Origin of the sequence: Amycolatopsis roodepoortensis (assembly GCF_024628825.1) — a bacterium.
GTDB lineage: Bacteria > Actinomycetota > Actinomycetes > Mycobacteriales > Pseudonocardiaceae > Amycolatopsis > Amycolatopsis roodepoortensis.
In genome coordinates this window covers 3,346,089-3,402,168 of the sequence record NZ_CP102415.1, presented here as the reverse complement: position 1 = coordinate 3,402,168, position 56,080 = coordinate 3,346,089, and the positions used below count along the sequence as shown (strand labels likewise).

At 69.0% G+C, this 56,080-nt stretch carries 51 protein-coding genes (1 of these 51 running past the window's edge); 30 read left to right on the top strand and 21 right to left on the bottom strand.

All coding sequences use genetic code 11. The annotated features are described in order from the left end of the window. A protein-coding gene (locus NQK81_RS15785; protein WP_257488812.1) for a glycosyltransferase 87 family protein crosses the window boundary here: on the bottom strand, positions 1–587 show its 5' portion. It extends 592 nt beyond the left edge of the window; 587 of the gene's 1,179 nt are visible here — the first part of the coding sequence; the start codon lies at positions 585–587; its stop codon lies beyond the left edge, outside the window. Between the two features lie 135 nt (positions 588–722). On the opposite strand from NQK81_RS15785, the gene NQK81_RS15780 reads away from it, so the two are divergent. From NQK81_RS15780 to NQK81_RS15765, 4 genes are all read left to right on the top strand, one after another. Then, positions 723–1,628: a helix-turn-helix transcriptional regulator gene (locus tag NQK81_RS15780; protein WP_126733924.1), complete on the top strand. Its 906-nt coding sequence runs from the start codon at positions 723–725 to the stop codon at positions 1,626–1,628. 78 nt (positions 1,629–1,706) lie between these two features. Beyond that, the gene (locus NQK81_RS15775) at positions 1,707–2,549 is read left to right on the top strand and encodes a dioxygenase family protein (protein ID WP_126733923.1); all 843 of its coding nucleotides are present in this window, start codon (positions 1,707–1,709) and stop codon (positions 2,547–2,549) included. Positions 2,550–2,778: 229 nt separating this feature from the next. Continuing rightward, positions 2,779–4,068 (top strand): erythromycin esterase family protein, encoded by a 1,290-nt coding sequence (locus tag NQK81_RS15770; RefSeq protein WP_257488811.1) that lies wholly within the window; start codon positions 2,779–2,781, stop codon positions 4,066–4,068. 121 nt (positions 4,069–4,189) lie between these two features. Further along, positions 4,190–5,164 (top strand): sporulation protein, encoded by a 975-nt coding sequence (locus NQK81_RS15765; protein WP_257488810.1) that lies wholly within the window; start codon positions 4,190–4,192, stop codon positions 5,162–5,164. A gap of 39 nt (positions 5,165–5,203) precedes the next feature. Here the strand turns inward: NQK81_RS15765 and NQK81_RS15760 are convergent, their stop codons facing one another. Beyond that, positions 5,204–5,791 (bottom strand): TetR/AcrR family transcriptional regulator, encoded by a 588-nt coding sequence (locus tag NQK81_RS15760; RefSeq protein WP_257488809.1) that lies wholly within the window; start codon positions 5,789–5,791, stop codon positions 5,204–5,206. A 56-nt stretch (positions 5,792–5,847) separates the two neighbouring features. Here NQK81_RS15760 and NQK81_RS15755 point away from each other — a divergent pair, with 56 nt between their 5' ends. The 3 genes from NQK81_RS15755 (at position 5,848) to NQK81_RS15745 (ending at position 8,236) form a co-directional block, all read left to right on the top strand. Further along, entirely contained in the window at positions 5,848–6,393 is a 546-nt protein-coding gene (locus NQK81_RS15755; RefSeq protein ID WP_257488808.1) for a dihydrofolate reductase family protein, read from the top strand. 9 nt (positions 6,394–6,402) lie between these two features. Further along, positions 6,403–6,897: a MarR family winged helix-turn-helix transcriptional regulator gene (locus NQK81_RS15750; RefSeq protein ID WP_257488807.1), complete on the top strand. Its 495-nt coding sequence runs from the start codon at positions 6,403–6,405 to the stop codon at positions 6,895–6,897. A 166-nt stretch (positions 6,898–7,063) separates the two neighbouring features. Next, on the top strand, positions 7,064–8,236 hold the full coding sequence (locus tag NQK81_RS15745; protein ID WP_257488806.1) for an MFS transporter: 1,173 nt from the start codon (positions 7,064–7,066) through the stop codon (positions 8,234–8,236). Here the strand turns inward: NQK81_RS15745 and NQK81_RS15740 are convergent, their stop codons facing one another. Genes NQK81_RS15740 through NQK81_RS15725 form a run of 4 tightly spaced genes read right to left on the bottom strand, consistent with a single transcriptional unit; the run spans position 8,237 to position 13,791 of the window. Next, positions 8,237–9,421: a GNAT family N-acetyltransferase gene (locus NQK81_RS15740; protein ID WP_257488805.1), complete on the bottom strand. Its 1,185-nt coding sequence runs from the start codon at positions 9,419–9,421 to the stop codon at positions 8,237–8,239. Positions 9,422–9,452: 31 nt separating this feature from the next. After that, a complete protein-coding gene (locus NQK81_RS15735; protein WP_257488804.1) occupies positions 9,453–11,153 on the bottom strand; it encodes an ABC transporter ATP-binding protein in 1,701 nt (566 codons plus the stop codon). Next, positions 11,150–12,892 carry an ABC transporter ATP-binding protein gene (locus tag NQK81_RS15730; protein WP_257488803.1) on the bottom strand — a complete coding sequence of 581 codons (1,743 nt, stop codon included), beginning with the start codon at positions 12,890–12,892 and terminating at the stop codon, positions 11,150–11,152. The genes NQK81_RS15735 and NQK81_RS15730 overlap by 4 nt, the downstream gene beginning before the upstream one ends. Beyond that, positions 12,889–13,791, bottom strand: a complete 903-nt coding sequence (locus NQK81_RS15725; protein WP_257488802.1) for an alpha/beta hydrolase — start codon at positions 13,789–13,791, stop codon at positions 12,889–12,891. Before NQK81_RS15725 ends, NQK81_RS15730 begins: the two co-directional genes overlap by 4 nt. Positions 13,792–13,887: 96 nt before the next feature. On the opposite strand from NQK81_RS15725, the gene NQK81_RS15720 reads away from it, so the two are divergent. From NQK81_RS15720 to fxsT, 5 genes are all read left to right on the top strand, one after another. Further along, positions 13,888–14,922, top strand: coding sequence for a PucR family transcriptional regulator (locus NQK81_RS15720; protein WP_257488801.1), 1,035 nt, complete (start codon positions 13,888–13,890; stop codon positions 14,920–14,922). 173 nt (positions 14,923–15,095) lie between these two features. Then, on the top strand, positions 15,096–15,812 hold the full coding sequence (locus NQK81_RS15715; RefSeq protein ID WP_126733912.1) for a S1 family peptidase: 717 nt from the start codon (positions 15,096–15,098) through the stop codon (positions 15,810–15,812). A 469-nt stretch (positions 15,813–16,281) separates the two neighbouring features. Next, a complete protein-coding gene (locus NQK81_RS15710; protein ID WP_257488800.1) occupies positions 16,282–18,093 on the top strand; it encodes a VMAP-C domain-containing protein in 1,812 nt (603 codons plus the stop codon). 13 nt (positions 18,094–18,106) lie between these two features. Then, positions 18,107–19,189 (top strand): AAA family ATPase, encoded by a 1,083-nt coding sequence (locus tag NQK81_RS15705; RefSeq protein WP_257488799.1) that lies wholly within the window; start codon positions 18,107–18,109, stop codon positions 19,187–19,189. 1 nt (position 19,190) lies between these two features. Continuing rightward, positions 19,191–23,579: an FxSxx-COOH system tetratricopeptide repeat protein gene (gene fxsT, locus NQK81_RS15700; protein ID WP_257488798.1), complete on the top strand. Its 4,389-nt coding sequence runs from the start codon at positions 19,191–19,193 to the stop codon at positions 23,577–23,579. Between the two features lies 1 nt (position 23,580). On the opposite strand, the gene NQK81_RS15695 is transcribed toward fxsT, so the two are convergent. The 3 genes from NQK81_RS15695 to NQK81_RS15685 all read right to left on the bottom strand — a co-directional run bounded on the left by NQK81_RS15695 (position 23,581) and on the right by NQK81_RS15685 (position 26,387). Then, positions 23,581–25,398 (bottom strand): aKG-HExxH-type peptide beta-hydroxylase, encoded by a 1,818-nt coding sequence (locus tag NQK81_RS15695; protein WP_257488797.1) that lies wholly within the window; start codon positions 25,396–25,398, stop codon positions 23,581–23,583. After that, the gene (locus NQK81_RS15690) at positions 25,398–25,595 is read right to left on the bottom strand and encodes a hypothetical protein (RefSeq protein ID WP_257488796.1); all 198 of its coding nucleotides are present in this window, start codon (positions 25,593–25,595) and stop codon (positions 25,398–25,400) included. The genes NQK81_RS15695 and NQK81_RS15690 overlap by 1 nt, the downstream gene beginning before the upstream one ends. A gap of 78 nt (positions 25,596–25,673) precedes the next feature. Further along, positions 25,674–26,387 (bottom strand): Crp/Fnr family transcriptional regulator, encoded by a 714-nt coding sequence (locus NQK81_RS15685; RefSeq protein WP_192746286.1) that lies wholly within the window; start codon positions 26,385–26,387, stop codon positions 25,674–25,676. 203 nt (positions 26,388–26,590) lie between these two features. On the opposite strand from NQK81_RS15685, the gene NQK81_RS15680 reads away from it, so the two are divergent. The 4 genes from NQK81_RS15680 (at position 26,591) to NQK81_RS15665 (ending at position 31,406) form a co-directional block, all read left to right on the top strand. Continuing rightward, complete coding sequence (locus NQK81_RS15680) at positions 26,591–27,004, top strand: Bax inhibitor-1 family protein (protein ID WP_257488795.1); 414 nt, start codon at positions 26,591–26,593, stop codon at positions 27,002–27,004. A gap of 499 nt (positions 27,005–27,503) precedes the next feature. Next, on the top strand, positions 27,504–30,035 hold the full coding sequence (locus tag NQK81_RS15675) for a phosphocholine-specific phospholipase C (protein WP_257488794.1): 2,532 nt from the start codon (positions 27,504–27,506) through the stop codon (positions 30,033–30,035). Between the two features lie 289 nt (positions 30,036–30,324). Continuing rightward, positions 30,325–31,032 (top strand): hypothetical protein, encoded by a 708-nt coding sequence (locus tag NQK81_RS15670; RefSeq protein WP_257488793.1) that lies wholly within the window; start codon positions 30,325–30,327, stop codon positions 31,030–31,032. Further along, a complete protein-coding gene (locus tag NQK81_RS15665; protein ID WP_257488792.1) occupies positions 31,032–31,406 on the top strand; it encodes a GntR family transcriptional regulator in 375 nt (124 codons plus the stop codon). Before NQK81_RS15670 ends, NQK81_RS15665 begins: the two co-directional genes overlap by 1 nt. Here NQK81_RS15665 and NQK81_RS15660 read toward each other — a convergent pair. Further along, the gene (locus NQK81_RS15660) at positions 31,395–31,901 is read right to left on the bottom strand and encodes a MarR family winged helix-turn-helix transcriptional regulator (RefSeq protein ID WP_257488791.1); all 507 of its coding nucleotides are present in this window, start codon (positions 31,899–31,901) and stop codon (positions 31,395–31,397) included. The two genes, NQK81_RS15665 and NQK81_RS15660, sit on opposite strands and share 12 nt — an antisense overlap. 93 nt (positions 31,902–31,994) lie before the next feature. On the opposite strand from NQK81_RS15660, the gene NQK81_RS15655 reads away from it, so the two are divergent. After that, positions 31,995–32,900, top strand: coding sequence for an EamA family transporter (locus tag NQK81_RS15655; protein ID WP_257488790.1), 906 nt, complete (start codon positions 31,995–31,997; stop codon positions 32,898–32,900). Between the two features lie 15 nt (positions 32,901–32,915). Continuing rightward, positions 32,916–33,476: an NADPH-dependent FMN reductase gene (locus NQK81_RS15650; protein ID WP_257488789.1), complete on the top strand. Its 561-nt coding sequence runs from the start codon at positions 32,916–32,918 to the stop codon at positions 33,474–33,476. Here NQK81_RS15650 and NQK81_RS15645 read toward each other — a convergent pair. Then, positions 33,466–34,677 (bottom strand): cytochrome P450, encoded by a 1,212-nt coding sequence (locus tag NQK81_RS15645; RefSeq protein ID WP_257488788.1) that lies wholly within the window; start codon positions 34,675–34,677, stop codon positions 33,466–33,468. The two genes, NQK81_RS15650 and NQK81_RS15645, sit on opposite strands and share 11 nt — an antisense overlap. A 132-nt stretch (positions 34,678–34,809) precedes the next feature. Here NQK81_RS15645 and NQK81_RS15640 point away from each other — a divergent pair, with 132 nt between their 5' ends. Both NQK81_RS15640 and NQK81_RS15635 read left to right on the top strand, forming a co-directional pair. After that, the gene (locus NQK81_RS15640; protein ID WP_126733901.1) at positions 34,810–35,742 is read left to right on the top strand and encodes an ATP-binding cassette domain-containing protein; all 933 of its coding nucleotides are present in this window, start codon (positions 34,810–34,812) and stop codon (positions 35,740–35,742) included. Beyond that, complete coding sequence (locus tag NQK81_RS15635) at positions 35,739–36,482, top strand: ABC transporter permease (RefSeq protein WP_126733900.1); 744 nt, start codon at positions 35,739–35,741, stop codon at positions 36,480–36,482. The genes NQK81_RS15640 and NQK81_RS15635 overlap by 4 nt, the downstream gene beginning before the upstream one ends. On the opposite strand, the gene NQK81_RS15630 is transcribed toward NQK81_RS15635, so the two are convergent. The 3 genes from NQK81_RS15630 to NQK81_RS15620 all read right to left on the bottom strand — a co-directional run bounded on the left by NQK81_RS15630 (position 36,466) and on the right by NQK81_RS15620 (position 41,178). Beyond that, a complete protein-coding gene (locus tag NQK81_RS15630; RefSeq protein ID WP_257488787.1) occupies positions 36,466–39,591 on the bottom strand; it encodes an AfsR/SARP family transcriptional regulator in 3,126 nt (1,041 codons plus the stop codon). The two genes, NQK81_RS15635 and NQK81_RS15630, sit on opposite strands and share 17 nt — an antisense overlap. Before the next feature lie 32 nt (positions 39,592–39,623). Next, entirely contained in the window at positions 39,624–40,193 is a 570-nt protein-coding gene (locus tag NQK81_RS15625; RefSeq protein ID WP_257488786.1) for a YbhB/YbcL family Raf kinase inhibitor-like protein, read from the bottom strand. Positions 40,194–40,416: 223 nt separating this feature from the next. Beyond that, on the bottom strand, positions 40,417–41,178 hold the full coding sequence (locus tag NQK81_RS15620) for an NBR1-Ig-like domain-containing protein (protein ID WP_257488785.1): 762 nt from the start codon (positions 41,176–41,178) through the stop codon (positions 40,417–40,419). A gap of 255 nt (positions 41,179–41,433) precedes the next feature. On the opposite strand from NQK81_RS15620, the gene NQK81_RS15615 reads away from it, so the two are divergent. Further along, complete coding sequence (locus NQK81_RS15615; protein WP_192746277.1) at positions 41,434–42,252, top strand: peptidoglycan-binding domain-containing protein; 819 nt, start codon at positions 41,434–41,436, stop codon at positions 42,250–42,252. A gap of 65 nt (positions 42,253–42,317) precedes the next feature. Here NQK81_RS15615 and NQK81_RS15610 read toward each other — a convergent pair whose 3' ends face one another. Then, positions 42,318–42,989 carry a GbsR/MarR family transcriptional regulator gene (locus tag NQK81_RS15610; protein ID WP_257488784.1) on the bottom strand — a complete coding sequence of 224 codons (672 nt, stop codon included), beginning with the start codon at positions 42,987–42,989 and terminating at the stop codon, positions 42,318–42,320. A gap of 148 nt (positions 42,990–43,137) precedes the next feature. Between NQK81_RS15610 and NQK81_RS15605 the strand changes: the two genes are divergently transcribed. Then, complete coding sequence (locus tag NQK81_RS15605; RefSeq protein ID WP_257488783.1) at positions 43,138–43,953, top strand: oxidoreductase; 816 nt, start codon at positions 43,138–43,140, stop codon at positions 43,951–43,953. A 1-nt stretch (position 43,954) separates the two neighbouring features. Here NQK81_RS15605 and NQK81_RS15600 read toward each other — a convergent pair whose 3' ends face one another. Then, positions 43,955–44,173, bottom strand: coding sequence for a hypothetical protein (locus NQK81_RS15600; protein ID WP_126733895.1), 219 nt, complete (start codon positions 44,171–44,173; stop codon positions 43,955–43,957). A gap of 62 nt (positions 44,174–44,235) precedes the next feature. Continuing rightward, the gene (locus tag NQK81_RS15595; RefSeq protein ID WP_192746273.1) at positions 44,236–44,853 is read right to left on the bottom strand and encodes a TetR/AcrR family transcriptional regulator; all 618 of its coding nucleotides are present in this window, start codon (positions 44,851–44,853) and stop codon (positions 44,236–44,238) included. A gap of 67 nt (positions 44,854–44,920) precedes the next feature. On the opposite strand from NQK81_RS15595, the gene NQK81_RS15590 reads away from it, so the two are divergent. The 3 genes from NQK81_RS15590 to NQK81_RS15580 all read left to right on the top strand — a co-directional run bounded on the left by NQK81_RS15590 (position 44,921) and on the right by NQK81_RS15580 (position 46,856). After that, positions 44,921–45,550 carry an MSMEG_1061 family FMN-dependent PPOX-type flavoprotein gene (locus tag NQK81_RS15590; protein ID WP_257488782.1) on the top strand — a complete coding sequence of 210 codons (630 nt, stop codon included), beginning with the start codon at positions 44,921–44,923 and terminating at the stop codon, positions 45,548–45,550. After that, positions 45,550–46,446, top strand: coding sequence for a PDR/VanB family oxidoreductase (locus tag NQK81_RS15585; protein ID WP_257488781.1), 897 nt, complete (start codon positions 45,550–45,552; stop codon positions 46,444–46,446). The genes NQK81_RS15590 and NQK81_RS15585 overlap by 1 nt, the downstream gene beginning before the upstream one ends. A 110-nt stretch (positions 46,447–46,556) precedes the next feature. Then, positions 46,557–46,856 carry a DUF1540 domain-containing protein gene (locus NQK81_RS15580; RefSeq protein WP_257488780.1) on the top strand — a complete coding sequence of 100 codons (300 nt, stop codon included), beginning with the start codon at positions 46,557–46,559 and terminating at the stop codon, positions 46,854–46,856. Between the two features lie 70 nt (positions 46,857–46,926). Here NQK81_RS15580 and NQK81_RS15575 read toward each other — a convergent pair whose 3' ends face one another. The 3 genes from NQK81_RS15575 to NQK81_RS15565 form a co-directional block, all read right to left on the bottom strand. Continuing rightward, the gene (locus tag NQK81_RS15575) at positions 46,927–47,616 is read right to left on the bottom strand and encodes a VCBS repeat-containing protein (protein ID WP_257488779.1); all 690 of its coding nucleotides are present in this window, start codon (positions 47,614–47,616) and stop codon (positions 46,927–46,929) included. A 152-nt stretch (positions 47,617–47,768) separates the two neighbouring features. Next, a complete protein-coding gene (locus NQK81_RS15570) occupies positions 47,769–49,949 on the bottom strand; it encodes an RICIN domain-containing protein (protein ID WP_257488778.1) in 2,181 nt (726 codons plus the stop codon). Positions 49,950–50,106: 157 nt separating this feature from the next. After that, positions 50,107–50,988: a helix-turn-helix domain-containing protein gene (locus NQK81_RS15565; RefSeq protein ID WP_257488777.1), complete on the bottom strand. Its 882-nt coding sequence runs from the start codon at positions 50,986–50,988 to the stop codon at positions 50,107–50,109. Between the two features lie 237 nt (positions 50,989–51,225). Between NQK81_RS15565 and NQK81_RS15560 the strand changes: the two genes are divergently transcribed. Then, complete coding sequence (locus tag NQK81_RS15560; RefSeq protein ID WP_257488776.1) at positions 51,226–51,687, top strand: hypothetical protein; 462 nt, start codon at positions 51,226–51,228, stop codon at positions 51,685–51,687. Here the strand turns inward: NQK81_RS15560 and NQK81_RS15555 are convergent. Next, a complete protein-coding gene (locus tag NQK81_RS15555; RefSeq protein WP_257488775.1) occupies positions 51,608–52,273 on the bottom strand; it encodes a TetR/AcrR family transcriptional regulator in 666 nt (221 codons plus the stop codon). The two genes, NQK81_RS15560 and NQK81_RS15555, sit on opposite strands and share 80 nt — an antisense overlap. Before the next feature lie 69 nt (positions 52,274–52,342). Here NQK81_RS15555 and NQK81_RS15550 point away from each other — a divergent pair, with 69 nt between their 5' ends. The 4 genes from NQK81_RS15550 to vanX all read left to right on the top strand — a co-directional run bounded on the left by NQK81_RS15550 (position 52,343) and on the right by vanX (position 55,868). Beyond that, the gene (locus NQK81_RS15550) at positions 52,343–53,068 is read left to right on the top strand and encodes an alpha/beta fold hydrolase (protein WP_257488774.1); all 726 of its coding nucleotides are present in this window, start codon (positions 52,343–52,345) and stop codon (positions 53,066–53,068) included. 121 nt (positions 53,069–53,189) lie between these two features. After that, complete coding sequence (gene vanH, locus NQK81_RS15545; RefSeq protein WP_306856041.1) at positions 53,190–54,221, top strand: VanH-AOV family D-lactate dehydrogenase; 1,032 nt, start codon at positions 53,190–53,192, stop codon at positions 54,219–54,221. Position 54,222: 1 nt separating this feature from the next. Further along, complete coding sequence (gene vanA-Ao2 / locus NQK81_RS15540) at positions 54,223–55,263, top strand: D-alanine--(R)-lactate ligase VanA-Ao2 (RefSeq protein ID WP_371878874.1); 1,041 nt, start codon at positions 54,223–54,225, stop codon at positions 55,261–55,263. Beyond that, positions 55,260–55,868 (top strand): D-Ala-D-Ala dipeptidase VanX, encoded by a 609-nt coding sequence (gene vanX / locus NQK81_RS15535; protein WP_257488772.1) that lies wholly within the window; start codon positions 55,260–55,262, stop codon positions 55,866–55,868. Before vanA-Ao2 ends, vanX begins: the two co-directional genes overlap by 4 nt. The last annotated feature ends 212 nt before the right edge of the window (positions 55,869–56,080 follow it).

Below are 56,080 nucleotides of genomic sequence, written 5' to 3'. Positions count from 1 at the left end.
CGGAAATCCTTGCGTACCAGGAAGAACAGCACGAACGCCATGGGTGTCAGCTTGATCGCGGCCGCGAGACCGACGCCGATGCCCCGGTAGCGGCCCCTGGCCAGCAGGCAGTCCGCCGCGACGAGACCCATCAGCACCAGATTGATCTGACCGAAGCCGAGCGTCTGGCGGACCGGTTCGAGGAAGAGCGCCGGCGTGATCGCCAGCGATGCGACGAGCAGCGCCTTCCGCCGGTCCCCGGACGGCCACAGTGTGCGGGCGATGCCGTAGAAGGTGATCCCCAGCGCGGCCAGGCTGAGTGCGAACAACAACAGCACCGCGCCGTTCCACGGCACCAGCGCCAGCGGGGTGAGCACCAGCGCGGCGAACGGTGGATAGATGAACAGCAGGGGGATTCCCGCGTCGGAAAGCGGCAACGCGCCATACAGGTCGCCGCCGTTCCACAGGGTGTCGACGCCGAAGCGGTAGATCTCGAGGTCGCTGTGGGAAGCGCCCGTCGTCGCCCAGGCCACGGCGCACGCCAGCACCAGTGCGGCGAACGCGCCGACCGGCCACCAGGTCCGACCGCGCGACTTGGTGGGGAGCATCGCGTGGTGACCCTTCGGACGTGCGTCGATGATCCCGACTGTACCCCGATGGCGACAAGCGACTTCCGTCGGCAGTCAGTGCGCCCGGTATTGGTCTAGACTTTTTATTCCCAGTGTGGTGAAAGGGACCGGTCCATGCGCGGAACGACGGTGTTGCCGAGGACGCCTTGCCTCGAACCGAAGGCGGGGGAATTGCCACTGCATCGGCTGGAGGTCCGCGCGCCGGACGCCCTGCCGTTCACGGTCGGCACATTCGACACGATCGGGCCGATGTCGCGGGCGGCGTTCCCGCATCGGCACACGTTCTACGAAATCGTCCACGTCACCGGCGGTACCGGCGACCACGTCATCGATTTCACCCGCTGGGAATTGGCGCCGCCGCAACTCGCGGTCATAACGCCGGGGCAGGTGCATCATTGGGATGCCCGCGAGCTCAGCGGATTCGTCGTGTTGTTCACTGACGATTTCCTGCTCGAACATCCGTCGGATCGCGAAACCCTGCGAAGGCTCAGCCAGCAGCCGTGGCGGCTCGACGAGCGCGCGGCCGAGGAAACGGCCCGGATGGTCGCCGAACTGGACGAGGAATTCCGGTGTGGCGGCCAGGGCACCGATTCGGTGCTGCGGGCGCTGATGCACGTGCTGATCGTGCGGGCGGGACGCCTTCCGGGATTGGCGGATCCGCGCCCGCCTGCCAGGGCACAGGCGGTGGGCACGGAATTCGCCCGGCTGCTCGGCAGGCCCGATCTGGGGCTCTGGTCGGTCGGCGCGCTCGCGGAACGGATCGGGGTCACGCCGGGATATCTCACCGACGCGGTGAAAACGGCGACCGGCCGGACGGCGGCACAACTGATGCGTGAGGCGAGGACGAGAGAGGCGAAACGATTCCTGCGCGGCACGGATCTGACCGTGCGTCAGGTCGCCAGCCGGGTCGGATTCGCGGATCCCGCCTATTTCTGCCGCTTCTTCCGGCGGGAAACGGGGTTGAGCCCCGGCGATTACCGCCGGACCGGTGACGCGCCCCCGGAGATTCACCACGACTGACCACCCCAGTCCATCGTCCGTGGCTGATCTTCTCCATACCGTCGAGGGGGATTCCCGAAGCCCCCACGAGGAGCAGGTATGGACGAAGAAAGCAAACTCAGCCGGAAGACCGTGCTGAAGGCCGCGATCGCCGCGGGTGTGGCGGCTCCGGTCGCGTTGATCGGCGGCCCCGCCCTCGCGCGCACCACCGTCGCGAACGGCCAGGCCCCCGAGCTGACCCCCGCCTGTGACGACGGTGACGACCCGACCCCGCCGCAGACCGAAGGCCCTTACTTCAAGCCGAATTCGCCGCAGCGGACGTCGCTCGTCACGCCGAACACGCAGGGCACCAGGCTCACCGTGTCCGGCTACGTCTTCGGTCTCGGGTGTCTTCCGATCGCGCGGGCGCTGCTGGACTTCTGGCAGGCGGACGTCAACGGCGCCTACGACAACGTGGGGTACACCTTCCGCGGTCACCAGTTCACCAACGACCAGGGCGCGTTCTCGCTGAGCACGATCGTGCCGGGCCTGTACCCCGGCCGTACGCGGCACATCCACGTCAAGGTCCAGGCGCCCGGCAGGCCGGTGCTGACCACGCAGCTCTACTTCCCCAACGAGCCGCGCAACAACACCGACTCGATCTTCGACCCACGGCTGCTGATGACCGTCCGCGACCAGCCTCCCGGCAAGCAGGCCGCGTTCGACTTCGTGCTGAACGTGCCGCAGACGCCGACGTCGACCTCGCGGCCGACCAGTACGACGCCGACGACGTCGACTTCGACCTCCAACCCGCCCGGCGGGACGACCTGGGCGGCGGGAACCGGCTATTCCGCGGGCGCCCGGGTCACCTACAGCGGTCGCGGTTACGTGTGCTTGCAGGCGCACACGGCCCAGCCCGGCTGGGAGCCGCCGTCCACACCCGCGTTGTGGCGCGCGGAGTGACGGACAGCCGCTGCGGAGGGAGATAAACGCGGGTGGACTCCCGCCGCCGGGTCCCACACCCCGGCGGCGGGGTCCATCCGCTTCCTCGAAGGGTGGGGTTTTCCTCACCCCAAGTAGGAGCTTTGCTTCAATGCGCCGCCCCCGGCCCCCGGACGATGATCGTCTTCGACATCGGAGCGAAGGGGTGGAAGTCATGACACAGCGCCGGAAACGGTGGGGGAGACGGGGAGTGGCCGCCGTGGTGGTGGCAGGAGCGCTGCTCGCTCCTATGGCGGGCCCGGCTTTCGCGGACGAAGGCCCGGCCCCGGTGCGTTCGCTGGACCGCGCGGCGCATCCACTGCGCTCGACCGAACCAGGCCGGAACACCGCCGACCTGCGGGCGCTGGGCGGGATGATCGGCGGCACGAAGGTGGTCGGCCTCGGCGAGGCGACCCACGGTTCGCACGAGTTCTTCACCATGAAGGAGCGGGTGTTCCGCTATCTCGTCGAGGAAAGGGGCTTCCGGGCCTTCGCGCTGGAGCTGAGCTGGTCCGCGGGCCTGGAGATCGACGAGTACGTCCAGAGCGGCGAGGGTGACGTCCGGGAGCTCGCGAAGCGGACGCTGGCCGGTTCCCCGTGGGACCGTGAGGAGTTCGTGAGCCTCATCCGGTGGATGCGCGAGTACAACCGCGCGCACCCCGGCCGCACCGTGCACTTCGTCGGTGACGATCTCGGCGCGCCATCGGTGAACGACGCGTTCTTCGCCAGGATCACCGACTACGTGCGGCAGCATCATCCGGCGGACCTCCCCCGGCTGAACCGGCTCTACACCGGTCTGCGCCCGATCGACGACGCGTTCGCCTACCTGCGCAAGCCGCTCGACGAGCGACTGCGGCTCGCCACGCAGGCGGAGCAGGCTTACGAGCTGATCAAGGGCTTGCCCGGTGCGGGCGCCCGGGAGTGGGCCGAGCAGCACGCCAGGTTCGTCGCGCAGACGGTCCGGTTCCTCGCCGTCGACCTCTCGGATCCGAAGGGCCTGCCCGCCGCGCAGATCCTGCGCGACCGGGCGATGGCGGAGAACGTCGTCTGGTGGCAGCGGCGGACCGGGCACAGGATCCTGCTCTCCGCGCACAACGGCCACGTCTCCTACGAGAGCGACAGCCCCGCGATGTACCCGAAGACCCAGGGCGCCTTCCTGCGCGAAACGCTGGGCCGGGACTACCTGCCGATCGGGTTCACCTTCGACCGGGGTTCCTTCCTGTCCAAGGACAAGGCCCTGGAGGGCGACTGGAAGCGCTTCTCCGTTCCCGCCGCGCCGTCCGGCTCGAACGAACACACCCTCGATCGGGTCCGGTTCGAGGACTTCTACCTGGACGTGCGCACCGCGCCGCCGTCCGCGCGCGCCTGGCTGGACACCGCCCGGCCCACCCGCACCATCGGCACGCAGTTCCCCGTCGATCTCGCGGCCGTCTCGCTCCGGCGGTCCTACGACGTCGTCATCCACCTGCACGACGTCCGCCAGGCCGATCTGAGAAGGTAGTGACGTCGAGCCCGTTTAGGGGGTTTTAACCCGGTTTACCTGGCGTGCCGCGACGGATCTCGGTAGTAGTCGAAGTGTTCCGGTACCCCCTTGTTCCAGTACCCAGCGGAGGAAATCCCTGATGTTCAAACGGATGCTCAGCGCCTTCGGGGTCGGCGGTCCGTCCGTCGACACCGTGCTCGACTCACCGCACGCCGTTCCCGGCGAGGTGATCACCGGCCAGGTCCGCATCCAGGGCGGTTCGAGCGACGCCCAGATCGAGGAGATCCTGCTTTCGCTGGTCACCCGGGTCGAGGTCGAACACGGCGATCACGAGCGCGCCGGAACCGCGGAGTTCCTGCGGGTCAGCGCGGGCAGCAAGGTGAAGGTGGCGGCGGGGCAGCTGACCACGGTGCCGTTCCGGATCGCCTTGCCGTGGGAGACGCCGATCAGCGCGGTCGGCGGGCGTGAACTGCCGGGCATGGTCGTCGGCGTGCGGACCGAACTCGTCATCGCCGGCGCGCCGGACAAGGGAGACCTCGACCCGGTGCTGGTGGGGCCGCTGGAATCGCAGGACCGGGTGCTGGAGGCGTTCGGCGAGCTGGGCTTCTCGTTCCGCAGCGCCGACGTCGAAGCCGGGCGGCTGCACGGCGTCCGGCAGGAGCTCGGGTTCTTCCAGGAGATCGAGTTCTTCCCGCCGTCGCGTTACGCGGGCCGCGTCAGCCAGGTGGAGCTGACCTTCGTCGCGAGCCCGGACGACCTCGTGGTGGTACTGGAGGCCGATCGGCGCGGTGGCATGTTCCGCTCCGGCGGCGATTCCTTCGGCCGTTTCCACGTTTCCCACGAGGAGGCCCTGCGCACCGACTGGGCGGCGGCCATCGACGGCTGGCTGGCCAAGGTCGCCGAGTCCGGTGGCGGGCACGCCATGTTCGGCGGGCACCAGGAGCACTACGGCCATGAATACGACCACCACGGGCATCACGGGCACCACGGCAGGCGTGGGCCGGGGATGGGCGGCGTGGTCGCCGGTGCCGCGGCGGGCGTGGTCGGCGGCATGATCCTCGGCGAGGTCATGGAGGACGCCTTCGACGGTGGCGACGAAGGCTTCGAGGAGTGATCCGGCTCCTGGGCACACCGGCGCCGGTGTGCCCAGGGGTCACTTCGCGGTCAAGGGCGCCAAGGCGGCGTCGACCGCGTCGGTGAGCCGGCGCGGATCCGTCTCCGCCCTGGCCACCACGTGCAGGCCCTGCATGACGACGAGCAGCAGCCGTGCCTGTGCCGCGCAGTCGAGGTCCGCGCGGACCTCTCCGGAACGTTGTGCGGCTTCGAGTCCCTGCGCGATACCGGTTTCCAGCGCTTCGAATCCACTGTGGACGATCTTGCCGGCGGCTTCGTCGGCAGGAAGCAGTTCGGCGGCGGTGTTGCCCAGCAGGCATCCGCGTCCCGGGGTTTCCCGTGCCGCCTCCAGGACGCTGAGCAGAAGCTCGCGCAGATGCGTGAGAACCGGTCCTTCGGCGAGCACGTCCGCCTGGTTCGCGGCGCCGCCCGCGTAGCGTTCCAGCGCGCGCAGGAAGAGTGCGTGCTTGTCGCCGTACGCGGCGTACAGACTTCCCGGCAGAATGCCGAGCTCCTCCTTCAGGTCGCGCATCGACGTGGCCGCGTAGCCCCGCCGCCAGAAGACGTCGAGCGCGCCCCCGATCACCTGGTCCTCGTCGAAGGATCGCGGCCTTCCCGTGCGTGGCATGGGCGCCATCGTACGACTTCTTGACAGTGCGTTCAAGAAGTGTAGCTTGGCTTCGCATGGGACGTCTCTTCCTGCACATCAACGTTTCGCTCGACGGCTACATCGCCGACGCCGCGGGAGACATCGACTGGCGGTTCGCCGACGACGAGTTCCAGGGGTATATCGACGAACTGCTGGAATCGATCGACGGCATGGTCTTCGGCCGCAAGGCCTACGAAGAACTCGCCGGCTATTGGCCGACCGCCGGGGACGAAGTCTCGGCCACGCAGCGGCGCCGGATGCACGAGCTGCCGAAGTACGTCCTTTCGCGCACCCTCCGTGACACGAACTGGCACAACTCTCACGTGATCGAGGACGCCTCGGCACTCTCCGGTATCGAAGGCGACATCGCGCTCTTCGCCGGGGGCGGGGCCGCGACGTCCGCTGCCAGGCTCGGACTGCTCGACGAAGTGCGGCTCGTGGTGAACCCGGCGCTCCTCGGGGGCGGGACGCGGCTTTTCGACGGTGAGTACGCGAAGACGGCGCTCACGCTCGTCGATGATCGAAGGTTCGCTTCGGGCGCGCTTTTGCTCACCTACGCCGTTGATCGTGTGGCGGGGTAACCTCCCGTCGTGCCGGATCACGTCGATCACATTCTGCGCCAGTGGGCCGAAGCCCGTCCCGACCTGGACGTCTCCCCGATGGGGGTCATCGGGCGGCTGACCAGGCTGACCCGGGTCATGGAGGGCGAGCTGCGCAAGACGTTCGCCCGCCACGACCTCGACCGGTCGTCGTTCGACGTCCTGGCGACCCTGCGCCGGTCCGGCACGCTGACCCCCGCCGACCTGATGCGCTCGGCGATGGTCACCTCCGGTGCGATCACCCAGCGGCTCGACCGGCTCGAAGAGCGCGGTCTGGTGGTCCGCGCACCCGACGAGACGAACGGCCGCCGGGTGCTGGTCGACCTCACGGAGCAAGGGCGCGAACTCATCGACCGTGCCCTGCCCGATCACGTCGACACCGAGCATCGGCTCCTGAGCGCGGTCAGCCCCGAGGAGCGGGACGAACTGGCCGTTTTGCTGCGAAACCTGTTGCGGTCACTGGGGGATGTCGCTCTCGACGACTGAGGTGCCAACTCGTTTGACTTAGCGCTAAGCATCGAATAGCTTAGCGCTAAGAGGTTCGCGGGGTCGTCCCGCGTGCCGTCGATCCTTCTGGTGCGAAGCACCCCAGGGGCGGAATCGCCGTGCCCGCAGGGGTTTCTTTGTCATGCTCGTCATCGAGAGAGAAGAAATGGCCACCCGAACCGAAAACGCGCATTCGACCCTGAAGGGCTGGGCAGGGGTCGCCGCCATCACCGCCAGCCTGTTCGTCTTCCTCACCACCGAACTGATGCCCGTCGGCCTGCTCACCCCGGTGAGTTCCAGCCTGGACATCTCGGTGGGCGCCGCCGGCCTGATGGTCACGCTGTACGGCGTCTCGGCAGGCCTCGGCGTGCCGTTCGTGGTCGCGTGGACGCGACGGATCAACCGGCGCGTCCTGCTTTCCACGTTGCTCGCGATCCTGACCGCCGGCAACCTGATCACCGCCCTCGCGCCGGGTTATCCCCTGGTACTGGCGACCCGGCTCGTCATGGGCTTCGCCAACGGCGCGTTCTGGGCCATCGGCGTGGGGATGGCGATGCGGATCGTCCCCGAGCGCCACGCGAACCGGGCGGCGGCCGTCGTGATGTCCGGTATCTCCATCGCCACCGTGCTGGGGATGCCGCTGGGTACCGTCCTGGAACGCCTCGTCGGCTGGCAGTCCACGTTCCTGATCTGGAGCGGGCTCAGCGTCCTGGTCTTCCTCGCCGTACTCGTCCTGGTGCCGTCCCTGCCGTCGGCGAACGCGGTCCCCGTCCGTGAGGTCTTCGGCCTGCCGCGGGTGAACGCGCGCCTGCGGTCGGTCCTGATCACCGTCGTCCTGTTCGTGCTCGGGCACTTCGGCGTCTACACCTTCATCCGTCCCTTCCTGGAAGGCACTTCGTCGGCGTCGCCCGCGTTCGTCACGGTGTGCCTGATCGTCTTCGGTGCCGGGGGAGCGGTGGGGAACTTCGTCGCGGGCCATTTCGTGGCGAAGAACGTGCTCGTCAGTTTCGCGGTCGGAGCGGCAGGACTCGTGACGTCGCTGTTGCTGCTGCTCGCGGTCGGCCACGGCCAGGTGGGTGCGCTGGCCGCGCTCGTGCTCTGGGGACTGTCCTACGGCGTGGTGCAGCTGAGCCAGCTCACCATGACGCAGCGGTCCGCGCCGGACACGTTCGAGGCCGCCATGTCGCTCAACACCTTGGCGTACAACACTTCCATCGCTCTGGGCGCGTTGTTCGCGGGGCTGCTCGCCGACCACGCCGGGATCACCAGCGTGGTGTGGTTCGGCGTGGTGCTGACCGCGGCGTCGCTGCTGTTCACGGTCGGCACCCGCCGGACCTGATCAGAACCAGTGCAGGCAGTGCGGCGCACGTTCGGTACGGAACAGCGCGTCGGCGAGCGCGGCCGCGTCCGGGCGATGGGCCCGGACGCGGCCCGCCCGCACGAGCAGGCTCGGGGCGGTGCCGCCGAGATAGATCGAGCCAAGGTCGCTCACGTCCAGGGACAGGTCGGGGTCGGCGCCGGTCGGGACGCAGTCCGCCTCACCATCCCGGACGGTGAGCAGGTACCGGCCGCGTTCGCCGAGTGCCGGGTCGTCGACGTCGAGGACGAGCTCGCCGTCGGTGGGCCAGCCGCGTGCGGTGAGCGCGCGGGGTACGTCCAGCAGCCGCACCCAGAGCCAGTCCGTGTCGCCGCCGACTTCGCCGGCGCGGAAGTCTTCGAGCTGCCACCGCAGCGGATGGTCTGGCGGGCAGTGCTTGAACACGACCTCGGTGACCAGGTCGTGTCCGAGCGCGAACCGGGCGAGCGCCGTGGACACCGCGTCGTCGACGGCGATGGTCTCGTCGACCGTCAGCGTGCTGGGCTCGGTGAGCGAGTACGAGGCGTACCCGTCCGGCACGCCGTCGGCGTCGCGGTGCAAAGCGATGTAGCGCGATGCCCGGGAGATCGGCGGCTGCCCGGCGCCCAAGGACCACCAGCGGTGCGGCCGCGACAGCGCGCCGGGCCGGGCGCGGCGATACCGGTCGTAGATCTCCTCCAGGAGTTCGCCGCACTCGGCCCGGCGCAGCACCTCGATCGAGCCACCGGCCGTCCCGACGGCGAGGGCGGCCCGATGGCGCGGCACCGTCAGACGCCGGGTGTAGGTCGCCGGGCCGTAGCCGAACCGCCGGTAGATCAGCGCTTCCGATGCCAGCAGGACCGAAAGGAACTCGCCCCGTTCCCGGAATTCGGCGAGCTGATGCCGCATCATCGCGCTGAGCACCCCGCGCCGCCGATGCGAGGGCAGGACGCCGACGGCGGTCACCCCGGCGGCCGGGACGACGACGTCACCCGGCAGCGTGAGCTCGAAGGTGTACGCGGCGGCCGTGCCGACGGGCCGCCCGTCGTCGGTCACCGCGAGCAGGCCACGGTCCAGTTCGAGCGCGGACCAGGTCTCGCCCGCGGTGTCCGGGAACCGGGCGAACGCTGCGAACATGGTGTCGACGAAGACGTCGCGGTCCTCGGCGGTCGTGGAACGGATCTTCATCGCCCCAGTGCATTGCCGTTCCCCCGTGGCGTCAAGCGATTTGCAGGTCGAGGAACCCGGCGTACCGGCCACCGAGCCGGACCAGCGCGTCGTGATCCCCTTCCTCCACGATCCGGCCACCGTCCAGGAACACCACGTGGTCGGCCCGTTCGACGGTCCGCAGCCGATGCGCCACCATCACCACGGTCCGGCCCGCCATGAGCCGCTCGATGCCTTCGTGGACGGCCGTCTCGTTGACCGGATCCAGCGCCGACGTCACCTCGTCGAGCACCACGATCGGCGCGTTCTTCAGCAGCGCACGCGCGATCGAGACCCGCTGGCGTTCACCGCCGGACAGCAGCGCCCCGCCCTCGCCGACGTTCGCGGACCAGCCGCCGGGCAGCCGTTCGATCACCTCGTCCAGCCGGGCCGCCGTCGCGGCGGCGCGCACCTCGGCGTCGTCGGCGTCCGGACGGCCGAGCCGGATGTTCTCCTCGATGGTGCCGTCGAAGAGGTGGACGTCCTGGAAGACGATCGCGATCCGCGACATCAGGTCCTCGGTGCCCATCGCGCGGACGTCGACGCCGCCGACGCGGATCGCTCCCGAATCCACGTCGTGGAACCGCGCGAGCAGTTGCAGCACCGTGCTCTTCCCGGCACCCGAAGGGCCGACGACGGCGAGCTTCTGTCCTTCGTGGACGGTCAGCGAGAGCCCGTCGAGCACCGTCCGGCCGCCGCGCGTGAAGACGACGGACTCGAACTCGAGATCGTGCCGCTCCGGCCGGACGGGGTCGGGCGGTTCGGGCAACGGTTCGGTCCGCAGCAACGCGTCGAGCCTCGTCAGCACCGAACGCGCGCCGCGGAGCTTGCCGCCGATGTCGGTCAGCGAGAGCAACGGATCCGCGCAGCGGGCGGCCAGCACGAGGATCGTCAGCACCTCGGGCGCGCCGATAGCGCCGCCGAGCGCGAGGAACGCGCCCAGCACCAGCAGGCCGGTGAACATCGCCTGCACCGTGAACGTCAGCCCCACGACACCGGGCAGCGCCGAAAGCGTGGACCGGCGGTTCGCCCGCTGAAGATCCCGCAGCGAGTCGTCGAGCAGCCGGAATCGTTCCGCGGCCCGTCCGCCCGCGCGCAGCACCGGCTGCGCCTGCAGATATTCGATGACCCGCCCGGTGGCTTCGGTCCCGCGTTCCGCGGCCTCTTCGTCGGCGGCGGCCATCGAACGGCCGGTCCAGACCTGGATGGCCGCCACGACCGGGGCCGCGATCAGCGCGGCCAGCCCCAGCCGCCAGTCGAAGACGAGGATCACGAACACGATCGTCAGCGGGGTGACGCACGCGGCGATGAACGGCGCCAGCAGATGCGCGATCACGCCCATCGCCTGCAGCACCCCGGGTCCGGCCAGCGACGACACCTCACCGACCCGTTTCCCGCCGTACCAGCCCATCGGCAGCCGGGAGAGATGGTCGCCGAGCCGGTGGTACATCCCGCGCAGCAACGTCGTCCCGGCGCGGAAGCCGGAGAGATCGGCGCGGTACCGCAGGATCGCGAACACCGAGAAGGCCGCGCCGAACGCGATCAGCCACGGGACGGCGTCGCCCGGAGTGCTTCCGAGCAGCGCCCGCAGCAACGGGACCAGGAAGGCGTAGGACAGGCCTTCGACGATCGCGGTCGCCGTCATCAGTGCCACCGTGCGCCGTACCGGCGGGGCGTGGTCGGGTCCGAGGACGCTCAGCAACATCCGGATCATCGAGGTTCCCCCAGTGGTTCGGCGGAGCGGTGGGAACGCCAGAAGGCGCCGAACTTCCCGTTCCGTGCCAGTAGATCCGCGGGTTTCCCGCGTTCGGTGATGGTGCCGTTCTCCAGCAGGACGACGGTGTCGGCGTCGACGACCGTCTCCAGCCGGTGCGCGATGACCAGGACCGTCCGGTCGGCCCGTGACGTCGCCAGCGCCCGGCGCACGGCCAGTTCGGTCTGCGGGTCGGCGAACGAGGTCGCCTCGTCGAGCACCAGGACGGGTGTGTCGGCGAGCAGCGCACGGGCGAGTGAGATCCGTTGCGCTTCGCCACCCGACAGTCCGGTTTCCTCGTGCAGCACCGTTTCGTAGCCGTGTGGCAGTTCGAGGATCCGGTCGTGGATATGTGCGAGCCGGGCGGCGCGCACGACGTCTTCGCGATCGGCGTGCGGCACGGCGAGCGCGATGTTGTCCGCGACCGAGGCGCGCAGCAGGCGGACGTCTTGGAACACGAAGGAGACGTTGCGGTACAGCTCCCGGCTGCCGATCTCACGCAGATCGGCGCCGCCCAGCAGCACGGAACCCTCTGTCGGGTCGAAGAACCGCGGCAACAGAGTGACCAAAGTGGACTTTCCACCGCCGGACGGCCCGACGAGCGCGGTGACCGTGCCGGGTTCGAGCACCAGATCGATCCCGCGCAGGACTTCGCGATCGGCCTCGTAACCGAACCGGACGCCGCGCAGCTCCACCCGGTGGCCTCGCGGCGAAACGGGATCAGACGGCTCCGGCAGTGACGGCACTCCGAGCACCTCACGGATCCGGCCGGTCGCGCGGCGGGCGGCCTGGAGTTCGTCGAAGCCATGGCCGAGCGCGGCGACGGGTGCGGTCAAACCCAGGCCGAGCACCAGGAACGGCAGGAGATCGACCGGGGCGAGCCCGCCGCCGGTGATCAGGAGCGTGCCGCCGATCAGGACCACCAGCAGGACGAACGGCGGCGACAGCGCCAGCTGCATCCCCGCCGCCGGCCCGGCCATACCGTGCACCCACCGGGTGAAGGTGGCGACGAAGGCGTCCGCCGCGGTGCGGAACCTGCGATGGGCGCGGCCGGTGCCGCCGAACGCCTTGACCACGGCGATGCCCTGGACGAATTCGACCACCGAGTCCGAGATCCCCGCCATTCCCCGGTCGAACTCCTCCTGCTCGCGCAGCCGGGAAGGCGTCATCATCAGCGGGACCATGGCCACCGCCAGCACCACCGGGATCAGCGTGATCAGGGTGAGCCGCCAGTCGACGGTGAGCAGGTAGACCAGCGACACCAGCGGGACGACGAAGGCCGACACGAGCTCGCCGGGGGTGTGTGCGATGAACGGGTGCACGGCCCCGACGTCCTCGCCGACGACCTTGGCCAGTTCACCGGTGCGGCGGCTGGAGAACCAGCCGATCGGCACCCGCCCGAGTCGTTCGGCGAGCAGACGGCGGAACGTGAGCTGGACCCGGCCGTCGAGCAGATGCCCGATCCCCGACGACGCGGCCGTGAGCACCAGCCGGACGAACATCCCGGCCGCGCCCAGGATCACCGCGGTCCAGACCCGGCTTTCGTCGACGGGGCCGGACGTCAGCAGCGCCCTGCCGAGCTCGACGACCGCGAGCAGCGGCGCCAACCCCGAGATGGCGCCGATGACCTGAAGGACGACCACCGCGGCGAAACTCCCAGTGAACGGGCGCAGCAACCGGGTCGCCGTGGGTGCCGTCATGATCCGGCCAGGGCGCGGCGCAGGACGCCGCCGAGTTCGTCGATCTGACGGCGGGACACCTCGGCGGAGAGGATGGCCTGCGACCCGTGGAAGGTGCCCGCCCACTGGTGCAGCTCGACCGAGACCCCCGCCTGCAGCAGACGGAGCGCGTACTCGATGTTCTCGTCGCGATTGGGGCAGAACTCGGCGGAGGCCACGTACGCGGGCGGCAGCCCGGAGAGATCCGTGGCCCGTGAAGGGGCGGCATACGGCGAAGGGGCGGGCTTTCCGGCCAGGTAGTGCCCCCACGCGGCGGTGATCTTGGCGCGGTTCATCCACGGCGTGTCGGTGAAGTTCCGCGCGGACCACGACTCCTGCCGGTCGTCGAGCCCCGGCTGGTTGAGCAGCTGGAAGCAGATCCGCGGGCCGCCTTCGTCGCGGGCGCGCAGTGCCGTCGCCGCCGCGAGCCCGCCGCCCGCGCTGTGCCCGCCGATCGCGATCCGGCCGGGGTCGACGCCGAGTTCGGCCGCGTGGTCCGCCGTCCAGTTCAGCACGGCGTAGACGTCGTCGAACGCGGCCGGGAACGGGTTTTCCGGTGCCAGCCGGTACTCGACCGAGATCACCGTCGCGCCCGAGGCTTCGGCGAGCCGCGCCGCCCAAGGATGTTCGGTCTCCAGGTCGCCCATCACCCAGCCGCCGCCGTGCAGCCAGATGACGGCGCCCTCCGCCGCACGCGGCCGGTAGATCCGGATCGGGACGCCGGGGTCACCGGGCACCGTCCGGTCTTCGACGTCCATGTCCGAGGTGTCGGGCTGCGGCACGGACGTGGCCAGCTTCGCGAAGCTCACGCGGTCCGCGACCGGGTCGTCGAGTTTCGCCTTCGGGAACAGGGCGATGAAGGCTTCGAGTTCGGGATCCATGACCACGATCCTTCCGTCTGGAGGGCCGGAAGGCGGCCGCCATCCGTCGCGTGTGATCGCCCCTTCGCGCGACGATCGCCGCGTACGCTCGCGGGCATGGAGGCACTGGCCGCGCGGTTGTCGCATCTGGATCCCGACGTCGAGGGCGCGATCAGGGTCGTGATGTTCTACGACACCCTGATGCGGCGGCGGGTCGACCTGCCCGCGCTCGCCCGCGCCACCGCGGGGCTGGCGGAATGCGTGGCGGGTATCCGGCTGCACAGCACGGGACGCACCCTCCGCATGGCGCCCGACGGCCGCGAAGCCGCTCCGGCTTCCACACCGCCGTCCATCTCGTTGGCGATCACCCTCGACGACGAGGAGATCGGCACGGTGTGGCTCGAACGTGAGGGAGCACCCGTCGCCCTCGACGAAGCGGTGCTGGACCGGCTCGCGATCGCCGTGGCGACGGTCGTCGAACGGTACGGGCCCGCCCGCACCACCATGGCCGATCCGGCGCTGGTGGAGCTCGTGATCAGCTCCGCGAGTGACGACGCCGCCAGGAACCGGGCGTTGCGGCTGCTGGGTTTCCCCGCCGACGCGCCGATCCGGGTGGTCGCCGTCCGGTCGGGGCTCCCGCTCGAGAAGGTCGGGAGCCTGATCTGCCCCGGCCGCCCGGTCAAGGCCGCGTCCCTCTCCGACGTCGGCATCATCCTCGCCACCGCGGTGGACGCGGAGCGCTTCCCGGAGGACGTACGGGCGGGGATCGGGGAGGCCGAGTGCCCGCATCGGTCCTGGCAGGACGCCAGGACGGCGTTGCGGTTCACGACCGCGCGCCGTCCGGTGATCCACCACGGCGAACTCGGAGCGCTGGCGCTGCTCGCGCGGATCCCGGAGGAGGACTCGCGGGCCAACGTCGACGTCGTCGCGATCTCGGAGCTGGCGGCGGATCCCGAGGACCTGCGGACACTGGACGCCTACTGCGCCACGGGTTCGGTGCGCCAGGCCGCGGATTCCCTTCACCTGCACCACAGCAGCGTCGCGCGCAGGCTGACCCAGATCGGCAGGTGCCTGGGCATCGACCTCACCGATCCGCTCGGGCTGACCCGCGCGAGGCTCGCCCTCACCGCGTGGCGGCTGCTCGGCGACTGACTACCTAATGATCTTCGCCGGGTACTCAAAGATCACCGCCGCCCGTCATGGAAATAAATAGGTAGCCGGCGCGAACTTTCGTCGGTTTCCGGGTTCCCTTGGCACGACACAGAATCAGCGCGTTCGTCCCCACTGAAGCGGCCGGGAACCCCGCCGCAGAAATGAGTCGGAACATGCGACTGCGCTCTCTCGTCCTGCTCGCCGGCACCGCCTTCATGGCGTTGCTCGGCTCGACCGCCCCCGCCGCGACCGCCGCCGAGCCCTCGGGCGTCCAGCCGATGATCATCGGCGGTCAGTACGCGCAGAACGCTCCCTGGGCGGCCCGGCTGTTCGTGAACGGCCAGCAGAACTGCAGCGCGACGATCATCGCGCCGCAGTACATCCTCACCGCGAAGCACTGTGTCGCCAGCAGCGGCAGCTACACGTTCCGGATCGGCAGCCTCGACCAGCAGAGCGGCGGCACCATGGCCACCGCGGCGAGCATCACCCGCCACTCGGGTGCGGACCTCGCCGTCGTCCGGCTGACCAGCTCGGTCAACGCCACCTACGCGCCGCTCGGCACCACGAGCAACGTCGCGGTCGGCCAGAACGTCCAGGTCTACGGCTGGGGCGCGACCAGCCAGTGCGGCTCGGAGATCAACTGCCAGTCCCGGTACCTGAAGGTCGCGACCGTCCGGGTCAACTCGGTCAACTGCAGCGACTACAACGGCGGCGTCGCGGTGTGCGCGAACCGCGTCGACGGCATCACCGCGGGCGGTGACTCGGGCGGCCCGATGTTCTCCGGCGGCCGCCAGGTCGGCGTCGCCTCGACCAGCGACCGGTCGAACAACACGGCCTACACCAACATCACCCGGTACCGCAGCTGGATCCAGCAGATCGCCGGCGTCTGACCCGCTCGTCAGTGGTAAGGACGGTTAGAACCCGTCCTCACCACTCGCGAGACCCAGGGCGCTCGGTACCGCCGGGTGCTGGGGCTTGGCAGGGGGTTGCGAAAGCCACTTTCGCAACCTTCAACGTTGCGAAAGTGGTTTTCGCAACGTTGGTCCTGGCCAGGCCTGGTGATCATGTCGCGAAAGCCACTTTCGAGACGTCTGACGTCCCGAAAGTGGCTTTCGCGACACCGGCTCCAGCCCCCAGTCTCCCGCAGACCCCACAGACCGGGCCCGGGGGTCAACGGCGGCCGGAAGCCAGTAGGTGCCTAAGACACCCTCGGCTAGAACCGTCCTCACCACTCGCGAGACCTAGCACCTTCCGCCACCCTCCTATTTGTCAAGTGACACTCACCCTCTAGGCCGATCGACGCGATAATGTGGCGGTCGGCGCCGGTGGGTCGGCGCCACGGACCTTGGGAGGGGGCCAGTGGCGCGACCGACGCGGGCTCTCGACCGCACGATCGTCGTAGTGGACGTCGTGGGGTTCACCGCGCCGGACCGCAACCGGCTCGACAGGCTCGCCGTGCACCAAGGCATGTACGAAGTGCTGAAGACGGCTTTCGCCGAAAGCGGTATCGATTTCGATTCCTGCGCGCACGAAGACCGCGGAGACGGCGTACTGGTCCTTCTTCCGCCCGGAACGACGAAAAGCCTGGTCGCCGATCTGCTGCCGGATCGCATCGCGGTCGCCCTCCGCCGGTACAACCACACGCGGACGCCGCAGGCGCAGATGCGGCTGCGGGTGAGTCTCAACTCCGGCGAGGTGATCGACGACGGCAACGGGTGGGTCGGTGAAGCGGTCGACATCGCCTTCCGCATTCTGGACGCGCAACAGGCGAAGGACGCGTTCGCGGAATCCGGACGGATGATCGCGTTCATCTGTTCGCAGCGTTTTTTCGCCGACGTCATCGAAAACGACCCGGGCCTGTTGCCCGAGTCGTACAATCCGATACCCGTTTCGGTGAAGACCTTCACCGGAACGGCTTATCTGCGGCTGCACGGAGAAATCACCGTACCGGTCGCCAAATCGCCCGATCCGGCGGTAGTGGCCGCCGAAGACCTGTTTCTGGCCGACCTGGACAGCGCCGTTCTCGATCTGATCCCCCGTAAGGATCTCGCCGGCCTGCACCGGCGGCTGACCGGGCTGGAAGTCCCCCATCTGGCGGTCATGGTGAGCCGCGCGCTCGGTCCCGCGGTTCCGTTGCCCCGGCTGGACGGCATCACCGACGCGTGGGGCGCTTTCCAGCTGCTCGCCGACTTCAACGCGGGGCCGGACGGTGTGCCGCCCGCCATCACTTTCCTCGGCCTGCTCGCGGAAAACGTGGTCGGCGAGCCCGCGGCCATGATCGCGAACTGGATCGGCGACCAGGCCCGGACACTGCGGCTCGGCCCCGCCCTCGTGCACCAGCGGCAGAGCAGGCCGCCGATTCCGGAGCGGCCGCATCTGCATCTGATGATCATGCTCGAACCGGTTTCCGGTGATCCGACGCGGTGCACGCTCGCGTTCTGGCGGCAGGACGATCCGGAGGTCTGGCCGCCGTCGCTCGGCGGAGTACGCGAAATCGGGATGGACGAGGTCGAGTTCCGGGTCGACGACGTCATCTTGGAGACTGAAGGCGTCTGGTCCGGCCAGAGCATGTCGGCGTCGGTGGAATTCCTGCTGCCGAGGACGTTGATCAATTTGCCCGTGCAGCGCTGGGCGAAGGAACATGAGACCGGCCATCCCCAGCCGTTGCGCTACGGGTACCGGCTCGGAATACGGTCGTTGGAGAGGATGCGGGCGAGGCATTGGCATCGCGCATGGCATGTTCGCTGGGATTCGATGGTGAAGGACCCCGCCGCCGACCGGCTGCACTATTCCGGGTGCGCGGAGTTCGAGGATCACCCGATCGACGCCATCCTCAGCGACGAGCACTGGGTGGGCCTGGTTTTGGCGAAACCCCCGTCGCCCCAAGCGGAACCGGGCGGCGCGCCGGACGAACTGACGAGCGCGCTCCGCAGCGGGCTTCCGGTGGTGCTCTGGCATCCGGACGCCGAGCCGGAGAACCTGCGCGAGTTGCTCGACTGGGTATTGGCCGCGGACAGCGGTTTTATCGAACTCCCGGATCGCCGCAAACTGGCGAATTCGGGTGCGGCGGTACCGTTCAAGAATTCTCTGGCTCACGATCTGGTGGTAATGTGGGACGACCCGAAACGTGTGATCGTTCTGGACCAGCCGTTGATCCCGACTCGACTGTAAGGGGACGCCGCGGATGAGCGGGAACGATCAGGACGCGGCCGTGAACGGCCGGACGCCGCAGATCGATGCACCCGATTGGTGGATCTACCGGGGCACCGGCAGGCCCATTCACGACATCGATCTCGCGCAGCTGCTGCCCGCGCCGCCGCCGTGGCGTTCCTACCGCGGTGATCCGCCACCGGAGAACGACGTGCCACCGCCGGACGATGGCGAGGCGGAGCGCCGTCTCGGCACCGCGTTCACACTTTCGGAGCTGACCGTCGACGCCGGCCAGCTGAACATGGTCAACGCCGCCTTGTATCTGCGTCGCCCGTTGCTGGTCACCGGAAACCCCGGAACCGGGAAGTCCAGTCTCGCGTACCGGATCGCCAGGGAACTCGGCCTCGGCAGGGTGCTCCGCTGGGCGATCACCAGCAACACCGCGCTGAGTTCCGGGCTGTACGGCTACGACGCGATCGGCCGCGTCCAGGCCGCGGCGACCAGTCAGGCGCAGCGCGGCGGCGAGACGGAAGAGCCACCGATCGGCGACTTCGTCCGCCTCGGTCCGCTGGGCACCGCTTTTCTCCCGAGCAGGCTGCCGCGGGTACTGCTGATCGACGAGCTGGACAAATCCGAAGCGGATCTGCCCAACGATCTGCTGTCGGTCTTCGAAGACGGCGAATTCTCCATCGACGAATTGGCGCGCGTGCGCAATCGGCACCCCGAAGTCACCGTGCACACCGCGGACCCGCAGCGCACCGCCGTGGTCCGGGACGGCCGGATCGCCTGCCACGCCTTCCCGATCGTCATCATGACCAGCAACGGGGAACGCGAGTTCCCGCCCGCGTTTCTGCGCCGCTGCCTGCAATTGCGGATCGAGAACCCGGACGAGGAACAGCTCGCGGCGATCGTGGCGGGTCATCTCGTCGGCGAGAACGGCGAACACCGGGACAGGCTCATCCGGGAATTCGCCGAACGGAGCAAGGCGGAAGGCGGCCTCCCCACCGACAGGCTGCTCGACGCCGTCTATCTGGCGACGTCCGGCGCGTACCAGCCCGATCAGGAGGCATGGCCGCGGCTGGTGGACGCCCTCTGGCAACGACTGACGGTGCGGTGACATGGACGGGCCGGGCGGTGTGTCCGACTCGCGTTCCGCCCCGGTGGCGGAACGGCGGAAGACCGGTTCCCCCCAAGGGGTCAAGCCGTTCGGGTTCGAGGACCTGAGCTGGACGGACGTGGCCGACATCGTGTGGCTGGCAGCGGCCATCTCGCCGCGGCGGGCCGCCGAGGGAGCCGATCCGGCCGAGGAACCGGAGGAGCCTCCTGAGAAACGGCGGATCCGCAACGCGCCCGCCGAGCGCGGGGAAAGCCCGGAACCCCCGGAGCCGCGGCCGTCCCGTGGCGCCGGCGCCGGAACGCCCGCCGAGGACGAAGGCCAGGTCGTCACGATCGAGGCCGTACCCGGTGAGCTGCCCGAACCCGCGGTGGACGGCGCCGGGCCGGGGGGAGTGGTACTCCTCGAATCGCTGGAGTACTTCCGCGCGTTGAGATCGCTGAAACGGGAGACGGTGTCGCGGCGACACAACAACGTGGTCCTGGACGAAGTGGCGACCGCCGTCCGGGTCGCGGAGACCGGCCGGTGGTGGCCGGTCACCCGATCGAGAAAAGAGCGCTGGCTCGACCTGACGCTCGTCCTCGACAACGGTCCCTCGATGGCGTTGTGGCGGCCGAGGGTGACGGCGTTCGTCGAATTGCTCCGGCAGGCCGGCGCTTTCCGCACCGTTCAGGTCCGGCTGCTGGAAACCGCGAAGGACAACGAGGACGGCCTCGTTCTCCGTGGTGGCACACCCGGCGCGCCCGCCCGCGACCCGGACGAGATCCTGGATTCCTCGGGGCGGCGTGCCGTCCTGCTGCTGACCGACGGTGTCGGCGATGCCTGGCAGCACAAGGACGCGCTGTACCCGATGCTGGCGCGGTGGGGCAGGAGGATGCCGGTGAGCATCGTCCACCTGCTCCCGCCGTGGCTGTGGGGCCGGTGCGGGATGGACCCGCACAAGGCGCGGTTACGCGTCCCGAACGCGTTGGCCCCCAACAGCCGTTGGGATTACGACCTCGCGGACGCCTGGCTCGAACCCGGCTCGAAGGTACCCGGCCATCTCGTCCCGGTGCCGGTGCTCGAATTGCGGCCGCGGTCGCTGGGCTGGTGGGCCGGGCTGATGACGGGTGAAAACACCAGCGCCGAAGGAACGGTCGTCCTCGCCACGGAACGGGTTTCCCGGCCCGCGATCCCCGCCTCGCCGGTGACTTTGTCACCCGCCGAAAGAGTGCACAGATTCCGCAGTGTTGCGTCGCCGCCGGCGCTACGCTTGGCGCAGTTGCTCGCGGCGGTACCGGTCCGTCTCGACGTGGCGAAGCTGGTGGGACAACGGTTCGTACCGGAAGCGGGAGTGGAGCACCTCCTCGAACTTTTACTGTCGGGGATGATGTACGCTCCCGCACTCAGGGAGGGCGAGTCCACTTGGGACACCGACGGGGTCTTCGCTTTTCCCGAGGCGGTCCGGGAATTGCTGCTCAGTGGCGCACGACGGTCGGAAACGGCCAGTGTCGTCCGAGTGGCCGCCACCCATTTCGGTGACCGGATCAGGTTGCTCGGTCACCTCCGGGACGCCATCGCCGACCCGAACAACACACCGGATCCAGACCTCGACCGCGAGCCACCGGCCGATGTGGAACTGGAAAGCGTGGTCATGCGCGCGCTTTCCGGGCCGTACCTGTCGCGGGCCGACCGGCTACGGAACGCGGTACGAGGCCGGGGTCTCGCCGCATTCGAATCTGAATCACTAAAGAAGGCTGTGAGCACACAAATGCCCGAGACGGTCGAACGTCAACCTGCTTCGACACCTGTGCCACAGGGACGCTCGACTCATCTCGGCGAGCCCGACGCGAACGAACCGACGACCAGGATCGTCCATCCCTCGGTGGCGGGCAGTTCCCGGGCCTTCCCCGACCGCCAGCCCGAAGACCCGCCGCTGGTCTTCGGGAACGTTCCCCCGCGCAATCCCAACTTCACCGGTCGCGACGAACTGCTCGACCAGCTCACCAAGCGATTGAGCAGCGGTACCACCGCCGTGCTCCCTTCGGCGCTGCACGGTCTCGGCGGTATCGGCAAGACCCAGATGGCCACCGAGTACATCTACCGGCACCTCCATGACTACGACCTCGTCTGGTGGATCGACGCCGCGCACACGACCCAGATCCGCGCCGGCCTCACCGAACTCGCCACGATGCTCGGCCTGCAGGGCGCGGCCGAGGCCAGCGTCGCGGTCCCGGCGGTCATCGAGGCGCTCCGGACCGGACGGCCGTTCCGCCGCTGGCTCCTGGTCTTCGACGCCGCGGAGAGCCCGGACACCGTGCTGCCGTTCTTCCCGCGCAACGGTCCGGGCGAAATCCTGATCACCTCGCGGAATTCCGACTGGGCGGGCATCGCGCGCCCGCTGGAACTGGCGGTGTTCAAACGCGAGGAAAGCGTCGAGCTGCTCGGCCGCCGGGGTCCGGAGATCGACCCGGACGACGCCGACGAACTCGCCGAGAAGCTCGGCGATCTGCCGTTGGCCGTGGAACAGGCGGCGGCCTGGCGCGCGGTGACCGGGATGCCGGTGCAGGAGTATCTGCGCCTGTTCGACGAGTCGGTCGAGGAAATCCTCGACACCGCCTCGGCCCCCGACAACGAGGTGTCCGTCGCCGCGGCCTGGAACGTTTCGTTCGAGGAATTGAAGACCCGCAACCCGGCGGCCCACCAGATCCTGCACATCTGCGCTTTCTTCTCGCCGGAGCCGATTTCGCGTGATCTGCTCACCGGGGTCAACCGGGTGTCGATCTCCCCTGAGCTCGACGCGGCCCTGCGCGATCCGATCAAGCTCGCGCGGGCCATCCGGGACATCAACCGGTACGGCCTCGCGAAGATCGACCACGGCAACAACACCCTCCAGCTGCACCGGCTCGTCCAGCTGGTCCTGCGCAACCGGGTCATGGCCCGGCAGGTGCACGCGCGGATGCAGCACGGTGCCCATCAGCTGCTGGCCGCGCTGGATCCGAACGACCCCGAGTCGAGCAGGCACTGGGCGCGCTACCGCGAACTGCTGCCGCACGCCTACGCGGCGAACGTGCTGGACTGCGACGACGACTGGCCGCGTCAGCTCTACATCAACCTGATGCGCTACCTGTTCGAGTACGGCGACCACGAGGAGGCCGCCCGGCTCGGTCTCGAAGCGCGGAAGCGGTTCACCGAAGCCCTCGGCCCCACCCATCCGCAGACTCTCGAAGTCTCGTCGAGGCTGGGGCTCTATCTGTGGGCGATCGGCCGGTACTCCGAAGCCGCGGAACTCAATCAGCGCACTCTCGCGCTGCGCCTTCAGGTGTCCGGTGAGGAGAACGAAGAGACGTTCGCACTCCAGCGGAACATCACGATCGACCTGCGGGCGCAGGGCGACTTCGCGGCGGCGACCGAACTGAGCGAAGAGGTCTACCAGAAGTCCAAGCGCATGTTCGGTGAGGACGACCCGGAGACGCTCAACGCCGCGTACCAGCATGCCATCAGCCTCCGGTTGTCCGGCGCCTACCGCGCCGCCGCGGAACTGGACCAGGACACCCTCCGGCGCCGGATCGAGGTCCTCGGCCGTGATCACGTCCGCACCTTCAGCGTCAACGCTTCCTTGATCGTGGACCTGCGCGAGGCGGGAGACTACGGCCAGGCCCGGGTGCAGCAGGAAAGGCTCACGGAGAACTTCCACGCGCGCTTCGGCCTGGACCAGCTGGACAGCTCGACCCATTCGTTCCTGCTCGCCGTGACCCGGCGCAAGGACGGCGACCATGCGGGCGCGCTCAGCTTGTCCACGGAAGCCCTCAAGAGATTCCGGCTCGCCTACGGTGACGACCACTCCGTCACGATGGGCTGTGCACTCGCCCATTCGCTCGATCTTCGTCACTCGGGTGACTTGGCCGCGGCCAAGCGGCTCGGCGAGGAGACCTTCGAGCGATACCGGAGCGGGCTCGGCGAGCATCACCCGCACACCCTCGTCGCCAATGTCGACCTGGCGGTCACCTTGCGGCTCATGGGCGACGTCGAGGGCGCCCGCATCCTCGACGAGCGCGCCCTCGAGCAGTTCCGGGCCGGCATCGGCCCGGACCACCCGTACGCCGTCGCCGCCACGATCAACCTGGCGAGTGATCTGGCGGCGCTGGGTGAGTTCGACCGAGCGGTCGAACTGGGACGGGACGCGGTCGAGCGCGGTAAGCAGGTACTGGGCGAAGATCATCCGACGGTACTGGCGGCGTCCTTCAACCTCGGACTGGACCTGGCCGCGCTCGGCCGGACGGACGAGGCGGCACCGTTCCGTGACCCGATCCTGGTGCGGTACCGGCGGGTCCTCGGCGAGGCCCACCCCGGCACGCAGGCGGCGGGCCGAGGTGCCCGCGCCAACTGCGACATCGACCCGATCCTGATGTGAGTCAGCCCGGTACGAGTTGCCCGATCCAGGCGGCGAGCTGTTCCACGGTCGGTGGCCGTGGAACGGCTCGCAAGGGCCGATGCACGGCCCGGACGAGTTCGGGGCAGTGCAGCAGGGCCCGTGCGGCGGGATGCGGGCCTCGGGCGGCGAGCGCGAGGCCCAAGCCGACCAGGGAGTTCGGCCGGTCGGGATCCGTGGCGAGTTCCCGCCGGTAGGCCTGGATCGCTTCGAGGAAGTCGCCCGCGGTGTAGGCGAAATCGGCGGCGGTGGCGCCGGGTACCGCTGGCGGTCGTCCGTTCGGCGACGGCGATGTGCCGCCGACGGCGAGCCGGATCAGATCCGTTCTGGCGTGGGACCAGGCTCCGTCCGGTACCGGCGTCGGGGGAAGATCCGGTGCGTCGAGGGTGATCGGCGGCCTCGGTCTTCCGGCGAGCCAAGCCGCCGCCAGCTCGGTGACCACGGACGGGTCCGGTCGCAGGTGGCGGACCCGCCAGCCGGCGAGGTGATCCCGGCCGGCGGCCGCGGCCAGTTCGCCGGCCTCCGCCGGTACGGGTTCGGCCTGCCAGGGGCCGAGGCGTTCGGCGATGTCGTCGAGGAACCGGCGTCCGGCGCCGGTCAAGGTCGAGTCCGCGCGCAGGACCCGCAGGGTGCGCCACGTCTGATCACGCCAGAACGCGAACTCGAAGCCGGAGCGCCGAGGGCATTCACCGGCTTGTGCCAGTGCACGCCAGAACGCGGTGACCCCGAAGAACGCGTAGACCCCTTGCAGGGCACCGCTCACGGGCCGCGGATCATCCCGCCAGGTCACGTAGATCCGTTCACCGGGATCCGGCTCGTACAACTCGACCAGGTGCAGCAGCCCGCCGAGCACGATGTGCTGGAATTCGTGGATCAAGGTCTCCGCGAGGGACGCGCCGTCGGCGGGCAGGCCGACCACCGCGCTGCCGAACGCCTCCCCGGTCGACGCGCTCGGATTCCGGAAGAGCACCTGGGGTTTCGGCACCAAGGAGGCGAGCCCCACGGGCATGATGCGGGCCAGACCGGGGAGATGGGCGGCGATCAGGCGGCACGCTTCGTCGATCAGCCGCTGCCAATCCGCCAATTCCTTGTCCGGCAGCCTTTCCGGTGGGATCGGTTCGTAAAGCCCGCGGTAGGGATCAAGGTCGTCCAGCCAAAGCGTGAACCGGTGCGCGCCGACCTGGCTCCGGACTCGCCGGATTCCCCACCAGCCCGGGGCGTCGGCGTCGGGTGAGCCGGGCAGGCGGACCGTCGTTTCGGCGTTCGAGACGAGGTAGCGGCCTTTCTCGCCTCGCACGACGGCTGAGGAAAACGCCGCGGTACCGGGAAATCTCGCCATGCCGAGGGAAGGGAGCATCGCGTTGCCGTGCCAGGCAGGGATGGCCGTCTCGAAGTCGAGCTCCGCCCGGATCGCCGCGGCCGCCGCGATCGCGTGCGCGTGGCCCAGATGCATCCACAAAGGACCGACACCGTCGATTCCGTTGCGCAGCAGGCGAGTCGTGTAACCGGCCCAGCTTCCGGTGTACGGGTTGGTGAGCATCCGGTTCACCGCGCGAGGTGCTCGTGCTTCGGCACGTGCGAGGAGTTCCCAGGCGGAATCCAGCGGGGGCAGGGGACCCGAATGGCCCGGTGTCTTCGTGGCCTCGGTCAGCAACGCGTGGATCAGCAGTTTGCGACGGCTTCGCTCGGCCCGCCGCAACCGCCGGGCCATGTCCTCGTCGCCGTCGAGGCGCGCCAGCGCGTCGAAGTCCCGCCATGACAACCGGTGGAACGCGGGGCGAGCCTCGGCGGGCGGCGGCATCAGTCGATGCGCTCGCCACCGGTCTGGCCCCCGCTTCTGTAGCGCGCGTGGACGCGTCGGGTGCGTTCGACGACGTGGAGCGCGGACTGGCGGAAGGCTTCGTCGTCCAGCTCCCGTAGCGCGGTGAAGGAGACCGCGTCGAGATCGATCAACGCCGATTCGATGTCCGGTTCGGTGCTTGCCGAGAAAGAACTCATCGTGCCGATTCCCTCCACCCCGTGAAACGGTTGCGAGAGTTGAACCTCGACAAGGATAGCCGAGATTTCCGTGCCTGATCAGGCCTCGGCGGGCGGTGGTGGCCGTCCGGCCGCCAATTCCCGTAATGCGCGAGGACGGGTGATCGTGACGCGCTGGCGCGCGGTGCGCACGACACCCAGCCGCCGGAGTTCTTCGAGGCCCCGGATCAGGGTGCTGCGCGAAACGCGTGCGAAGCCCGCCAGTTCCCCTTGGTTGAACCGGAGATCGACCTGCTGCCCGTCCGTCCAGTCGACGGCATGCTGCAGCGCCAGCTCCAGGAGGACCGCGGCGAGGCGTTGCGGGAAGTCCGGCCCGCCCGCTTCGAGCCGCAGCCGGTCGGACTGCTGCAGCCGGATCGCCGCGGTACGGAAGATCTCTTCGGCGATCCGCGGCCGGTCCCGCAGGACCGCGAGGAATTTCTCCCTCGGCACGACGAGGGTGCGCACCTCGTCGATCGCCGACATGGTGGCGGACCGGGGGAGCCCGCTGATCGGGGCCAGCTCGCCCACGATCTCCGCGGGGCCGCGAGCCGCGAGCGGCGCGTCCTCACCGCGGTAATTGGTGGCGCTGATCTTCACCCAGCCGTGGAGGACGACGAACATACTGGTGGGCGGACTGCCCTGGAGGGCGAGGATCTGGCCGGGCCGCCACACCTTCAGGTGGCCCGCGCGCCGGAGCGCGGACTGCTCCGCGGGCGTCAACCGGCCCCAGGTTCCGAAGCCCGCATGGTCACCCGTTGCGGAACCGGTCATCCTGGCCCTCCGGATCGCGGGGGGCCGGATTCGCGCTGTGGTCCATATTCGCGCTGTGTTCCATTTGACGCATCAGCCACTCCCCCGACTCGTCAGCATGGTCAGTGGGCAGAACGACCCGGAAGTTTCGCACCGCAACCGGTAATTGTGCCAGGCACGGGGTGACTTCACCAGGCCTCGGGCAGGCGACGGGGGAGGACGTCATGCGCAGCGCCGAAAGTGTCATGAAACGGCCGAAGGATCACCGGCGTGAGCCGGCCGTACCGAATCCGCGGACGCCCAAGGCGTTCGGCCGGAGACCGGCCTTCTTCGCGCCGCATCCGCCGCTGATGTCCGGCGGGTGGTATCAGGGCGACGACCACGAGGTCGTCGGTCCGGGGCGGTATCCGGTTCCGCGTCCGCCCGCCAAATCGGTGAAGGTGGCGTTGTCGTGGGTGCTCTTTCTCGGCCCTTTGGGATTTTGTTATGTGTCACCCGTCGGTGGGCTGATCGCGACGGCGGCTTCGATCACGGCGATCACCTTCGGCGGGTTCTCGCTGATGGCCGTGATCTGGCCGGTCGTCATGGTGCTCGCGGTGGCGGCGCTGGCCGGCCGTCCGGACGGCGACACGAAATGACGTCCGCCCCGTCGCGGGCCGGATGAAACCGGGTGGGGGACGCTCAAGGGGGGCGGCCCCCACCACGGTTTTCGTCCAGTCACGCGTGATCGACGGGACGACACACGTGTCTGGACGGACGACACGAGCCTCGGCCCGTTCCATCGCGTGTCGTCCACCCAATCACGAGTGTCGTCCGTCGGATCACGCGTGTCGTCCACCCAATCACGCGTGTCGTCCCGTCGATCACGCGAACTGGCGTTGCTGTACCGGCCTTCCTCGCCCGGCTGAGTACATGAAGGCCCCCTTCCTGTACCTAGGCGCAAGGAAGGGGGCCTTCATGTACTTGGAGGTTGCGGGACCGGCTACGAAAGTAGTGTCTCGCTGCTCCGATCATGCAGCCTGCGGGCCGAACCCTTGAACCGGTCAGGCACCTATGCTTCTATCTGCTCGATAGTCGCCGAAAAGGTGCAGTTTCGAACACTGTGGACCGGGTTGAACGCCATTCCGGGAGGGCTCCGTGCGTCGTCGTACCCTGCTGAAGGCCGCTGGCGCGGCTTCCGCCTTCACGTTGCTGCCGGCCAGCGTCCGGCAGGCGCTCGCCGCCGAAGCGCCGACGGGCGGGCTCGACGTCATCGAGCATGTCGTGGTGTTCATGCAGGAGAACCGGTCGTTCGACCACTATCTGGGGACGCTGCGCGGCGTACGGGGTTTCGCTGATCCGGCCGCGATCAAGCTGCCGTCCGGCGCGTCGGTCTTCGAGCAGCCGGACGGCACGGGAACGCTGCTGCCGTACGCGATCGACGACCAGTTCATGGCCGACGTCGACCACAGCTGGTCCGGCGGGCACCGGGCGTGGAACAAGGGCCGCCACGACGCGTGGCGCGCGGCCAAGGGTGTCCGCTCGCTGACCTATCACCGGCGTTCGGCGCTGCCGTTCTACCACGAACTCGCCGACGCGTTCACCGTCTGCGACGCCTACCACTGCTCGGAAATGGGGCCGACCAACCCGAACCGGATGTACCTGTTCACCGGGAAACTCGGTTTCGAACCGGACGGCAAGACCCGCGCGATCGGCAACGACGCCTGGCAGAACCCCGGGCACACCGGCTACACCTGGAAGACCTACGCGGAACGGCTCCAGGCCGCGGGCCGGAGTTGGCGGGTGTATCAGGAATGGGACAATTACGGCGACAATTCGCTGGACTATTTCAGCAGTTTCCTCGCCGTCGGCACCAAGGCCCTGTCGAAGGTGAAGGACTCCGCTGGCAAAGCGTTCCCGAAGCTGGAGTACTTCTACTACGCCCTGGATTCGGCCTCGGCAGCCGAACGGGCCCGGCTGCTCGACGGACTGGCCGCGGGTGTGGCGACCTTGACCGCGACCGAGCGCGCGCTGTACGACCGGGGCCTGGCCAGGGTCGCGCCGAAGCAGTTGCCGTCCGCCTTCAAGGCCGATGTCGACGCGGGCAGGCTGCCGTCGGTGTCGTGGATCGTCGCGCCGGAATCGCAGACCGAGCATCCCGCGTGGGGGCCCAACACCGGGGCCGAGCTGGTGAAGTCGATCCTCGACACGATCGCCTCCAAACCCGGTGTGTGGAACAAGACCCTGTTCCTGCTGACCTACGACGAGGACGGCGGCTTCTTCGACCACATGCCGCCGCCCGCGCCGCCCGCCTCGGCCGACGAGGGCAAGAGTTCCGTGGCCACGACCGACGAATTCGTCTCCGGCGAACCGATCGGGCTGGGAGTGCGGGTGCCCATGTTCGTCATCTCGCCGTGGAGCCGGGGCGGAAAGGTGTGCTCGGAGGTCTTCGACCACACCTCCGTGCTGCGCTTCCTGGAACAGTGGAGCGGTGTCGCCGAGCCGAACATCTCGCCGTGGCGGCGCACCGTCTGCGGCGACCTGACGTCGGCGCTGGACACCACCGCGCCGAACGCGACCTATCCGGCGCTGCCCGCACCGGTGCCGACGAGCGGGCCGTGGAACACCCAGCCACAGCCGCCTTCCGTGCAGAAGCACCCGGTTCCGGAGACCGGCGTTCGCCCCGCGCGGCCCTTGCCCTATCGGCTGACGGTTTCCGGGCGGGTGACGGCCGAGCGGTTCTGGATCGACTTCGCCAGCACCGGTGCCGCCGGCGCTCATTTCTACGTCTACGCCAACGCGCACCGCACCGACGGGCCCTGGCGCTACACGCTCGGCGCGAACGCGACGCTTTCGGACTACTGGCAGGTGGGTTCCCCGGACGGCGCGTACGACCTCACCGCGCACGGCCCCAATGGTTTCCTGCGGCGGTTCGCGGGGAACCGGATCACCGCGACCACCGGCGGCGCACCGAATCCGGAAGTCGTGCTGCGGCCGGGATCCGGCGTCGTGTACCTGACGATGACCAACGCGGGCGCGGCGTGCGAGCTGACCGTGCGCACCGGCAACCGGGGTGGCGGACCGTGGACGTACTCGGTCGCTCAAGGCGCGACGGTCGAGGACTGGTTCAGCATCGAAGGCGGCATGGGCGGCTGGTACGACCTGACCGTTCAGGGGCCGGACGGCTTCCTGCGCCGCTTCGCGGGACATGTCGAGACGGGCGCCGAGACCATCAGCGACCCGGTGATGGGTTCCGGTCCGCTCGCCGCCACCGTCCGGTCGGCCGACAGCCAGGAGACCGCGGGCGAATCCGGCGCCGCCACGAACGCCGTCGACGGGAACCCCGCAACCCTGTGGCACACCAAGTGGTCCGGCGGGGAAGACCCGCTGCCCCACGAGATCCAGCTCGATCTCGGCGCCGCCCGCACCGTCACGGGCCTGGCCTATCTGCCGCGACAGGACGGTTCCGCCAACGGCCGCGTCGGCGCGTACGAAGTCCATTTGAGCGCCGATGGGTCGGCCTGGGGGAGCCCTGTCGCCACGGGTACCTTCGCCGACGACGCCGCCCGGAAGACCCTGCGGTTCTGGCCTGCCCGGGCTCGCTACGTCCGGTTCCGCGCCCTCACCGAGGCGGGCGGGCGCGGCCCGTGGACGTCCGCGGCGGAGGTCGTCCCGCTCGGCTGGACGTGACCGAAAGGGCAGATTTCGTTGTTCTAAAGGGAACGGTGCAGTGGCCCCCTGAGTGTCCACAAAGGATGACGACCCCCTTGCGGACCCACTCAAAGCGGGTTGATCGGGCTCTCCCTCTCAGAGGAGGCCTTTGTGGACAGTTGGGTCCCGTAAGTGGTAGTGCGGCCGGAGCGTGTCGCGAAAGCCACCTTCGCGACACCTGGGGCGCGAAGACCGCGAATTGACTTGCAAGGCGGCGCCTAGGCCGGTCTTGTATCATGTACTTGATACAAGACCGAGGAGTTCGATCGTGCCGTTCGACAACATCGTGGCCGTAGCCCTGATCATGGGCCTGTTCGGCCTGGCGATCCTGGTTCTGCTGTGGCCGGGCGAAAAGCAGGGCGGGAAGGTGCTGCGGCGGTGGGGTGTCGACGATCCTTCGCCGTCCGAGGTCGCTGAGGCCGTGCGCTACCTGCGCCGTCGCCGGTTCTGGTATCCGTGGCTGTTCCTCGGGCTGCCGGTGCTGGCCGATGTCGCCGGCGTCCGGGGTGATGGTACGTCGCTAGTCCTGGCCACACTGCTGATCGGTGCGCTGATCGCCGAGGTTCTGGCTCAACGGCCGCGAAGGAGCACTCGCCGCGAGGCGGGGCTGGACCGGCGTGCGGTGCGCGGGCTCATTCCAGCCTGGGGTCTGATTCTTTACGCGGTGGTCGTCGCGGCCGCGGCGGTCTGGCTCGTGGTCCATCGCTCGTGGGTGCCGCTCGGCGTGGCCGCGGCCGTCTCGGCGGTCACCTGGCTGATCGTCCTGCTCGCGGTGCGCCGACCGTCCACAGGGGACACCGGGGCGGACGCCGCGTTGCGGGTGCGCAGTGCGCGGGTCGCCGCGGGGCTGGGGCTCGCCGCCACCGTGACACTGGCGTTGCCCGACGCGACGAACATCGGTTCGGCGGCCGTGATCCTCGCCGGGCTCGCCGGCTGGTACCACCTCGCCCACCGTTCGCCCGCGGAAGCCGTTTGATGCCGCTGAAGGTCGTCGTCGACACGGAGCTCGGGATCGCGCCGTGGCGTCAGGTGCGCGACCAGATCATCCGCTTGATCACCACGGGCGCACTGGTGCCGGGCACCCGGCTGCCCGCCATCCGGCAACTCGCCAGGGACCTGGCGCTCGCTTCGGGCACCGTGGCCCGGGTCTACCGGGAGCTGGAAGAGGACGGCTGGGTGTACACCGCCCGCGCGAAGGGCACGGTCGTCGCCGAACTCGCCGACCGGCCGGGCACGGAGGCACTCCTGCGGGCGGCGGCGGACGAATACGCCCGTGCCGTCACGGAACTCGGCGTCGATCCGGAGGACGCGCTGGACGCCGCGGCGGCCGCGCTGAAGTCACTCCAGTGACGTGTCACCGAAGTGTTCGAGCAGCAGGCGCAGGCCGCCGATCAGTTCGGCCCACTGTGCCGGTTTCAGCTCGGGCAGAAGGGCGGCTTCGTTCTCCAGATGGAGCACGAAGACCTCGTCGACGACTTCGCGGCCCTTGCCGGTCAGCCGGATCTTGACCGAACGGCGGTCGTCGCTGTCCCGCACCCGCTCGACCAGCCCCTTGGCCTCCATGCGGTCGATCCGGTTCGTGATCGCCCCGGAGGTGACCATCGCCGCCTTGAGCAGCGCGCCGGGCGTCAGGCCGTCGGCTTCGCCTGATCGGCGGAGGGTGGTGAGCACGTCGAACTCCCACGACTCCAGGTCGTGCCGGGCGTTGAACTCCTTGAGCTTCCGGTCGAGGATCCGGGAAAGCCGCTGAACCCGGCCGACGACCTCTGCCGGCCAGAGCTTGTCTTCGAGGTCCGGCCGCTCGTGCCGCCACAACGCGATCACCGCGTCCACCGCGTCGGCCATGACACCCTCCAATCGTCTCAACATTAAGAGACTTGACATTGACAGAAGTCGCTGGTGTTATCTCAACGTTGAGATTATCAGTGAGGAGACATCATGGCGATCATCGCCGAACGGCCTGTCGTTCCGACCGGGCAGGCGGCCGCGCGGCCGACGCTCCGCGACGCCGGGCTCGCCGCACTGGCTCCGGCCAGCTGGGGCACCGTGTACGTCGTCACCGCGACCCTGCTGCCCCCGGACCGGCCCCTCCTTGCCGCCGTGCTGCGGGCGCTCCCGGCCGGGTTGCTCCTGCTCGCGCTGACCAGGCGGCTCCCGCACGGATCCTGGTGGTGGAAGACGACCGTGCTCGGAATGCTCAACTTCGGCGCCTTCCTGCCGTTGATCTTCTTCGCCGCGTACCGCCTTCCCGGCGGGGTCGCCGCGACCCTCGGCGCCCTCCAACCGCTGCTGGTCGCCCTGCTCGCGCTGCCGATGCTCCGCGTCCGGACGCCGGCGCCGATCCTGTTCGCCTCGATCGCCGGTGCCGGTGGTGTCGCCCTGCTGACCCTGTCGGCGGAAGCCCGCCTCGACCCGCTCGGCCTGGCCGCCATGCTCGTCGCCGTCGGGCTCATGGCCGTTTCCCTGATCCTGACCAAGAAATGGGGTCGTCCCGGGCATCCGCTGGCGATGACCGGCTGGCAGCTGACCTTGGGCGGCGTCGTCCTGGCCCCGGCGACGCTGCTGTTCGAAGGTCTCCCGGACTCGCTGACGACCGCGAACCTGCTCGGCTACGGCTACATCGGCATCGTCACCACCGCGCTGGCCTACCCGCTGTGGTTCCGCGGCATCGACCGCCTCGCCCCGGCATCGGTCTCCCTGCTGACGCTGACCAACCCCCTCGTCGCCACGGCCGCCGGATTCCTGGTGCTCGGCCAGACCCTCACCGGGTGGCAGCTCACCGGATTCGCCATCGCCCTCACCGCTTTGACGCTCAGCCAGACCCTCGCCCGCCCCAAGAACTGACGAAGGAAACCGATCATGACCGAACTCAAGATCCTCGCGATCTCCGGCAGCCTGCGCGACGGCTCGTACAACACGGCCCTGCTGCACGCGGCCAGGAAGCTGAACCCCGGCGGGATGACCATCGAGCTGTACCGGGGAATCGGCGACCTGCCGCTCTACCGCCAGGACCTCGATACCGCCTCGCCACCGGAACCGGTGGCGGATCTCCGGCGCCGGGTCGCCGAGGCGGACGGGCTCCTGATCGCGACCCCCGAACACAACGCGTCCGTGCCGGCGGCGCTGAAGAACGCGATCGACTGGGCGAGCAGGCCGGCCGCCGAATCGCCGCTTCCCGGCAAGCCGATCGCGATCGCCGGTGCCTCACCGGGCGCTTTCGGTTCGGTCCGCGCCCAGCAGGCGCTCCGGCAGATCCTCGCGTCGATCGGCGCCGACGTCGTCGTCAAACCCGAGGTGACGGTGTTCCGCAGTCACGAACGCTTCGACGGCGAGGGCACGCTGACCGACGACTTCACCGCGTCGCTGCTGGCGGAACTGCTCACCGCGCTCGCCGGGACCATTCGCCCGTTCACCAGGTGACCGGCAGCTCGTGCACGCCGTAGATGTTCATGTCGGTCTTGAGCTTCACCTCGTCCGCGGGGACGGCGAGCGCGAGCGTCGGGAAGCGGCGCAGCAATCCCTCGAAGCCCGCGCGCATCTCGATCCGCGCCAGCTGCTGCCCGAGGCACTGGTGGATGCCGTGCCCGAAGGACAGCAGGCCGCGGGCGTTGCGGTGCAGGTCCAGGGCGTCGGGATTCTCGAACCGGCGCGGATCGCGGTTCGCGGCCAGCAGCGAGATGATGACGGTCGACCCCGCGGGGATCGTTTCGCCGCCGAGTTCCAGGTCTTCCGTGGCATAGCGGAAGAAGATGTCGGCGACGGACAGGTAGCGAAGCATCTCTTCGACGGCACCGGGCATGAGCTCCGCGTCGGCACGCAGTTCGGCCAGCTGGTCAGGGTGCTCCAACAGCGCGAAAGTGCCCAGCGACAACATGTTCGCGGTGGTCTCGTGGCCCGCGAGCAGCAGCAGGAAAGCGGCTCCCGTCAGCTCCTCGATGGTGAGGTCTTCGTGGCGGCCGAGGTCGGACAGGATGTCGTCGCCGGGCGTCTCGCGTTTACGGGTGACCAGTTCGGTGAGGAAGGTGTTCATCCCGATGAACGCGGCCATCTTCTCCTCCAGCGTCTGGTCCCTGACCATGAGCTGGGCGGAGTCGGCCTGGAATTTCTCCCGGTCCTCGTACGGGACGCCGAGCAGTTCGCAGATCACCAGCGACGGCACCGGCAGCGCGAACTCCTTGACCAGGTCGACCGGCGGGACCAGCGCGGCCATCGCGTCCAGCTGCCGTTCGGTGATCTCGACGATGTGGTCTTCGAGCTGCTTCATCCGCTTGACGGTGAAAGCGCCGGTGAGCCGCTTGCGCAACCGGCCGTGGTCCGGCGGGTCCATGGCGACGAACATGCCCGGCATCGGCGGCGACGGCTCGGTCGGGGTGGGCATCCCCGGCGTTTCGTACGGGGCGTGGAGGATGCCGATGTCCTGGCGCGAGCTGAACCGGGTGTCGGCCATCAGCTGCCGGGCCTCGTCGTAGCCGGTGACGAGCCAGCCTTCGTGACCGTCGGGGAAGATCATGGGACTCACCGGGCGGGCCTCGCGCAGCCGCGTGATCTCGCTGGGCGGGTCGAAGGGGCCCGCGTCGCGGTCCATCGGGAGACCCTGCGGGACGGGAACCGTCTGAGTCATCGCATCGCCTTTCGTGGTGGTTGTGCCACCACTGTGCCCACGAGTACTGACAGCGCGCTGACACGGCGCTGACACAGCTGGTGTCAGCGCCGTGGCGGGGCCGTGTCAGCGCGGCCGCCCAGAGTGGTGCCCATGACAGAAACAGCGATCGCGGTCTCGGGACTGCGAAAGACCTTCGGGGACAAGGTCGTGCTCGACGGTATCGACCTGGAAGTCCCCGCCGGCACGATTTTCTCCCTGCTCGGCCCGAACGGGGCGGGGAAGACGACCACGGTGAACCTGCTGACCACCCTGATGAAGGCGGACGGCGGGACGGCGAAGGTGGCCGGCCACGACCTCGTGACGGAGGCCAAGGCGGTGCGTGCGGCGATCGGGGTCACCGGCCAGTTCGCGGCGGTGGACGAACTGCTGACGGGCCAGGAGAACCTGCAGCTGATGGTGGACCTGAGCCGCGGAACCGCGGGCAAACGGGTCGTGTCCGATCTGCTGGAGCGTTTCGACCTGGTGGAATCGGCGCGGAAACCGGCGTCGACCTATTCCGGTGGCATGCGCCGGAAACTGGATCTGGCGATGACGCTCGTCGGCGATCCGCGGATCATCTTCCTCGACGAGCCCACCACGGGCCTGGACCCGCGCAGCCGCCGCACGATGTGGTCGATCATCCGCGAACTGGTGGACGGCGGCGTCACCGTCTTCCTCACCACCCAGTACCTCGAAGAGGCCGACCAGCTCGCCGACCGGATCGCGGTCCTCGACCAGGGCCGCCTGGTCGCGCAGGGTACGCCCGACGAGCTCAAGCGCCGGATGCCCGGAACGCATGTCCGGCTGCGGTTCACCACCGTCGCCGAACTCGACGCGGCCGCGCGGATCTTCCCCGGGGCCACCCGGGACGACGAGTCGCTCGCCCTGCGGGTGCCCAGCGACGGCGGGACGAAATCCCTGCGCTCGCTGCTGGACCGGCTCGACGAGTACGCGGTCGCCGCCGAAGAGTTCTCCGTCCACACCCCCGATCTCGATGACGTTTTCCTCGCCCTGACGGGCCACAGCACGGAGGCAGTGAAATGAAATCCGCGTCCACGGTGATGTTGCGCCGTAACTTCAAGCACCTCGTCCGCAACCCGACCTCGGTGTTCAACGCGATCCTGATGCCGGTCGTGATGATGCTGATGTTCGTGTACGTGTTCGGGGACGCGTTCAGCGTCGGCGTCGATTACGTCGACTACGCGACGCCGGGATTGATGCTGCTGGCCGTCTGCTACGGGCTCGGCGCGACCGCGACCGCGGTGAACTCCGACATGACCAAGGGCATCATCAACCGGTTCAAGGTCATGGACGTCTCCCGCGGCGCGGTGCTGACCGGGCATGTCGTCACCAGCGTGCTGACCAACCTGCTCGCCATCGCGGCGCTCACCGGGGTCGCCTTCCTGCTCGGTTTCTCCCCGGCGGCGGGTTTCCTCGACTGGCTCGGCGTGGTGGGGATCGTCGTCCTGCTCGGTTTCGCGGCGGCCTGGCTCACGGTCGCGCTCGGTCTGGCGGCGAAGTCGCCGGAGACCGCCGGGATGGCCTCGGTGCCGCTGGTCATGCTGCCGTTCTTCAGCAGCGCGATCGTGCCCGCCGAGAAGATGGGGCCGGGGCTCCGCGAGTTCGCGGAATACCAGCCCTTCACACCGATCATCGAGACCCTGCGCGGGCTGCTCACCGGGGCACCGGCCGCGGGCGACGTGCTGCCGGCGCTCGGTTGGTGCGCCGGGATCGCGCTCGCCGGCTACCTGTGGGCGTCCTCGACGTTCAAGAAGCGAGCGTGACCTCCGCCAGCCGCTTCCAGTCCGCTTCGGTGCCTTCTCGCGCCGCCTCCGCGAATTTCGCTTCGCCGAGGCGGCGCAGCACTGTCTCCTCGATCCGGGTCACGTCCGGACGGGACCGGTCCGGAAGGCCGCGCAGTTCGTCGGCCGCCCTGAGCAGCCGCGCGGCCTGCTCGGGATCGTCCTGGCGCAGGGCGAGATCCGCGATCCCGACGAGCATATGGGCGATCAGGGGCACGTGCCGCACCTCGCTTGCCGCCTCCCAGGCCGCTCGCCGGTGTTCGCGGGACTTTTCGAGCTCGTCCGCGAAGTAACCCCGAAGGTCGTGGCTGATGGCGCGGACGTGGCCGAGATCGGCTTCGGTGCCCATCACCGTCGTCGCGATGTCGAGCTGCCGCGCCGCCTCCTCGGTTTCGCCGCGCCAGTGGGCGAGCTCCGCGCGCGCGAGGGCGAGCATGCCCAGTGCGCCCGGCCAGGTGACGCTTTCGGCGTACCGCTGCGCTTCGGCCTCCGCCGCCGCGCCGGCCTCCTCGTCACCCATCAGCCAGTACAGCTGCGCCTGCCGCGACCGCAGCCGGATGAGGTCTTCCAGGGAGCCGACCTCGGTCACGACCGTGACCGCCTCTTCGTAGTACGCGCACGCGGTGGCGAAATCGCCGCGGGTGGCGATCCGGTCCGCCAGTTCGGTCAGGGCGAAGGAGATCCCGAACCGCTCGCCGATCGCCCGGAACTCGCGGAGTGCCTGCTCCAGATATTCGTCCGCCTCCCGGCCGGGATGGCCGAGCGTGATCCGCATCTTGCCGAGGTGCAGCCTGCCCAGCGCGCGGACCCAGTCGTTCTCGTCCTCCAGCACCGGTTCCCACGCGGACAGCGCTTCGTCCCCGGCCAGCATGCGTTCGAGCGGGACGACGAGCCCCAGCAACGGATGCCGCGACTCGCTGCTCCTGCCCAGCCGGTACGACTCGTGGATCCACTTCGCGGCGGTGTGTTCGTCGGCGAAACCGGAACTCACGAACAGCGAGACGAGCCCGTACACCACGGCCGCGACGTCGTCGGCCACCTCGCCCGGCGTCTTGACGGCCGCGCTGACCAGCTCCATGCCTTCCGTGCGGTGTCCGCTGAGCCACCAGTACCAGCCGCAGGCCGCCGCCAGCCGCATCGCCTCCGGGCCCTCGCCCGCGGTGAGGGCGCCGCGCATCGCGGAGGTGATGTTGTCGTGCTCGGCCTTGAGTTTGGCGAGCCATTCCAGCTGCTCGGCGCGGCGGAGCATCGGCTCCGCGGCCTCGGCGAGCTCGGTGAAATAGGCGAGATGCGCGTGCCGCGCCACGACCGTTTCGCCTGCCTCGGCGAGCCTTTGCGCGGCATATTCCTTGATCGTGCCGAGCATCCGGTAGCGCGGCGCTTCGTCGCCCGCCGCGACCAGCAGCGACTTTTCGGTCAGCGTGGTGAGCAGTTCGAGGACCTCGTACTGCTCGACCGCTTCGCTGACGCAGACCCGCTCGGCCGCTTCGAGGCTCGCCCCGCCCGAGAACACCGAGAGCCTGCAGAGGACCGTCCGCTCGGCGTCGGACAGCAGCTCCCAGCTCCAGTCGACCATGGCGCGCAACGTCCGGTGCCGGGGCAGCGCGGTCCGGCTGCCGCCGGTCAGCAGGCGGAACCGGTCGTCGAGCCGGTTCGCGAGCTGCTCGATGGACATGGTGCGCAGCCTCGCCGCGGCCAGTTCGATCGCCAGCGGCATCCCGTCCAGGATGCGGCAGACGCGCGCCATCGTGGCGAGAGTGGTCTTGTCGGCCTCGAAATCCTTGTGCACCGCGCTCGCCCGGTCCAGCAGCAACCGGACGGCGGGGGAGGACTCGATCTCGGCGGGGCCGGCGTGGACGTCCGGTACGGCCAGCGGCACGACATGCCACAACGTCTCGCCGGTGATGCCGAGCGGCTCCCGGCTCGTCGCCAGTATCCGGAGACGGCGGCATTCCCCGAGCACGCGATGGGCGAACGCCGCGGCCGCCTCGATCACGTGCTCGCAGTTGTCGAGGATCAGCAGGACTTCCCGGTCGCGGATCGCGGCGATGACCCGTTCGGCGGGTTCGGCGTTCGACGAGTCGCCGAGCAGCGCGTCCCGCAGCCCGAGTGCGGCCAGCGTCGCCTGGGCGACGTCATCGGCCGGGCCGATGGCCGCGAGTTCCACCAGCCACGCCCCGTCCGGCAGATCGCCGAGCAGGGTGCGCGCGGTTTCGGTGGCCAGCCGGGTCTTTCCCGACCCGCCGGGACCGAGCAGGGTGGTGAGCCGGTTCCCGGTGACGAGGTCGCGGACCTTGGCGACGTCGGCGTCCTTCCCGACGAAGCTGGTCAGCTCGGCGCGCACGTTGGTCTTGCGGTTCTCCTCCCGCCGTCCCAGCTCGCCCCGCAGCAGCGCGACATGCACCGCGGACAGCTCCGGCGACGGATCGACGCCGAGCGCGTCGGCCAAGGCCTCCCTCGTGCGCTGGTACACGAGCAGTGCTTCGGTGTCGCGGCCCGTCGCGGCGAGTGCCCGCATCAGCGCGGCGACGAGCCGCTCGCGCAGCGGATGCGCGGCGGCCAGATCGGTCAGTTCGGTGACCAGCTTCGCGCCGTGGCCGAGCTCGAGTTCCGCGTCGAACCGGTCCTCCAACGCCGTCAGGCGAAGCCCTTCGAGCCGGGTGACCGCCGCGTCGAAGGCGCCGCTGTCCTGCAGGCCGACGTCCTGCATGGCCGCGCCGCGCCACAGGGCGAGCGCCTCACGCAGCCGCCTCGGCTCCTCGTCGCCGCGGGCCTGGCCGACGAGACGCTCGAACCGCACGGCGTCGACGTCGTCGGGCGAAACCTTCAGCCGGTAGCCGTCCGTCTGTCCTTCCACGACCCCGTCCGGCAACACCTTCCGCAGCCGGGAAACCAGGCGCTGCAAGGCGTTCGTCGCGTCGGCGGGCGGTTGTTCACCCCAGATCCAGTCGACGAGCGTCGCCTTCGGGACCACCCGGCCCGGTTCGAGCGCGAGCGCGATCAACAATCCCCTCAACCGGGCGCCCGGCACGTCGGCGAGACCGCCGTCGTCCGTGCGCACCTCGAAGGGCCCCAGCATCCCGATCTGCATTGGGCCGATTTTGCCACGGGTGACCAGGGGACTTACGACTCGCCGGTGATCCTCGCAGAGCCGATCGAAGCCGCGGTGATCGCCTGGGCGGCGGCCCGGGTCGACGATCCGGAGTTCAGGCCGGTGAGCGACGTCCGGTCGAGGGCGTGCACGACGAACTCGTAGGTGTTCACGGTCGAGGGCGAGCACGGGCCCTGGTAGCCGTAGAGGCTCGCGCTCCCGCGGTAGTAGACCTGCCTGGAGCCGGCGGGCACCGGTGGCCGGTAGACGTGCTGGACGTTCTGGGGGAGCGAGGCCGTGGTCGCCGGGATGTCGTAGATGACCCAGTGGATCAGGGCGGCGTTGTCGAGGTCGCGCATGACGACGGCGTAGCTCTTCGCCGCGGCGGGAGCACCCGACCAGGCCAACGGCGGCGACTCGTTCTTCTTGGCCGGATCCTGCCCGCCGCCGCTGGTGCACTCGTGGACCTTGGGCATGAGGCCGCCGTCCGCGAAAGCGGTGCTGGACAAGGTGAACGCGGTTTGGGCCGAAGACGCCGCCGGGGAAAGGCAGGCGGCGCCGAGGGCGAACAGGGCGCAGAACACGATTCTCGTTGCTCTCATCGGAGACTCCCGAGTCCGTTTGTGGTTCCCTTGCGCGAAATCCAGCGTAGGCAGAACGGAAACCGGCGGCTAGCGCACTTTTCCGGCCTATCGAGGTGTTTTCGCCGGGTGCCGAACTCGTGATTCGCGTGATCCGGCGCGTCATTCGCGTGATTGGAGGCGTAACTCACGAGTTACGCCTCCAATCACGCGAGTTACGTCTTCAAGCACGCGAATGACGGGTTCAGGCGCGGACGAGTACGGAAAAGTAGATCGGCCTGCTGGCCGGGAAGAGTTCGCGGTCCTGTTCGTCGACCATCTTCCAGAAGACCTTGCAGTCGGCCGGGGCGTTCGGCGGGGTGTTCACGGTGACCGTCACCTGCACACGGTCGCCCGGGGCGGTGTCGTTGACCGGGATCCGGTCCGGGGTGCGGCAAGTGCCGGGCGCGACCGGGAGATCGGTGCGGCGCAGATACCGCTTCCGCCACTCGACGGTGCCGGTGTTCTCGAGCTCCCACACCTTCACGAACTGGGTGCCCGGTTTGACCACGGTCTCGTCGGGGATGGTCACGTCGCCGAGGAATCTGCTGGAGTCGCCGGGATGCGGTGGCGCGGGCGTGTCCTCCTCGCCCGGCAGCAGGATGACCACGACGGCGGCGATCGCGGCGACGAGAACGAGGGCGAGCGGCACCAGGACGCGTTTGGACCGCCATCGCGGCGCGGGTTCGGGTTCGCGGTCGGCGGACAGCACGAGCTGGACGCCCTGCCATCGGGCGTGCCATTCCTCCTCGTCACCGTCGCAGGCGCGGACGAACTCGCGGACCGTCTCCCACGGCTGCAACCGGGTGCCGGTGACGGTGAGGTGCAGGGTCGCGTGGGACACCGCGCCGGACTTCGCCGCCATCTTCCGGAAGGACGGCTCCCCGGCCCGCGCCCGGAGCTTCCGCAGCCCGTCCATGAACGCTTCCAGCTCCGGTGCCCGGTCTTCAGTTCGCGGTTCCGGCACGCTTCCCCTCGCGATCGTGTCCGACGTGACAACGATTCCCGTCACTCTGCGCGGCCTGGTGACTATATCGCGAAGCGTGTCCGGATCGCCGCGCCGACCTGCGGAATCCGCCGGGCGCCGTCGCTGTCAGACGCTGTCAACCTGCGGGTTTTGACGTCAGACGTTCCGTACAGGCGGTTCCGGCTGACACCGCTTCCGGGCCAGTGTCGGTCACGAGCTGTTCACGGGGAGCAGCCATCGAGTGAAGGAGCAGCCATGCGCAAGGTGGCAACCGCCGCGATGTTCGCCGCACTGTCCGCGACCGCGCTGGGGGTGACGGCGGGACAGCCCGCGGCGGCCGCGCCGTCGGTCAACATGGAGGCCGTGGTCAAGGCGGCCATGTGGGATCCGTACAAGCCGGACCAGTCGATCACGCCGGGCTCCGGGGAGAGCGTCAAGGTGGTCGAGCAGGCGCTGGCCGCGAAGAACCTGCTCGACAAGAAACAGGTCGACGGTCACTTCGGCACGTCGACGGTGACCGCGTACCAGAAGTACCAGAAGTCGCTCGGGCACAGTGGCCTGGCCGCCAGCGGTCTGCCGGGCAAGGGCTCGCTGACCGAACTGGGCAAGGGCCGCTACACCGTGACCGCGCCGATCAGCGTCGGCTCGAAGACCAGCCTGGACGGCAAGACGGTCAACAAGCGCACCGCCGACATGATCGCCGCCGCGGAGAAGAAGGCCGGCGTGAAGTTCACCATCACGCAGGGCTCGTACAACGCCGGCGGCGTCGGTGCTTCGGGCGGGACGCACGACGGCGGCGGTGCCGTCGACATCTCGGTGAACAACATCTCGAACAAGACCGCCGCGGTGAAGGCGCTGCGCGAGGTCGGGTTCGCCGCGTGGCACCGCACCCCGAGCCAGGGGAACTGGGCCGAGCACATCCACGGGATCGCGATCAGCGACACCGACATGTCGCCGCAGGCGCAGGCTCAGGCCGGTGACTACTTCAAGGGTCTCAACGGCCTGGCGAGCCACGCCAAGGACGACGGCCCCAAGGTGAAGAAGGTGACCTGGGAGGAATTCAAGCGTGGGTGACCCCACGGCGGCACGGACGGGGCGGGCGGCTTCGGCCGCTCGCCCCGTCCGTGCCCGGCAAGTGATCACCGCGCCGTTCGCCGCCAGTGTTCCGCCGCCTCGCTCATGTCCTGATGCAGGTGCCGGAAGAACCGGCTGGTGGCGTCGAGGCGCGCCCCCGCCGGCCCGTCGATCAGCCCGGCGCCCCGCCGGGTGACCTCCGCCCATCGGGTCATCGCGTCGAGGCTGGTACGCCAGGCCCGATAACCGAAGTCGTCGTCGACGACGTACCGCTGCCGACCACCCTCGCGTTCGCGAGTGATCAGGCCGCGTTGTTCGAGCCAGCCCACGGCCTTGGACACCGACGCGGGGCTGACCTCCAGCCTGGCGGCCAGTTCGGCGGCGGTACTGCCGCCGGTGTCCGCGGTGAACAGGCCGGCCAGGACCCTGGCCATCATCGACGGGACGCCGGTCGCGGCCATCGTCTCGGCGAATTCGGTCTCGAAGTCCCGCACCGTCTCCGGCGTTCGCGCGGGGACGGGCGGCGGGCCGGGTCTGCGGCGGCGGGCCCGCCATCGTGTCGCCTGCTGCGCCTGGCCCGCCCGGTAGCGGTGGGCGCCGCCGTTGCGCGCGACTTCGCGGATCACCGTCGACTTGGGGCGGCCCAGCCGACGCGCGATTTCGGCGTACGTGAGACCCGCCGACAGTCCCGAAGCGATCTGCCCGCGCTCGTCGTGGGTCAGGCGTCTTCCCGGCACCTGTTTATCCCCTCCGGTGCATTCAGCTCCATGGTCATTGCATCGATTGTAGGCACTCCACCTCGTAAAACAGCTTCCTGCGGTTGCTGGCTTTCGAAAAACGAGCCTAGGGTTTTCAGGGTAAGCGAAAGATCGGGAGGGCATGGGAATGACGGCCAAGGTATGCCTGGTCACCGGTGCTTCGTCGGGGATCGGCCACGCCACCGCGCTGGAACTGCTGCGCGCCGGGCACATCGTCTACGGCGCCGCGAGGCGTGTCGAGAAGATGGCCGACCTGCGCGAGGCGGGCGGCCATCCGCTGAAGATGGACGCCAGGAACGAGGACGATCTCCGCCACGCGGTCGACGCGGTTCTCGAAGCACACCAACGGATCGACGTCCTCGTCAACAACGCCGGCACCGTCCTGCACGGTGCCGTCGAGGACGTGCCGCTGGACACCGCGCGCGACCAGCTCGAAGTCAACCTTCTCGCGCCCGCCAGACTCGTCCAGCTCGTCCTGCCCGCGATGCGGGCCCAGCGGTCCGGCACGATCGTCAACGTCTCCTCGATCGGCGGCGAGATCGCCCTGCCGTTCGGTGCCTGGTACTACGCCTCGAAACACGCGCTCGAAGCGTTCTCTGACACGCTTCGCATGGAGGTCGCGCCGTTCGGCATCGACGTCGTGATCATCCAGCCGGGCATCATCAAGACCGAGTTCGAGGACCAGACCGCCGCGCAGCTCCGCGAGTATTCCGGCCGCGGGGCGTACCGGGAGATGGCGGAAGCCATGGCGCGGCACGGTGAAACCGGGCTCAGCGACGGCTCCGACCCTTCCGTCGTCGTGGACGCCATCCGCCGCGCCGTCGAGTCCGAAAAGCCGGAAACACGTTACGCCGTCGGCCATCTCGCCGAAAAACTCCTGGAACTCAACAGGACGCTGCCCGACCGCGAGTTCGACGAGCTGGCCATGCGCGCGACGAAGTAGCTCACCCGCTCGGCTGCTTCTTGACGCTCCTGCGCCGCGCGCGGGCGACCCCGATCCACAGCAGGACGGAGACGACGGCGCCCGGAGCCGCCGTCAGGTACACCGGCCACGCGCGGAAGCCCGACAGCCACAGCATCGTGGCCAGGCCGAGGGTGATCAGCGTCCACAGCAGCGCGAGCGTGCCGCCTCTCCGCCGCCAGCGGGCGGCGACGTCGCGCATCCTGTTCTCTACTCGGCTCACACCGGTGGATACCCGCTCATCGCCTGGTCAACCCCCGGAAATCAGGCGCGGAGATAGCCGGTGATCATCGCCACGAGCTCGTTCTCGAGCCGGGTGACGTCGATGGAGCCGGGCGCGGCGATGAGCTGATGCACGGTCAGTTCGACCGTGGACGCGACGAGCCGGGCCGCGGTGTCCTTGTCCCGCACCCGGACCTCGGGGTGTCCGTGGAGGAGTTCCCGCAGGTCACCGATCATCTCCCATTCCAGCCGGGTGACACGTTCCAGCAGCTCGCCGGAGCGGGGCGCCTGCTCGATCATGATCTGCAGCAGCCGCGGATCGTCGAGATGGTTCTCGATCACCGTGCGCACGAACTCCCGGATGACGGTCTCCAGCGGCTCCGGCGAGTCCTTGTACCGGCGCAGCGTCTCGGTGGCCCGGTCGCCGTCGAGGTGGCGGGTGAGCAGCTCGGCCAGGATCGCGTCCTTGTTCGGGTAGTACTGATACAGCGAACCGATCGAGATCCGGGCCCGTTCGGCGATCCGGTTCGTCGTCCCCGCGGCGTATCCGTACTCGGCGAAAACGTGAGCAGCGGCGGTGAGGATGCGCTGCCTGGTCAGCTCGGCCCGGACCTGGCGTGGCTGTTTACGCGGCTGAAGCCGTCGTTGCTCCGACGTCATGACACTCCCGGTGAAGCGGCGCGAAAGCGAGTAGCGAGTAGGCTGAACAATTGCTCATAATTGTGCCATGACCAGCACTGATACCCGTCCGCGTCGGCTGTCGCCCGAAGAGGTTCGTGCCCGGCTGGGGGAGCCGGAGGCCATGATCGAGGCCAAGGTCCACGACCGGATCGACCGGCACGGCCACCGGTTCATCGCCCATGCCCCGTTCGTGGCGATGGCGACGTCGGACGCGACGGGGCTGCCCGATTGCTCGCCGCGCGGCGACTACCCGGGCTTCGTCAAGGTGCTCGACGAGCGCACCCTGGCGATCCCCGACCGGCCGGGCAACAAACTCGCCGACTCGTTCCGCAATCTCGCCGAGAACGACGGCATCGGCCTGATGTTCGTGGTCCCCGGCGTGCGGGAGGTGTTCCGGGTCAACGGCCGCGCCTATCCCACCGACGAGCCGGACGTGCTCGCCAGGATGCGCACCGAGGGCAAACCGGCGGAGCTGGCGATCGTCGTCGACGTGCTGGAGACGTTCTTCCACTGCGGCCGCGCGCTGATCCGGTCCCGGCTCTGGGATCCCGCGAGCCAGGCGCTGGCGGACGAATTGCCGTCCGTCGGCGAGATCGCCGCCGAGCAGATGGGGCTCGACGTCGATCCGGCCGTCGTGGAGGCCATGCTCGAAACCGGCTACCGGCGGTTGTACTGATGCAGAAGACCGTTCTCGACCGCGTGGAACCGGTCGCCGAAGGGACCGTCTCGCTCGTCCTGCGCGGTGCCGAAGGCCCGCTGGCGCCCTGGGAGCCGGGTGCGCACGTCGACGTGGCGCTGCCGAACTGGCTGACCCGGCAGTATTCGCTGTGCGGGGACCCGGCCGATCGAGGCGGCTACCGGGTCGCCGTCCGGTACGACCGGCTGAGCCGGGGCGGTTCGGAATACGTCCACCTATTCCTGCGCGCGGGCCGGGCGCTCGACGTTTCCTTGCCGCGCAACAACTTCCCGTTGCTGCCCGCGCCGGAACACCTGTTCATCGCGGGCGGGATCGGGATCACGCCGCTGATGCCGATGCTGGCGGCGGCGGGCCCCTCGGCCAGGTTGGTGTACGTGGGCAGGTCCGAAGCGACGATGCCGTTCGCCGCCGGCCTCAAGGCCGCGTACGGCGACAGGGTGCGCCTTCATTGCACCGCCGAGAACGGCAGGCCCGACTTCGCCGCGCTGGCCGCCGGGCTCGGCCCGGACGCGCTGGTTTACTGCTGTGGCCCCGCGTCGATGCTCGCCGCGGCCGAAGCGGCGTTCCCCGCGCATCGGCTGCATATCGAGCGTTTCCAGCCCGTGGCCAAGGAATTCGCGCCCGCGGAGCCATTCGAGGTGAATTGTGTCCGATCGGGGCGGACGGTGCCGGTCGCCGCCGAAGAGGCACTGCTGGACGCTCTGAACCATGCGGGGTTCCGTATCCCGTCCGGATGCCGTGAGGGGGTCTGCGGCAGTTGCGAGATCGGTGTCGTCGGCGGCGAACCGGACCACCGCGACGACATCGGCGCACCACCGGGACGGATGTACTGCTGTGTTTCCCGTGCGACTTCCCGGCTCGACTTGGACCTGTGAATCGGCTGCTCGCCGGACGTGAAGGAAATTCCCCGAATTGCCGCGGGAACGGGCCGGTGTAACCCTGGTCATACCGAACGACACCACCACCACGAAGTACAGGAGTCGTTATGACCACCACCGAAATGCCGGCTGTCCACGAATGCACGGTCAGCGGCTGTTCGTACAACCACGACGGCTGCCACGCCTTCGCCATCACGGTCGGTGGCGGCAACGGGTCGGCCGACTGCGGAACGTTCGTCCCGCTCAACACCAAGGGCGGACTCGATCGAGTGACCGCACAGGTGGGAGCCTGCTCCCGGTCCGACTGCCGTCACAATTCCGCGCTGGAATGCACCGCATCGAGTGTCCGGGTGGGACCGGGCGAGGGTGACCATGCCGCCAACTGCTTGACCTACGCGCCGCAGTGACTCGCGTGAAGGCCCCCTTCCCTCGGCTCAGCCGAGGGAAGGGGGCCTTCACGCGCTTGGGGCGCGATTGTCAGCTCCCGGCCTGGTCGCAGCTCGCGGCGTCGGTGCCGAGCACCGGGTCGGTCACCGGGCGGCCGGCGATCGGAATGGTCTTCTGGATGGTCAGCGCGCCGTCGCGAAGGGTGTAGACGGTGCGGGTGCCCGAGTAGGTGAGCGGGTCGGCGCCGAGGTCGTCGGCTTCGGCCGCGACGGTTTCGAAGGTGCGGCCGCCGCCGTCGAGCGGGGTGCACTGGTAACCCAGATGGGCGGCCACGCCACCGCCCTCGGCGACCGACAGCGGCTTACTGTCGTTGTCGACGACCTGGCTGAGATTGCGGCCGTCGTAGTGCAGGGCGGTGAAGAACGTGGTGTTGGCGCCGACGGACTGGGTGACGATCAGTTCGGCGCGGCCGTCGCCGTTGAGGTCCGTGACGCGCGGGGCCTGGAGCGGAACGGAGCTGTCGGCGCCGAGGTGGATCGAAGTGAAGGTGCCGTGCACGGTGGCGGAGACGACCTGGTCGTTGTCGCCGGTGAGCTGGGCCGTGACGGTTTCGATCTCGCCGTCACCGTCGAGGTCGGCCACGGTGGTGACCGGGTCGCCGGACGGCGCGGCCATCGGGCTGCTCAGGGGGCTCGCCAGCGCCGGGACGACGGCGGCCAGGCTCAGCGCGGCGGCGACGCCGGTGATGGTGGCGGTACGGATGATGCCGCTGTGGTTCATGGTGCTCTCCCTCCAACGCCTCCGGTGAACTCTTCACCGAAAGTGCTCTCATCAGGGGAGACGGTTGCGGATCATGGACGTGCACCCGGAGTGTGATGCGCCACACGAACGCAACCCCGGATGGCCCGCTCCCGAAGGAGCGGGCCACCGGATCAGCCGATCTTCCACAACTGGAGCGGGGAGCCCGTGTCGGCCCGTTGTGTGACGGCCGCACCGTCCGAAGTGGACGCTGTCGTCAGCAGCAGGCCGGAGCGGACGCTCGCGAGTTTGTAAGCGCCGTCAGGCTGTTTCGTCGCGGTCCAGCGCTGATTGGGCCCGCCGGTGCACGTCCATTGGATGACGCGCGCGCCCGCGGTGGTGGCTCCGCCTTCGACATCGGCGCACAGTTTCGAATGCGCATTCGTCAGGGTGTAGGAACCGTCGGACTGCCGGGTGAACAGCCATTTCTGGTTGGCGCCCTGGTTCGGCGTCCAGGTGACCAGAGGCGTGCCTGCGGTCGTCGACGAGTCCGGGTCGTCGAGGTTCTTGCCCGCGGCGGCCAAAGTGTGGATCCCGCCGAGAGTGCCGGCGCCGGCATCGGTGAACTTCAGTGTCTGCTCGGCCGCGGTCCGGCCGTCGCCGACGGCGTTCCCGCCGGCGTCGGTCCACGAACGCGTCGGCGTGGTCTCCGCGAGCCGTGAAGCCTTGCCGGAAAGGCCGAGCACGAGCCCGCTGTAGCGGTTCACCAGCCGGAAGGTTCCTTTGTCCACAGTGGACGGGATGATGAACCACTGCTGCCCGACGGTCGAGGACGACGTCACGGTGGGTTTCGCGCCCCACGCCCGGCCCGCCTGCACGGCGTCGACTCCGAGGAGCCCGCCCGTGGCCGCGTTGGACACGCGGTACGAGCCGTCGCCGTCGGGGGAGAACTGCCACGCCTCGCGGTCGGAGCCGGTCGTGCTCGCGACCGACGTCGTCGCGGTCCCGGTGCCCTGCGCGAGGACCCGGCCGTCGCCGAGGCCGATCCGGTACTTGCGGGAACTGTCCACAGGGGACGGTGCGGGCGCGGACGACGTGATGGTCTGGGTGGTGTACTCGCCGCCCGCGTTGTTCGAGCAGGCCACCGCGCAGTACGAACGGAACTGCTTGCCGATGATGGTCGAGTTCGTCTTGTTCGCGGCGTCGACGAACCATCGGTACCAGGACTGGTTGGTGTAGCTCCCGGTGTCGCCGATCAGCCGCCATTTCTGCGTCGTCAGATCGTCGGTCACGTAATAGCGCTGCGGGACGACGCTGTCCACGGCCTCCGGCGCGCCGAGGTAGAGACCGAGATGCGCGTTGTAGGCGATGTTCATGATGAACAGATCCGATTTGCGCGGCAGCTGTCCCGCGGCGATCTGCTGGCTGACGTTGCCGGTGTTGGCGGGGTCGTAGTCGTCCGCGACGGGGGTGTAGCCGGTGTCGCCGGGGGCGGACACCGGGACCATGTTGCTCTCGCGGCCGCCGACGCCGGGCTGGGTCCAGCCGCCGTCGAACCATTTCTGCCACGAGCCGGACGCCATCTTTGCCGAGATCGGCGAGCGGGCGACGTGCGCCAGCCCGGTCATCGGGCCGCCGGCGCCGGCCTTCGGGACGATGCGCGAGCCGTAATAGACGTAGAAATACCCGGAGGCCGTGTCGACGAACAGGCGCGGGTCGCCGTCGCCGTAGTCGAACGTCTGATGCGGGAACGCCGCCGTGTCACCGCGTTTCGTGCTGTACGGCGAGGTGATCACGTGGTCCTTGATGAGCCACGTCCTCCCCTGGTCCTTCGACACGGCCATGTCGATCGCGTCGTAATGGGAGAACGAGTACGCCCCGAACGGTTCGGGCGTGAATTCGTTGTGGATCAGGCCGTACCAGTCGCCGGTGTCCGGATCGACCCAGGTGCCGACGAGATCGCAGAAGTTCCGCTGCGAGTAGCCCGATCCGGCGGGCGGGTACGTGGATTCCTTGCCGGTGGGGCTGTTGTTGCACCGCCAGGTGGTGTCGTCGTTGCGGTCGGCGGGATTCGCCGGGTTCACCGCCGAGCTGATCGGGTGCTTGGTGAAGCCGTCGAAATCGCGGCCGCTGTAGAAGTCCCACTCCCGTGGCTGGTCCGCGCCGTAAAGCGCGGCCGCCTGCTGGAAGTAGAACGTGCCGTCCTTGTCGACATAGGTACTCGCTGGGGTGTCCGTGGTCGGGCTGAACGACTTCTTGGCGTCGACCGTGATGGTGTACGTCGCGTCCGGCGGCGCGGCGTCGGACGACGCCGGTACCACCGTGGTGGCCGCCGCGGCCAGCACCGCGGCGCCGAGAAGAGGCAGGGTCCGCATGACTGTCTCCCAAGGGTGACCCGCACCACAGTTGGCGGGGCGGCCGCCGATGTTATGAACGTTATTGCGCGTAAGTCAACGTGTTCGCTCAACTTCAAGCGTCGTTCATGCAGCAATTGCGTGGAAAGTCCAAGCGGCGTGGTGCGGAAGTCCAAGCTCAGTCCGTCGGTACCAGCGGCGGGTCGTCGGGAGGGGGAACGCGCGAACTCCAGCCGCCGGGGACGGCCTGGACGCGCGATTCGCGGAAACGCGCGGGGGAGAGGCCGGCCCGCCGGGTGAAGAGCCTGCTGAAGTAGGCGGCGTCTTCGTAGCCGATCGCCTTGGCCACCTCCTGCACCGGCATTCGCGTGGTGGCGAGGAGTTCCTTGGCGCGGTTGAGGCGCAGGGTCAGCAGGTGGTCCTTCAAACCGGTCTCGGTGCCGCGCCGCACCGCGGCCCGGAGTTCGGGCAGCGTCATGCCGCGGCGGGCCGCGATCTCCGCGACACTGATCGGCAACAGGGCGTCCCGCGCCAGCGCCTCCAGCAGGGATCCGTCACCGGGAGTGCTGTCGGCGGCCCGCCGCAGGGCCACCAGCAGGTGATGCACGGCCGCCGAGGCGTCGACCTGGGCCAGCGGGCTGCCGCCGCGCGCGCAGCGCACGATCCGGCTCACGATGTCGCGGACCGCCTCGACGTCGCCCAGCGGTACCACCGGTTTCGCGGGCGTGACGTAACCGAGTTCCACATAAGCGTCCACTGCGGTGCCGTCGAAATCGACGAAACACTCTTCCCAGCCGTGCGCCGGGTCGGGCGCGTAATGATGCCCGACCCCGGGAACGAGCCACAGCAAGGCGGGCGCGACGACCTCCTGACGCTCGCCGCCCGCCACGGCGAACCATCCGCGCCCCTTGGACACCACGACGGCGACGTAATGGCCGAGCACGCGCGGCCCCACGACGGGCAGGGTTCCGTGCTGCAACCCGACACCGAGGCACACCAAGCCGAGCCGGCGGTGCACGGCGGATGGGGTGAAGTACCGCATCCAGGTCCGGTAACCCATCCCCGCATCCTCGCGCAAGCACTTCGGGGCGCCTTCGAGGGGCAGGAAAAGGATTTCGTTCGCTTCGGTTCTCGATCGCGGCGAAATGTCCCACAGAACATCCGCGATCTGATTCTGGCGAATCCTTGTCAACGGCATCGAGCAGACCGAATCCGGCCTGGTCGGTCACACGATCGAGGTATGAGGCCCTTCTCGCCGGACTCCCGGGGTATCCCCCGGGAAACGGAGGAGGCAACGATGCCCGACAACGAACTTCCGGGTTTCCTGATCATCGGCCTGATCTTCGTCGTCGCGGACGGCCAGATCCTGTATCGCGGTGCCCGCCGCGACCTCACCGGGCCGGATGCCCGCGAGGGAAGCGGGTCGGTGGCCTGGATGGTGGTGACGGTCTTCCACCTGGCGGCGATCGGGATGCTGGCGCTGCTGGCGGTCGTGGCTCCGGAATGGTCCGGTTCGGCGGCCGCCTTCGTCGGCAGGCTGGGCGTTTTCCTGCTGCTCATGGCGGTGGCCCACGTCCTCACCCTGTCCGTACTCGGCCATCGGCGCCAGGACCACGTCGTCGAGACCCGGTTGCGGAAGCGCGAGGAAGACCGCGTCGACTCCGTGCGGGAGCCGACCGTCACCCCGGTGCCCGGGCAGGAGGGCCGGAACCCGCAGGTGAGCCCTGATCTCGGCGACCGAGGTCCGTACCAGGCCTGAGCCCGAGGGCGAGGTGGAGCTGCCGCGCCCACCAGCGCACTTGCGCGGACGAGTCGTCCGCGGCGGCTCCGCTGATCCCGGCGCTGCGCCGGAAATCGCTCCCGTACAGGGCCTCCATGGCCATCGCCTGATGCAGGGCGGCGACGGCGAGCCGCGTGTCTTCGAGGGAGCCGCCGGGCGGCCGCAGCCGGTGGAGGGCGTCGACGACCGGGTCGAGCATCCCGCTGCCCGGGTCGCGCCAGCCCGCCGCGTGCAGCGCGATCGCCAGCTCGCCGTAGCCGTTTCGGTACAGATCGTGCAGCGCCTCGACGAGTTCGAGCAGGTCAGCGCCGCGGTCCAGCCAGCTCGCGAGAAGGCCCTGAAGCGCGTCCCGGAGACGGCGTCCACCGTGCCGGAGGAGCTCGGCGAGCAGTTTCTCGCGGTTGCCGAAGTGGTGGGCGACGCCGGCGTCGGTCATGCCGACCCGTGCGGCCACGGCCCGCATCTGGACGGCGGCGACACCGGACTCGGCGAGCAGCGCGGCCGCGGCGTCGAGGATCAGCCGCCGGGCCTCTTCGGGAGTCCGTCGTGCTCGCGGTGTCGTCACGAGAGGCATCGTACCTTGATGCGCCAAGGTATTCGCGCTACCTTGACCATCCAAGGTAAGGGGGCGGGTATGACCACCGAAATCAGTCTCGACCTGGGCGAGGTCACCCTGCGAGGCACGGTGACCGGCACCGGGCCGACGGTTCTGCTGCTGCACGCGGGCGGGGAGCGCCGTGCGGTCTGGGCGCCGGTCGCCGCGGTGCTGGCCCGGCGCGGGTTCCGGTCGGTGGCCTTCGATCTCCGCGGTCACGGGGACAGTTCCGGCCGGGCGACCACGCTCCGGGCGCTGGCCGGTGACGTGGCGGGGATGATCGGGAGCCAGCCCGCGCCGATCCTCCTCGTGGGTGCGTCGGTCGGCGGTCTGGCCGCCATCGCCGCGCTGGCGGACCCCGCCGTCGCGGCCAAGGCAGCCGGGCTCGTGCTCGTCGACGTCGTCCCCGACATCGAACCGGCCCGGGCGCGTTCGTGGCTCGGCTTCCACGGGCTCGGCGGCCGCTACACCCGCCTGGTGGAGGACGTCCTCGGCTCGGGCCCGGCCCTGCTCGCGACGGCCGGGGCCCTGGACCTGCCCATCCTGGTGGTGCACGCCGGGCAGGACACACCGCTTCGCGACGTCGATGTGGATCGTTTGCGCACGGTCAACCCCCGGGTCGCCGTCGCCGGTGTCCCGGCGGCGGGTCACCTCGTGGCGAGAGACGCCCCGGAGGCCCTCGCGGAGCTCGTTTCGGTGTGGCTTTGTGGCATCCGTCACGGGACGGTTTCGACGCCGGGGGCGGGCGGGCAAGATCTGCGTTAGAGCTGTGCGGCGCAGGTGAAGGACAACGTCGTGCACTCGGCGCTACCGGTTGGTAACTTATTGTCGGGGCCTCGAAAACCCCATAAGAAGCGGCAACAACGCGCTGCCTACAATGTCGGGCATGACCTACAGCGAACCAGCGCGATCAGCTGCCCCCCGCACCGGATCGCTGGCGTCCGCCCCCTCGTCGGCCGTCTTGGCAACGGGAATCACGATTTATGGATGCGGTCAGGACGAGGCCGCCCTGTTCCGGGAGATGGCACCTCGTTTCGGCATAATGCCGACCATTGTCGAGGAACCGGTATCCGAGGCCAATATCGAGCTGGTCTCCGGGAACAGGTGTATCAGTATCGGTCACAAGACCAAGGTCACGAACTCCATTCTTCTCGCGCTCGCCGAAGCGGGCGTGAAATACATCTCCACGCGGAGCATCGGCTTCAACCACATCGACGTGGAATACGCGGCGAGCGCCGGGATCACCGTCGGCAACGTCGCCTACTCGCCGGACAGCGTCGCCGACTTCACGCTCATGCTCATGCTGATGGCGGTGCGCGACGCCAAGTCCATCATCCGCCGCACCGAGGTCCATGACTACCGGCTGAACGAGGTGCGCGGGAAAGAGCTGCGCGATCTGACCGTCGGCGTGGTCGGAACAGGGCGTATCGGGGTCGCCGTCCTGGAGCGGTTACGCGGTTTCGGCTGCAAGGTGCTGGCATACGACACGGTGCTGACCGCGTCGGCCGAGTACGTGCCGCTCGACGAATTGCTGCAGCAGAGCGACATCGTGACACTGCACGTGCCGCTCAACACGGATACCTATCATCTCCTCGACGAGAAGAACATCGAGCGGATGAAGGACGGCGCGTACATCATCAACACCGGACGTGGTCCGCTGATCGAAACCGAAGCCCTCATTTCGGCGCTGGAAAGCGGAAAACTGGGCGGAGCGGCGCTGGACGTCCTCGAAGGAGAGGAAGGCATCTTCTACGCCGACTGCCGGAACAAGGCGATAGAGAGCAAAACGTTGCTGCGGCTGGAAAAACTGTCGAACGTGCTGATCAGTCCGCATACCGCCTATTACACGGACCACGCGCTGAGTGACACTGTCGAGAACTCCATCATCAATTGTCTCCAATTCGAAAGCGGGAAGTAGTATGGGTAGGCTGAAAATCGGAATTCTGTTCGGCGGGCTTTCCGAAGAACATCCTATCTCCATCAAATCTGCGCGCGAGGTACAGAAGAACCTCGACCTCGAGAAGTACGAGCCGTACTACATCGGGATCACCCAGAGCGGTTCCTGGATGCTCTGCGACGGCCCCGCCGAGGATTGGGAGAACGGCAACGTCCGCCCGGCCGTCCTGTCGCCGGACCGCGGCGTGCACGGTCTGCTCGTCCTGGACGAGGGCAAGTACGAGACGATCGCCCTCGACGTGGTGCTGCCGGTGCTGCACGGCAAGTTCGGCGAAGACGGCGCGATGCAGGGCCTGCTGGAGATCTCCGGCATCCCCTACGTCGGCTGCGACCTCCCGAGCTCGGTCATGTGCATCGACAAGTCCCTGACCTACTCCGTCGTCCGCGGCGCGGGGATCGAGACGCCGACCTTCTACATCGTCACGTCGGACAACGACGTCGACCCGGACCAGCTGAACTACCCGGTCTTCGTGAAGCCCGCCCGCTCGGGCTCGTCGTTCGGCGTCAGCAAGGTCGCCTCGAAGGAGGAGCTGCCCGCCGCGCTGGCCGAGGCGCGCCAGTACGACGCGAAGATCCTGATCGAAGAGGCCGTCATCGGCAGCGAGATCGGCTGCTCGATCCTCGGCAACGGCGACGACCTGTTCGCGGGCGAGGTGGACCGGGTCGCGCTGACCCACGGCTTCTTCAAGATCCACCAGGAGAAGAGCCCCGAGACCGGCTCCGAGAACTCGAGCTTCATCGTCCCCGCCGACATCCCGGACTCCTCGCGTGACCGCGTCCAGGAGGCGGCGAAGGTCATCTACCGCGCGCTGGGCTGCCGCGGGCTCGCGCGGGTCGACCTGTTCCTCAAGGAGGACGGGAGTGTGGTGCTCAACGAGGTCAACACCCTGCCCGGCCTGACCTCCTACAGCCGCTACCCGCGCATGATGAACGCCGCCGGCCTCTCGCTCGGCGACGTGATCGACCGGCTGGTGAACCTGACGCTGGCGGGCCGTGACGAATGAAGGATGATTTCGTCTTCGTTGACGAGGTCGTCTCCGGAATCCGCTGGGACGCCAAGTACGCCACGTGGGACAACTTCACCGGCAAGCCGGTGGACGGCTACCTGGTGAACCGGATCGTCGGCACGCGGGCGTTCTGCGCGGCGCTGGAGAAGGCGCGGGACAAGGCCGAGGAGCTCGGTTTCGGGCTGCTCCTGTGGGACGGATACCGCCCGCAGCGCGCCGTGGACCGCTTCATGCGCTGGGCGGAAGAGCCCGAAGACGGCCGGAAGAAGGCGCGGCACTACCCGAACATCGACCGGCCTCAGATGTTCGAGAAGGGCTACGTGGCCACGAAGTCGGGTCACAGCCGCGGCAGCACCGTCGACCTGACGCTCTACCACCTGGACACCGGCGAACTCGCCGACATGGGTGGCGACCACGACCTGATGGACGTCGTCTCGCATCACGGGGCGGCGGGTGTCACGGAAACGGCCGCGAAGAACCGCGCGCACCTGTGCGCGGTGATGGAGGGGTCGGGCTTCAGCTCGTACGAGTGCGAGTGGTGGCACTACAACCTGAAGGACGAGCCCTACCCGGACACTTATTTCGATTTCCCCATCGCGTAGGTGTCGCGCGTGAAGGCCCCCTTCCCTCGGCTCAGCCGAGGGAAGGGGGCCTTCACGCGTTTCGGGGTTTGTGAAGGCCCGCGCCGCGACAATTGTCGCGAACACCATTTCATCCCATGAATATCCGTGCGGCTCTGGTGAGTTCGACGGCCGAACCGCGTGGCCCGTCCCGTGTGGTGACCGGGAGGCCGAACACTGTCCATTCGCCGCCC

What these genes read in the sequence shown, in the direction of transcription:
- NQK81_RS15590 (WP_257488782.1), top strand. Translation starts at nt 44,921, where the DNA reads ATGACCAGCACTGATACCCGTCCGCGTCGGCTGTCGCCCGAAGAGGTT.
- NQK81_RS15690 (WP_257488796.1), bottom strand. Translation starts at nt 25,595, where the DNA reads ATGAGTTCTTTCTCGGCAAGCACCGAACCGGACATCGAATCGGCGTTG.
- NQK81_RS15605 (WP_257488783.1), top strand. Translation starts at nt 43,138, where the DNA reads ATGACGGCCAAGGTATGCCTGGTCACCGGTGCTTCGTCGGGGATCGGC.
- NQK81_RS15740 (WP_257488805.1), bottom strand. Translation starts at nt 9,421, where the DNA reads ATGAAGATCCGTTCCACGACCGCCGAGGACCGCGACGTCTTCGTCGAC.
- NQK81_RS15765 (WP_257488810.1), top strand. Translation starts at nt 4,190, where the DNA reads ATGTTCAAACGGATGCTCAGCGCCTTCGGGGTCGGCGGTCCGTCCGTC.
- NQK81_RS15755 (WP_257488808.1), top strand. Translation starts at nt 5,848, where the DNA reads ATGGGACGTCTCTTCCTGCACATCAACGTTTCGCTCGACGGCTACATC.
- NQK81_RS15715 (WP_126733912.1), top strand. Translation starts at nt 15,096, where the DNA reads ATGCGACTGCGCTCTCTCGTCCTGCTCGCCGGCACCGCCTTCATGGCG.
- NQK81_RS15565 (WP_257488777.1), bottom strand. Translation starts at nt 50,988, where the DNA reads ATGGGTTACCGGACCTGGATGCGGTACTTCACCCCATCCGCCGTGCAC.
- NQK81_RS15550 (WP_257488774.1), top strand. Translation starts at nt 52,343, where the DNA reads ATGACCACCGAAATCAGTCTCGACCTGGGCGAGGTCACCCTGCGAGGC.
- vanA-Ao2 (WP_371878874.1), top strand. Translation starts at nt 54,223, where the DNA reads ATGGGTAGGCTGAAAATCGGAATTCTGTTCGGCGGGCTTTCCGAAGAA.
- vanX (WP_257488772.1), top strand. Translation starts at nt 55,260, where the DNA reads ATGAAGGATGATTTCGTCTTCGTTGACGAGGTCGTCTCCGGAATCCGC.
- NQK81_RS15760 (WP_257488809.1), bottom strand. Translation starts at nt 5,791, where the DNA reads ATGCCACGCACGGGAAGGCCGCGATCCTTCGACGAGGACCAGGTGATC.
- NQK81_RS15645 (WP_257488788.1), bottom strand. Translation starts at nt 34,677, where the DNA reads ATGACTCAGACGGTTCCCGTCCCGCAGGGTCTCCCGATGGACCGCGAC.
- NQK81_RS15630 (WP_257488787.1), bottom strand. Translation starts at nt 39,591, where the DNA reads ATGCAGATCGGGATGCTGGGGCCCTTCGAGGTGCGCACGGACGACGGC.
- NQK81_RS15775 (WP_126733923.1), top strand. Translation starts at nt 1,707, where the DNA reads ATGGACGAAGAAAGCAAACTCAGCCGGAAGACCGTGCTGAAGGCCGCG.
- vanH (WP_306856041.1), top strand. Translation starts at nt 53,190, where the DNA reads ATGACCTACAGCGAACCAGCGCGATCAGCTGCCCCCCGCACCGGATCG.
- NQK81_RS15615 (WP_192746277.1), top strand. Translation starts at nt 41,434, where the DNA reads ATGCGCAAGGTGGCAACCGCCGCGATGTTCGCCGCACTGTCCGCGACC.
- NQK81_RS15735 (WP_257488804.1), bottom strand. Translation starts at nt 11,153, where the DNA reads ATGATCCGGATGTTGCTGAGCGTCCTCGGACCCGACCACGCCCCGCCG.
- NQK81_RS15560 (WP_257488776.1), top strand. Translation starts at nt 51,226, where the DNA reads ATGCCCGACAACGAACTTCCGGGTTTCCTGATCATCGGCCTGATCTTC.
- NQK81_RS15660 (WP_257488791.1), bottom strand. Translation starts at nt 31,901, where the DNA reads ATGGCCGACGCGGTGGACGCGGTGATCGCGTTGTGGCGGCACGAGCGG.
- NQK81_RS15695 (WP_257488797.1), bottom strand. Translation starts at nt 25,398, where the DNA reads ATGCCGCCGCCCGCCGAGGCTCGCCCCGCGTTCCACCGGTTGTCATGG.
- NQK81_RS15580 (WP_257488780.1), top strand. Translation starts at nt 46,557, where the DNA reads ATGACCACCACCGAAATGCCGGCTGTCCACGAATGCACGGTCAGCGGC.
- NQK81_RS15780 (WP_126733924.1), top strand. Translation starts at nt 723, where the DNA reads ATGCGCGGAACGACGGTGTTGCCGAGGACGCCTTGCCTCGAACCGAAG.
- NQK81_RS15585 (WP_257488781.1), top strand. Translation starts at nt 45,550, where the DNA reads ATGCAGAAGACCGTTCTCGACCGCGTGGAACCGGTCGCCGAAGGGACC.
- NQK81_RS15665 (WP_257488792.1), top strand. Translation starts at nt 31,032, where the DNA reads ATGCCGCTGAAGGTCGTCGTCGACACGGAGCTCGGGATCGCGCCGTGG.
- NQK81_RS15625 (WP_257488786.1), bottom strand. Translation starts at nt 40,193, where the DNA reads ATGAGAGCAACGAGAATCGTGTTCTGCGCCCTGTTCGCCCTCGGCGCC.
- fxsT (WP_257488798.1), top strand. Translation starts at nt 19,191, where the DNA reads ATGGACGGGCCGGGCGGTGTGTCCGACTCGCGTTCCGCCCCGGTGGCG.
- NQK81_RS15745 (WP_257488806.1), top strand. Translation starts at nt 7,064, where the DNA reads ATGGCCACCCGAACCGAAAACGCGCATTCGACCCTGAAGGGCTGGGCA.
- NQK81_RS15655 (WP_257488790.1), top strand. Translation starts at nt 31,995, where the DNA reads ATGGCGATCATCGCCGAACGGCCTGTCGTTCCGACCGGGCAGGCGGCC.
- NQK81_RS15730 (WP_257488803.1), bottom strand. Translation starts at nt 12,892, where the DNA reads ATGACGGCACCCACGGCGACCCGGTTGCTGCGCCCGTTCACTGGGAGT.
- NQK81_RS15725 (WP_257488802.1), bottom strand. Translation starts at nt 13,791, where the DNA reads ATGGATCCCGAACTCGAAGCCTTCATCGCCCTGTTCCCGAAGGCGAAA.
- NQK81_RS15600 (WP_126733895.1), bottom strand. Translation starts at nt 44,173, where the DNA reads ATGCGCGACGTCGCCGCCCGCTGGCGGCGGAGAGGCGGCACGCTCGCG.
- NQK81_RS15570 (WP_257488778.1), bottom strand. Translation starts at nt 49,949, where the DNA reads ATGCGGACCCTGCCTCTTCTCGGCGCCGCGGTGCTGGCCGCGGCGGCC.
- NQK81_RS15640 (WP_126733901.1), top strand. Translation starts at nt 34,810, where the DNA reads ATGACAGAAACAGCGATCGCGGTCTCGGGACTGCGAAAGACCTTCGGG.
- NQK81_RS15595 (WP_192746273.1), bottom strand. Translation starts at nt 44,853, where the DNA reads ATGACGTCGGAGCAACGACGGCTTCAGCCGCGTAAACAGCCACGCCAG.
- NQK81_RS15720 (WP_257488801.1), top strand. Translation starts at nt 13,888, where the DNA reads ATGGAGGCACTGGCCGCGCGGTTGTCGCATCTGGATCCCGACGTCGAG.
- NQK81_RS15650 (WP_257488789.1), top strand. Translation starts at nt 32,916, where the DNA reads ATGACCGAACTCAAGATCCTCGCGATCTCCGGCAGCCTGCGCGACGGC.
- NQK81_RS15705 (WP_257488799.1), top strand. Translation starts at nt 18,107, where the DNA reads ATGAGCGGGAACGATCAGGACGCGGCCGTGAACGGCCGGACGCCGCAG.
- NQK81_RS15575 (WP_257488779.1), bottom strand. Translation starts at nt 47,616, where the DNA reads ATGAACCACAGCGGCATCATCCGTACCGCCACCATCACCGGCGTCGCC.
- NQK81_RS15685 (WP_192746286.1), bottom strand. Translation starts at nt 26,387, where the DNA reads ATGACCGGTTCCGCAACGGGTGACCATGCGGGCTTCGGAACCTGGGGC.
- NQK81_RS15680 (WP_257488795.1), top strand. Translation starts at nt 26,591, where the DNA reads ATGCGCAGCGCCGAAAGTGTCATGAAACGGCCGAAGGATCACCGGCGT.
- NQK81_RS15635 (WP_126733900.1), top strand. Translation starts at nt 35,739, where the DNA reads ATGAAATCCGCGTCCACGGTGATGTTGCGCCGTAACTTCAAGCACCTC.